This window comes from Mesoflavibacter sp. SCSIO 43206 (assembly GCF_019904215.1).
In the GTDB taxonomy this organism is placed as follows: Bacteria; Bacteroidota; Bacteroidia; order Flavobacteriales; family Flavobacteriaceae; genus Mesoflavibacter; species Mesoflavibacter zeaxanthinifaciens.
Genome location: NZ_CP063201.1, coordinates 344,319 through 401,989, shown reverse-complemented (window position 1 = coordinate 401,989; position 57,671 = coordinate 344,319). Strand labels below are relative to the sequence as shown.

At 33.7% G+C, this 57,671-nt stretch carries 45 protein-coding genes and 6 tRNA genes (2 of these 51 cut by a window edge); 30 read left to right on the top strand and 21 right to left on the bottom strand.

Translation table 11 applies throughout. The features are described 5' to 3' along the window. The 19 genes from INR78_RS02055 to INR78_RS01965 form a co-directional block, all read left to right on the top strand. Positions 1 to 1,322 carry the 3' portion of a carboxypeptidase-like regulatory domain-containing protein gene (locus INR78_RS02055; protein WP_223077265.1) on the top strand. 109 nt of this gene lie to the left of the window's left edge, so the window shows 1,322 of its 1,431 coding nt (coding positions 110–1,431); the start codon falls outside the window, past its left edge; the stop codon is at positions 1,320 to 1,322. A gap of 108 nt (positions 1,323 to 1,430) precedes the next feature. Next, positions 1,431 to 1,625, top strand: coding sequence for a 30S ribosomal protein S21 (gene rpsU, locus INR78_RS02050; RefSeq protein ID WP_027880448.1), 195 nt, complete (start codon positions 1,431 to 1,433; stop codon positions 1,623 to 1,625). A gap of 98 nt (positions 1,626 to 1,723) precedes the next feature. Continuing rightward, entirely contained in the window at positions 1,724 to 2,617 is an 894-nt protein-coding gene (locus INR78_RS02045; RefSeq protein ID WP_223077264.1) for a tyrosine-type recombinase/integrase, read from the top strand. 24 nt (positions 2,618 to 2,641) lie between these two features. Then, positions 2,642 to 2,944: a ribosome hibernation-promoting factor, HPF/YfiA family gene (gene hpf, locus INR78_RS02040; protein ID WP_223077263.1), complete on the top strand. Its 303-nt coding sequence runs from the start codon at positions 2,642 to 2,644 to the stop codon at positions 2,942 to 2,944. Between the two features lie 100 nt (positions 2,945 to 3,044). Beyond that, positions 3,045 to 3,118, top strand: a tRNA-Thr gene (locus INR78_RS02035). Positions 3,119 to 3,180: 62 nt separating this feature from the next. Continuing rightward, a tRNA-Tyr gene (locus tag INR78_RS02030) sits at positions 3,181 to 3,262 on the top strand. A 34-nt stretch (positions 3,263 to 3,296) separates the two neighbouring features. After that, positions 3,297 to 3,369: transfer RNA gene (locus tag INR78_RS02025), tRNA-Gly, on the top strand. An 11-nt stretch (positions 3,370 to 3,380) separates the two neighbouring features. After that, positions 3,381 to 3,452 (top strand) — tRNA-Thr (locus INR78_RS02020). Positions 3,453 to 3,518: 66 nt separating this feature from the next. Next, on the top strand, positions 3,519 to 4,706 hold the full coding sequence (gene tuf, locus INR78_RS02015) for an elongation factor Tu (RefSeq protein ID WP_223077262.1): 1,188 nt from the start codon (positions 3,519 to 3,521) through the stop codon (positions 4,704 to 4,706). A 62-nt stretch (positions 4,707 to 4,768) separates the two neighbouring features. Continuing rightward, positions 4,769 to 4,841, top strand: a tRNA-Trp gene (locus INR78_RS02010). Positions 4,842 to 4,929: 88 nt separating this feature from the next. Then, positions 4,930 to 5,127, top strand: a complete 198-nt coding sequence (gene secE / locus INR78_RS02005; RefSeq protein WP_027880452.1) for a preprotein translocase subunit SecE — start codon at positions 4,930 to 4,932, stop codon at positions 5,125 to 5,127. A gap of 6 nt (positions 5,128 to 5,133) precedes the next feature. Next, positions 5,134 to 5,688: a transcription termination/antitermination protein NusG gene (nusG, locus tag INR78_RS02000; RefSeq protein ID WP_223077261.1), complete on the top strand. Its 555-nt coding sequence runs from the start codon at positions 5,134 to 5,136 to the stop codon at positions 5,686 to 5,688. Positions 5,689 to 5,754: 66 nt separating this feature from the next. Beyond that, positions 5,755 to 6,195, top strand: a complete 441-nt coding sequence (rplK, locus tag INR78_RS01995) for a 50S ribosomal protein L11 (RefSeq protein WP_027880454.1) — start codon at positions 5,755 to 5,757, stop codon at positions 6,193 to 6,195. Positions 6,196 to 6,215: 20 nt separating this feature from the next. Further along, positions 6,216 to 6,905: a 50S ribosomal protein L1 gene (gene rplA / locus INR78_RS01990; protein WP_027880455.1), complete on the top strand. Its 690-nt coding sequence runs from the start codon at positions 6,216 to 6,218 to the stop codon at positions 6,903 to 6,905. 19 nt (positions 6,906 to 6,924) lie between these two features. Next, positions 6,925 to 7,446 (top strand): 50S ribosomal protein L10, encoded by a 522-nt coding sequence (gene rplJ / locus INR78_RS01985; RefSeq protein ID WP_027880456.1) that lies wholly within the window; start codon positions 6,925 to 6,927, stop codon positions 7,444 to 7,446. A gap of 59 nt (positions 7,447 to 7,505) precedes the next feature. Beyond that, positions 7,506 to 7,883, top strand: coding sequence for a 50S ribosomal protein L7/L12 (gene rplL / locus INR78_RS01980; RefSeq protein WP_027880457.1), 378 nt, complete (start codon positions 7,506 to 7,508; stop codon positions 7,881 to 7,883). A gap of 124 nt (positions 7,884 to 8,007) precedes the next feature. Continuing rightward, entirely contained in the window at positions 8,008 to 11,820 is a 3,813-nt protein-coding gene (rpoB, locus tag INR78_RS01975) for a DNA-directed RNA polymerase subunit beta (protein ID WP_223077260.1), read from the top strand. A gap of 74 nt (positions 11,821 to 11,894) precedes the next feature. Then, complete coding sequence (rpoC, locus tag INR78_RS01970; RefSeq protein ID WP_223077259.1) at positions 11,895 to 16,196, top strand: DNA-directed RNA polymerase subunit beta'; 4,302 nt, start codon at positions 11,895 to 11,897, stop codon at positions 16,194 to 16,196. 89 nt (positions 16,197 to 16,285) lie between these two features. Then, positions 16,286 to 16,606 carry a DUF3467 domain-containing protein gene (locus tag INR78_RS01965; protein WP_027880460.1) on the top strand — a complete coding sequence of 107 codons (321 nt, stop codon included), beginning with the start codon at positions 16,286 to 16,288 and terminating at the stop codon, positions 16,604 to 16,606. A 200-nt stretch (positions 16,607 to 16,806) separates the two neighbouring features. Here INR78_RS01965 and INR78_RS01960 read toward each other — a convergent pair whose 3' ends face one another. Next, the gene (locus tag INR78_RS01960) at positions 16,807 to 18,396 is read right to left on the bottom strand and encodes a peptide chain release factor 3 (RefSeq protein ID WP_223077258.1); all 1,590 of its coding nucleotides are present in this window, start codon (positions 18,394 to 18,396) and stop codon (positions 16,807 to 16,809) included. 385 nt (positions 18,397 to 18,781) lie between these two features. Here INR78_RS01960 and INR78_RS01955 point away from each other — a divergent pair, with 385 nt between their 5' ends. From INR78_RS01955 to INR78_RS01925, 7 genes are all read left to right on the top strand, one after another. Continuing rightward, positions 18,782 to 29,683 carry an SdrD B-like domain-containing protein gene (locus INR78_RS01955; protein ID WP_223077257.1) on the top strand — a complete coding sequence of 3,634 codons (10,902 nt, stop codon included), beginning with the start codon at positions 18,782 to 18,784 and terminating at the stop codon, positions 29,681 to 29,683. Positions 29,684 to 29,744: 61 nt separating this feature from the next. Then, positions 29,745 to 30,677: a type IX secretion system membrane protein PorP/SprF gene (locus tag INR78_RS01950; protein WP_027880702.1), complete on the top strand. Its 933-nt coding sequence runs from the start codon at positions 29,745 to 29,747 to the stop codon at positions 30,675 to 30,677. A 15-nt stretch (positions 30,678 to 30,692) separates the two neighbouring features. Beyond that, positions 30,693 to 32,609, top strand: coding sequence for an OmpA family protein (locus INR78_RS01945; protein WP_223077256.1), 1,917 nt, complete (start codon positions 30,693 to 30,695; stop codon positions 32,607 to 32,609). Positions 32,610 to 32,748: 139 nt separating this feature from the next. Beyond that, complete coding sequence (gene idi / locus INR78_RS01940; protein ID WP_027880700.1) at positions 32,749 to 33,267, top strand: isopentenyl-diphosphate Delta-isomerase; 519 nt, start codon at positions 32,749 to 32,751, stop codon at positions 33,265 to 33,267. A gap of 3 nt (positions 33,268 to 33,270) precedes the next feature. Continuing rightward, positions 33,271 to 33,681, top strand: a complete 411-nt coding sequence (locus tag INR78_RS01935; protein ID WP_223077255.1) for a 6-carboxytetrahydropterin synthase — start codon at positions 33,271 to 33,273, stop codon at positions 33,679 to 33,681. 86 nt (positions 33,682 to 33,767) lie between these two features. Further along, positions 33,768 to 34,037 carry a hypothetical protein gene (locus INR78_RS01930; RefSeq protein WP_027880698.1) on the top strand — a complete coding sequence of 90 codons (270 nt, stop codon included), beginning with the start codon at positions 33,768 to 33,770 and terminating at the stop codon, positions 34,035 to 34,037. A 56-nt stretch (positions 34,038 to 34,093) separates the two neighbouring features. After that, positions 34,094 to 34,167 (top strand) — tRNA-Thr (locus tag INR78_RS01925). Positions 34,168 to 34,277: 110 nt separating this feature from the next. On the opposite strand, the gene INR78_RS01920 is transcribed toward INR78_RS01925, so the two are convergent. The 6 genes from INR78_RS01920 to INR78_RS01895 all read right to left on the bottom strand — a co-directional run bounded on the left by INR78_RS01920 (position 34,278) and on the right by INR78_RS01895 (position 39,990). Beyond that, positions 34,278 to 34,979 carry a DUF4369 domain-containing protein gene (locus INR78_RS01920; RefSeq protein ID WP_223077254.1) on the bottom strand — a complete coding sequence of 234 codons (702 nt, stop codon included), beginning with the start codon at positions 34,977 to 34,979 and terminating at the stop codon, positions 34,278 to 34,280. A 49-nt stretch (positions 34,980 to 35,028) separates the two neighbouring features. Beyond that, complete coding sequence (locus INR78_RS01915; protein WP_223077253.1) at positions 35,029 to 36,339, bottom strand: DUF819 domain-containing protein; 1,311 nt, start codon at positions 36,337 to 36,339, stop codon at positions 35,029 to 35,031. A 696-nt stretch (positions 36,340 to 37,035) separates the two neighbouring features. Further along, positions 37,036 to 37,716, bottom strand: a complete 681-nt coding sequence (locus INR78_RS01910) for a hypothetical protein (RefSeq protein WP_223077252.1) — start codon at positions 37,714 to 37,716, stop codon at positions 37,036 to 37,038. A 12-nt stretch (positions 37,717 to 37,728) separates the two neighbouring features. Next, the gene (locus INR78_RS01905; protein WP_223077251.1) at positions 37,729 to 38,652 is read right to left on the bottom strand and encodes an alpha/beta hydrolase; all 924 of its coding nucleotides are present in this window, start codon (positions 38,650 to 38,652) and stop codon (positions 37,729 to 37,731) included. Between the two features lie 383 nt (positions 38,653 to 39,035). Further along, positions 39,036 to 39,629, bottom strand: a complete 594-nt coding sequence (locus tag INR78_RS01900) for an alpha-ketoglutarate-dependent dioxygenase AlkB (protein WP_223077250.1) — start codon at positions 39,627 to 39,629, stop codon at positions 39,036 to 39,038. A gap of 1 nt (position 39,630) precedes the next feature. Further along, positions 39,631 to 39,990, bottom strand: a complete 360-nt coding sequence (locus INR78_RS01895; protein ID WP_223077249.1) for a MauE/DoxX family redox-associated membrane protein — start codon at positions 39,988 to 39,990, stop codon at positions 39,631 to 39,633. 43 nt (positions 39,991 to 40,033) lie between these two features. On the opposite strand from INR78_RS01895, the gene INR78_RS01890 reads away from it, so the two are divergent. Further along, positions 40,034 to 40,699: a M15 family metallopeptidase gene (locus INR78_RS01890; RefSeq protein ID WP_223077248.1), complete on the top strand. Its 666-nt coding sequence runs from the start codon at positions 40,034 to 40,036 to the stop codon at positions 40,697 to 40,699. A 2-nt stretch (positions 40,700 to 40,701) separates the two neighbouring features. Here INR78_RS01890 and INR78_RS01885 read toward each other — a convergent pair whose 3' ends face one another. From INR78_RS01885 to INR78_RS01875, 3 genes are read right to left on the bottom strand one after another with little or no spacing between them, the layout of a single operon-like run. Further along, the gene (locus tag INR78_RS01885; protein WP_106676021.1) at positions 40,702 to 41,073 is read right to left on the bottom strand and encodes a VOC family protein; all 372 of its coding nucleotides are present in this window, start codon (positions 41,071 to 41,073) and stop codon (positions 40,702 to 40,704) included. A gap of 55 nt (positions 41,074 to 41,128) precedes the next feature. After that, positions 41,129 to 42,361, bottom strand: coding sequence for a M48 family metallopeptidase (locus tag INR78_RS01880; protein WP_223077247.1), 1,233 nt, complete (start codon positions 42,359 to 42,361; stop codon positions 41,129 to 41,131). A 9-nt stretch (positions 42,362 to 42,370) separates the two neighbouring features. Continuing rightward, positions 42,371 to 43,168 carry an RNA methyltransferase gene (locus INR78_RS01875; RefSeq protein ID WP_223077246.1) on the bottom strand — a complete coding sequence of 266 codons (798 nt, stop codon included), beginning with the start codon at positions 43,166 to 43,168 and terminating at the stop codon, positions 42,371 to 42,373. Positions 43,169 to 43,247: 79 nt separating this feature from the next. Here INR78_RS01875 and INR78_RS01870 point away from each other — a divergent pair, with 79 nt between their 5' ends. After that, positions 43,248 to 44,054, top strand: a complete 807-nt coding sequence (locus tag INR78_RS01870) for a DUF6503 family protein (RefSeq protein ID WP_223077245.1) — start codon at positions 43,248 to 43,250, stop codon at positions 44,052 to 44,054. Between the two features lie 31 nt (positions 44,055 to 44,085). Here INR78_RS01870 and INR78_RS01865 read toward each other — a convergent pair whose 3' ends face one another. The 3 genes from INR78_RS01865 to INR78_RS01855 form a co-directional block, all read right to left on the bottom strand. After that, positions 44,086 to 45,381, bottom strand: a complete 1,296-nt coding sequence (locus INR78_RS01865) for an amidohydrolase family protein (RefSeq protein ID WP_223077244.1) — start codon at positions 45,379 to 45,381, stop codon at positions 44,086 to 44,088. 35 nt (positions 45,382 to 45,416) lie between these two features. After that, positions 45,417 to 48,401 carry an amidohydrolase family protein gene (locus INR78_RS01860; protein WP_223077243.1) on the bottom strand — a complete coding sequence of 995 codons (2,985 nt, stop codon included), beginning with the start codon at positions 48,399 to 48,401 and terminating at the stop codon, positions 45,417 to 45,419. Positions 48,402 to 48,487: 86 nt separating this feature from the next. Beyond that, on the bottom strand, positions 48,488 to 49,555 hold the full coding sequence (locus INR78_RS01855) for a DUF3810 domain-containing protein (protein ID WP_223077242.1): 1,068 nt from the start codon (positions 49,553 to 49,555) through the stop codon (positions 48,488 to 48,490). Between the two features lie 282 nt (positions 49,556 to 49,837). Here INR78_RS01855 and INR78_RS01850 point away from each other — a divergent pair, with 282 nt between their 5' ends. After that, a complete protein-coding gene (locus INR78_RS01850; protein WP_223077241.1) occupies positions 49,838 to 51,298 on the top strand; it encodes an aminoacyl-histidine dipeptidase in 1,461 nt (486 codons plus the stop codon). Between the two features lie 130 nt (positions 51,299 to 51,428). On the opposite strand, the gene INR78_RS01845 is transcribed toward INR78_RS01850, so the two are convergent. The 4 genes from INR78_RS01845 to INR78_RS01830 form a co-directional block, all read right to left on the bottom strand. Further along, on the bottom strand, positions 51,429 to 52,595 hold the full coding sequence (locus INR78_RS01845) for a WG repeat-containing protein (protein ID WP_223077240.1): 1,167 nt from the start codon (positions 52,593 to 52,595) through the stop codon (positions 51,429 to 51,431). A 200-nt stretch (positions 52,596 to 52,795) separates the two neighbouring features. Then, entirely contained in the window at positions 52,796 to 53,980 is a 1,185-nt protein-coding gene (locus INR78_RS01840; protein ID WP_223077239.1) for a peptidylprolyl isomerase, read from the bottom strand. 32 nt (positions 53,981 to 54,012) lie between these two features. Continuing rightward, on the bottom strand, positions 54,013 to 54,561 hold the full coding sequence (gldI, locus tag INR78_RS01835; protein WP_223077238.1) for a gliding motility-associated peptidyl-prolyl isomerase GldI: 549 nt from the start codon (positions 54,559 to 54,561) through the stop codon (positions 54,013 to 54,015). Then, positions 54,551 to 55,570, bottom strand: a complete 1,020-nt coding sequence (locus INR78_RS01830) for a bifunctional oligoribonuclease/PAP phosphatase NrnA (RefSeq protein WP_223077237.1) — start codon at positions 55,568 to 55,570, stop codon at positions 54,551 to 54,553. Before INR78_RS01830 ends, gldI begins: the two co-directional genes overlap by 11 nt. Positions 55,571 to 55,701: 131 nt before the next feature. On the opposite strand from INR78_RS01830, the gene INR78_RS01825 reads away from it, so the two are divergent. Beyond that, the gene (locus INR78_RS01825) at positions 55,702 to 56,121 is read left to right on the top strand and encodes a nucleoside-diphosphate kinase (protein WP_027880679.1); all 420 of its coding nucleotides are present in this window, start codon (positions 55,702 to 55,704) and stop codon (positions 56,119 to 56,121) included. An 80-nt stretch (positions 56,122 to 56,201) separates the two neighbouring features. Here INR78_RS01825 and INR78_RS01820 read toward each other — a convergent pair whose 3' ends face one another. The 4 genes from INR78_RS01820 to INR78_RS01805 all read right to left on the bottom strand — a co-directional run. Further along, entirely contained in the window at positions 56,202 to 56,393 is a 192-nt protein-coding gene (locus INR78_RS01820) for a cold-shock protein (protein WP_027880678.1), read from the bottom strand. A gap of 112 nt (positions 56,394 to 56,505) precedes the next feature. Continuing rightward, positions 56,506 to 56,802 (bottom strand): DUF721 domain-containing protein, encoded by a 297-nt coding sequence (locus INR78_RS01815; RefSeq protein WP_027880677.1) that lies wholly within the window; start codon positions 56,800 to 56,802, stop codon positions 56,506 to 56,508. Then, positions 56,802 to 57,215: a lipocalin family protein gene (locus INR78_RS01810; protein ID WP_223077236.1), complete on the bottom strand. Its 414-nt coding sequence runs from the start codon at positions 57,213 to 57,215 to the stop codon at positions 56,802 to 56,804. Before INR78_RS01810 ends, INR78_RS01815 begins: the two co-directional genes overlap by 1 nt. A gap of 9 nt (positions 57,216 to 57,224) precedes the next feature. Next, positions 57,225 to 57,671: the 3' portion of a DNA replication/repair protein RecF gene (locus INR78_RS01805; protein WP_223077235.1), read on the bottom strand. It continues 633 nt past the right edge of the window; 447 of the gene's 1,080 nt are visible here — the last part of the coding sequence; its start codon lies beyond the right edge, outside the window — the gene reads right to left on this strand; its stop codon occupies positions 57,225 to 57,227.

Below are 57,671 nucleotides of genomic sequence, written 5' to 3'. Positions count from 1 at the left end.
TGTTACCTATAGAAAATGCAAGTGTTTATGTTCAAAATACAACTATTGGTACAGTAACTAATGCAGATGGTAAATTTGTGCTTTTAGTACCAGAAGAAATGGCTAAAGATACTTTAGTAATTTCTTCAATAGGTTTTAAAAGTTATAAAGTTCCGGTTGATGAGTTTGATAATTCATTTGAAGTTTTTCTTGAAGAAGATGTCGCTACTTTGGAAGAAGTGGTGTTAAACGCAACACCAAGACCAAAAACGGGTGATAGTATTGTGCTTCGTGCTTTAGAGCGTTTGGATAGAAATTTTCCATCACAAGCTTATCTTCAAAAAGGATTTTTAAGACATAAAGAGCGAAATAAAAAACAATTTAAGTGGCTAATAGAAAGTGCGATTACTGTTTATGACGATACAACGTACGTTAATGGTGAAACGGATAATCTTAAAATAAACGTAGACGAAGTAAGAAAAAGTTACGATTTAAGAGATGTAGATAGTTTATTTGCTTACTCAACATATCTAAAGTATAATGCAAACGTTAATTTAAAACCTAAAAACTTAAGAAGAGACACTATAAAAACATCGTCTCTTGTTAAAGCAATTAAATGGAATGATACCAGAGTAAATGGATTAGAAGGTCTATTTAAAGGTAAATTGAATTTAGTAAGAAATTCAAAAAGTCCAGACGCCTTATTTGGAGAAGATGTTCTTGCTACTCACAAATTTAGATTAGATACCATATTAGTAGATAACGAACGTAAGATTTATAAAATCCAAATAGATAAATCAAGAGAGTATGTTGGTTTAGATACCGAAGGTATTTTTAATGAAGGGTATAATGCCAAAGGATGGATATATATCTACTGGGATAATTTTGCAATAAAAAAGATAGAATACGATTTAGTAGCCGCATCTCCAGCTCAAAAAACACGAAGTAAAAGATTGTTTGATACGCAGACCAACCATAAACTAGTGATTAGTTATATGGAATATCAAGACAAGATGTATCCAAACTATATTTATTACGAAACACCAAAACTGGTTAACGTAGGTTTAAAGAATGATCAAAATTTAACTGAAGAAGAGCAAGAACGCTACAATAAAGAAGAACGTTTTTATTACACAGTACAAGAAATATTATTTACCGAAATAATTTTAGACGAAGAAAAGCTATCGCAAGTAAATACATCAAATTGGGATCCAGATATTTTTGCAAAAAAACCTTACCATAAATCATTCTGGGATAGCTACAATACCTTATTAGAAAGTGAAGAAGATGAGCAGCTTATCAAGGATCTAACTAAAAGGTCTTCACTTTATAATAAAAATTAAAAGGCAAAAAATAAGGAGGTTAAAATATTTTTTAATTAAAGTTGAAATATTTAAAATACTTTCTATATTTGCACACCAAAATTTTAAAAGAGAGGAGGTTAAGACACTATGTTAATAATTCCATTAAAAGACGGAGAGAATATAGAAAGAGCGTTAAAACGTTACAAGCGTAAGTTTGACAGAACAGGAGCGCGTAAAGCTTTATACGAGCGTAAACAATTCGAAAAGCCTTCAGTTGTTAAAAGAGCACAAGTTCAAAAAGCACAATATATTCAAAGACTAAGAGATCAAGAGTCAATCTAAGTTTCTAAGTTAAAACAAATTAAATCCCACTTAAATAAAGTGGGATTTTTTTATGTTCAAAAATTAAAAGTGTATATTTATCTTTCATCTCAAAGCGTATGTTATTACAGTCATTTCTAGATTATTTACTACTCGAAAAAAACTACTCTGAGCTTACCATAAAAGCTTATGGTAAAGACATACAATCGTTTCTAGATTTTTTAAAAGAAGAATATAAAAATGAAAACCTAAAAGAAGTTAACTACGCTCAAATAAGAACATGGATTATAAAAATGGTAAATCAAAATATTTCTAACAGAAGTATTAATCGTAAAATTTCATCATTAAATAGCTTTTTCAAGTTTTTAATTAAAACAGAATACATTAAAATAAATCCATTAGCAAAGCACAAAGCATTAAAAACAAGTAAAAAAGTGCAAGTGCCTTTTTCTGAAGAAGAAATAAATTCTGTATTAAATAAAATAAGTCACGCAGATAGTTTTGAAGGTGTAAGAAATAAGCTTATTATCGAACTTTTTTACGCAACAGGAATAAGAAGGATAGAACTTATTAATATCAAGGTAAAAAACATAGACTTAGAGAGTAAAACTGTTAAAATACTTGGTAAAAGAAATAAGGAACGTGTCATTCCGTTATTAAATATGCTTGTAGATAGTATAAAAACGTATTTAGAAAAACGAAAGTCTTTAGAGAAGATAGAAGATGAAGATTACTTACTATTAACAGTTAAAGGTGTTAAATTATACGAAACACTTGTTTATAGAATAATCAATGAGTATTTTAGTCTAGCTTCAAGCAAAGTAAAAAAAAGTCCACATATACTCAGGCATTCATTTGCAACGCACCTTTTAAATCAAGGAGCAGAGCTTAATGCGGTAAAAGAACTTTTAGGGCATTCGTCATTAGCAGCAACACAGGTATATACACATAATAGTATTGCAGAGCTAAAAAAAGTTTACGCAAAAGCACATCCAAGAAGTAAAAAGGACTAATTGTTTAACCAAAAATTAATTCTCATGGAGGTAAACACACAAGCAGTTAACTTTAACGCAAAACCACAATTATTAGAATTTATTCAAAGAAGAATGAATAAGCTAGAGCAATTTTATGACAAAGTCATACAGACAGATGTCTATTTAAAAGTTGAAAACACAAATAATAAATCAAATAAAATATTTGAAGCCAAAATAAATATACCAGGAGATAGTTTAGTGGTAAAAAAACAATGTAAAACATTTGAAGAAGGAGTAGATACAGCAATTTCTTCTTTAAAAAGACAACTTCAAAAGCGAAAAGAAAAATTAAGAGCACAATTTTAAAATATTTCTCAAAAAATGTTTTGAATAAAAAAATAAATATATACATTTGCAGTCCGTTAGAAATAGCGGGCTTTTTTTGTAGTGCAATAAAAAGCAAAAAGCCGATGTAGCTCAGCTGGCTAGAGCAGCTGATTTGTAATCAGCAGGTCGTGGGTTCGAGTCCCTCCATCGGCTCGTTTAGATAGAAAACTTAATAAAAGTTTTTACGTTCATATAAAGAGTGAAAAGTTTAAATTGGGGAGATACTCAAGCGGCCAACGAGGGCAGACTGTAAATCTGCTGACTATGTCTTCGCAGGTTCGAATCCTGCTCTCCCCACTTTTTTAAACTTGATTAAGGATTTTAAATAATTGCGGGAGTAGCTCAGTTGGTAGAGCGTCAGCCTTCCAAGCTGAATGTCGCCGGTTCGAACCCGGTCTCCCGCTCTAATATTTAAGCCGGTGTAGCTCAGGGGTAGAGCGTTTCCTTGGTAAGGAAGAGGTCACGGGTTCAAATCCCGTCATTGGCTCTATATTTAAACAGAAAATTAGAATACACTAATATTATTATATAACTAAGATTAAATTATTAAAACATGGCAAAGGCAACTTTTGATCGTTCAAAACCACACTTAAATATTGGTACTATTGGACACGTAGATCACGGTAAAACAACTTTAACTGCTGCTATTACTAAAGTATTAGCTGATGCAGGTTTATCAGAATCAAGAGATTTCGATACTATCGATAACGCTCCAGAAGAAAAAGAAAGAGGTATTACAATTAATACATCACACGTAGAATATCAAACAGAAAAGCGTCACTACGCGCACGTTGACTGTCCAGGTCACGCCGATTACGTAAAAAACATGGTAACTGGTGCTGCGCAAATGGATGGTGCTATCTTAGTGGTTGCTGCAACAGATGGTCCTATGCCACAAACTCGTGAGCATATCTTATTAGGTCGTCAGGTTGGTATTCCTCGTATCGTTGTTTTCTTAAACAAAGTAGATATGGTGGATGATGCTGAGCTTTTAGAGTTAGTTGATATGGAGGTTAGAGAGTTGTTATCTTTCTATGAGTATGATGGAGATAATGGACCTGTAATTTCTGGTTCTGCTTTAGGTGCACTTAATGGTGAGCAAAAGTGGGTTGATACTGTAATGGAGTTAATGAATGCAGTGGATGAGTGGATTGAAGAGCCTGTTCGTGATATGGATAAGCCTTTCTTAATGCCAATCGAAGATGTATTCTCTATTACAGGTCGTGGTACTGTAGCAACTGGTCGTATCGAGACTGGTGTAGCTCAAACAGGTGATCCAGTTGAGATTATTGGTATGGGTGCTGAAAAATTAACTTCTACTATTACAGGTATTGAAATGTTCCGTCAAATATTAGATAGAGGTGAAGCTGGTGATAATGCAGGTATCTTATTAAGAGGTATTGAGAAAACTCAAATTTCTAGAGGTATGGTAATCACTAAACCAGGATCTGTAACACCACACTCTAAATTTAAAGCTGAGGTTTATATCCTTAAGAAAGAAGAAGGTGGACGTCACACTCCATTCCACAACAATTACCGTCCTCAATTCTACGTTCGTACAACTGACGTAACAGGAACAATTTCTCTTCCTGATGGAGTAGAGATGGTAATGCCAGGAGATAACTTAACTATCACTGTTGAGTTAATACAACCAATTGCAATGAACGTAGGTTTACGTTTCGCTATCCGTGAAGGAGGTAGAACAGTTGGAGCTGGTCAGGTAACTGAAATTTTAGACTAAGTTTTAGTCTACTAAAATAAAATTAAGGTGCTTCGTTCTTCGAAGCGCCTTGATTTATATTAACGGGTTTAGCTCAGTTGGTAGAGCACTGGTCTCCAAAACCAGGTGTCGGGAGTTCGAGTCTCTCAACCCGTGCAAAATAAATAGAATCTTTTAAGGTTTTATTTGAGCTTAAAAATTAAAATGTCTACTCTTTTAAGAAGAGACATAAATAAATAAAATTATGGCTGGAGTGGTAAATTACATAAAAGAATCATTTACAGAACTAAAGAATAATGTAAGTTGGACGCCTTGGGCAGAAGCTCAGAGTTTAACTATTCTAGTGGCTGTTTTTTCAATCATCTTTTCACTAGCTATTTGGGGAGTAGATACGGTTTTTAGTAAAGTAATAAGTTTATACTTTAATCTAATAAACGGATAAGATATAATGGCTGAAGTTGGAGAAAAAAAATGGTATGTTGTAAGAGCAGTTAGTGGACAAGAAAATAAGGTTAAAACTTATATTGAAAACGAAATTGCAAGACTTGGATTACAAGATTATGTAGAACAAGTATTAGTGCCTACAGAAAAGGTAGTTCAGATACGTAACGGAAAGAAAATAAACAAAGAAAAAGTTTATTTCAGTGGTTACATTATGATTAAAGCTAATCTTTCTGGAGAAGTTCCTCACATTATTAAATCTGTTACAAATGTAATTGGATTTTTAGGAGCTACAAAAGGTGGTGATCCATTACCATTAAGACAATCTGAAGTAAACAGAATGTTAGGTAAGGTAGATGAATTAGCTGTAGATACAGATGTTAACGTAGCTATTCCTTACACAGTTGGAGAAACAGTAAAAGTTATTGATGGACCATTTAATGGTTTTGATGGTACTATAGAAAAAATTAACGAAGAAAAGCGTAAGCTTGAAGTAATGGTAAAAATATTTGGAAGAAAAACACCATTAGAGTTAAGCTATATGCAAGTTGAAAAAATATAATAATTGTTACACTAAGGAAAGTACTCATAGCTTCCAAAAATTGAGTATGAAACTAAATTATTCAAAATGGCAAAAGAATTAGGAAAAGTAGTTAAACTACAAGTAAGGGGAGGCGCAGCGAACCCATCGCCGCCGGTTGGACCCGCTTTAGGTGCTGCTGGAGTTAATATCATGGAGTTCTGTAAGCAGTTCAATGCAAGAACCCAAGATAAAGCTGGTAAAGTATTACCAGTGGTGATTTCCGTATACAAAGACAAGTCATTTGACTTTGTAATCAAAACACCACCTGCAGCAGTTCAATTATTAGAAGCGGCCAAAGTAAAAAAAGGTTCAGGAGAACCTCATGTAAGAAAAGTAGCAAAAGTTTCTTGGGATCAAATCAGAACTATTGCAGAAGATAAAATGCAAGATTTAAATGCGTTTACATTAGATTCTGCAATGAAAATGATTGCTGGTACTGCAAGATCTATGGGTATAACTGTTAAAGGTGGAGATGCACCAAATTAACCTAAAAAGATTTTAAGAAAATGGCAAGATTAACAAGAAAACAAAAAGAAGCTCAAGCAAAAATAGAAAAGGATAGATTATATTCTTTAGAAGAAGCTTCTGCTTTAGTAAAAGAAATAACAAACACTAAGTTTGATGCTTCTGTAGATTTAGCAGTAAGATTAGGAGTAGATCCTAGAAAAGCTAATCAAATGGTTAGAGGTGTTGTATCTCTTCCTCACGGAACAGGTAAAGATGTTAAAGTATTAGCATTAGTTACACCAGACAAAGAAGAAGAAGCTAAAGAAGCAGGTGCAGATTACGTTGGTTTAGATGAATACCTTGATAAAATCAAAAGTGGTTGGACAGACGTAGACGTAATCATTACAATGCCTAGCGTTATGGGTAAATTAGGACCTTTAGGTCGTGTGTTAGGACCAAGAGGGTTAATGCCTAACCCAAAAACAGGAACTGTTACTATGGATATAGCAAAAGCTGTAACAGAAGTAAAGGCTGGTAAGATAGACTTTAGAGTTGATAAAACTGGTATCGTTCATGCATCAATAGGTAAAGCATCATTTAGTGCAGATAAAATTGCAGGTAACGCAAACGAATTATTAACAACATTAATTAAACTTAAGCCAACTGCAGCTAAAGGTACTTATGTAAAAAGCATTTACATGTCAAGTACTATGAGCCCAAGTATTGCAATAGATACTAAAATAGGTTAAGTAGTTAAAAACTTTTATTATGACAAGAGAAGAAAAATCACAAGTAATTCAAGACTTAACTGCACAATTAGCCGATAACGCTAATATCTATATTGCAGATATTTCTGGATTAAATGCAGGTGCTACTTCAGACTTACGTCGTGCTTGTTTTAAAGCAAACGTAAAGTTAGCAGTAGTAAAAAATACATTACTTGAAAAAGCAATGGAAGCTTCAGATAAAGATTTTGGAGACTTACCAACAACTTTAAAGGGAAATACTTCAGTAATGTATTCTGAAACAGGAAATGCTCCAGCTAAGGTAATAAAAGCCTTCAGAAAGAAGTCTGAAAAGCCTTTATTAAAAGGTGCTTTTATTGAAGAAGCTATCTATGTAGGAGATGACCAATTAGATACTTTAGTAGACATCAAGTCAAGAGAAGAATTAATAGGAGATATCGTAGGATTATTACAGTCTCCAGCTAAAAATGTTATTTCAGCTCTTAAATCTGGTGGAAACACATTATCTGGTTTAGTTAAGACCTTATCAGAAAGAGAAGGTTAAAAGAGTACGCACTTTTACAATTATATATTAAATTAAAAAATTATTAAAACGATAGAAAAATGGCAGATTTAAAAGATTTCGCAGAACAATTAGTTAACTTAACAGTTAAAGAAGTAAACGAGTTAGCTACTATTTTAAAAGATGAATACGGTATAGAGCCTGCTGCTGCTGCAGTAGCTGTTGCTGGTGGTGCTGCTGCTGGTGGAGCAGAAGCTGCTGAAGAAAAAACAGAATTCGACGTAGTTCTTAAAGCAGCTGGAGCATCTAAGCTTGCAGTTGTTAAATTAGTTAAAGAATTAACTGGTTTAGGATTAAAAGAAGCTAAAGAATTAGTTGATGGTGCACCAAGTAACATCAAAGAAGGAGTTTCTAAAGACGAAGCTGAAGGCTTAAAATCTTCATTAGAAGAAGCAGGAGCAGAGGTTGAGCTTAAGTAAGCTTAGCACTTAAATTTTACAAAGGTTTAGGTCTGGAGAGTTGTCTCTTAGACCTAAACCATTTGTCGTATATAGTGATTAACTATATACAAACATTTTTTTTTAATCAAAATTTCGTCCATTGATGTTAGTAACACAAGCTGAAAGATTAAATTTCTCTTCTATTATAAATAGAACTGAATACCCAGACTTTATGGATATTCAGATTAAATCCTTTCAGGATTTTTTCCAGTTAGAAACTAAATCTGAAGAAAGAGGTGATGAAGGTTTATATAACACCTTCCTAGAAAACTTTCCAATTACAGACACACGTAATCAATTTGTTTTAGAATTTTTAGATTACTTTATAGATCCACCAAGATACACTATTGAAGAGTGTATAGAAAGAGGATTAACTTATAGCGTTCCTTTAAAAGCAAGGTTAAAGTTATATTGTACAGATCCTGAACATGAAGATTTTGAAACCATAGTTCAAGATGTGTATTTAGGAACAATACCTTACATGACTCCTAGTGGTACATTTGTTATCAACGGAGCAGAACGTGTAGTAGTATCTCAATTACACAGATCGCCAGGTGTGTTCTTTGGTCAATCTTTCCATGCCAATGGAACAAAATTATATTCAGCAAGAGTTATACCTTTTAAAGGTTCTTGGATTGAATTTGCAACAGATATTAACCAAGTAATGTATGCGTACATCGATAGAAAGAAAAAGTTACCTGTAACTACTCTTTTTAGAGCTATCGGTTTTGAGCGTGATAAAGATATATTAGAAATTTTTGATCTTGCAGAAGAAGTTAAAGTTTCTAAATCTGGACTTAAAAAAGTTTTAGGACGTAAGTTAGCAGCACGTGTACTTAATACATGGCATGAAGATTTCGTTGATGAAGATACAGGAGAAGTTGTTTCTATTGAGCGTAACGAAATTGTTTTAGATCGTGATACAGAATTAGATAAAGATAATATAGAAGAAATCCTTGAAGTTGGAGTAAAAACTATTCTTTTACATAAAGAAACATCCCAACAAGGAGATTACGCTATTATTCATAATACACTTCAAAAAGATCCAACAAATTCTGAAAAAGAAGCTGTTGAACATATTTACCGTCAATTACGTAATGCAGAACCGCCAGATGAGGAAACTGCACGTGGTATTATTGACAAATTATTCTTCTCTGACCAACGTTACTCTTTAGGTGAAGTAGGTCGTTATAGAATGAACAAAAAATTAGGTCTTGATATTGGTATGGACAAACAAGTTCTTACTAAAGAAGATATCATTACCATTATTAAATATTTAATCGAGTTAATCAACTCTAAAGCAGAGATTGATGATATTGATCACTTATCAAATCGTCGTGTACGTACAGTAGGAGAGCAATTATCATCTCAGTTTGGTGTTGGTTTAGCACGTATGGCTCGTACCATTCGTGAGCGTATGAATGTACGTGATAACGAAGTGTTTACACCAATAGACTTAATTAATGCTAAGACGTTATCTTCAGTAATTAATTCATTCTTTGGTACAAACCAGTTATCTCAGTTTATGGATCAAACAAACCCATTAGCAGAGATTACTCACAAACGTCGTTTATCTGCATTAGGACCAGGTGGTTTATCTCGAGAGAGAGCAGGTTTCGAGGTACGTGACGTTCACTACACACATTACGGAAGACTTTGTCCTATTGAAACTCCTGAAGGTCCAAACATTGGATTAATTTCATCACTTTCTGTATATGCAAAGGTGAATTCTATGGGATTCATTGAAACGCCTTACAGAAAAGTTGAAGACGGAGTAGTAGATATTAAAGGAGATCCAATATATTTAAGTGCAGAAGAAGAAGAAGAAAAATTAATCGCTCAAGCAACTGTAAAAGTTGATGACAATGGTAAGATCCTTCACGACAAAGTAATTGCTCGTATGGAAGGAGATTTCCCAGTAATGGATCCAAAAGAAATCCATTATACAGATGTCGCGCCTAACCAGATTTCTTCAATTTCAGCATCTTTAATTCCATTTTTAGAGCACGATGATGCCAACCGTGCATTAATGGGATCAAACATGATGCGTCAAGCAGTACCATTATTAAGACCTCAATCTCCTATCGTAGGTACAGGTCTTGAAAAGCAAGTAGCATCAGACTCTCGTGTATTAATTAATGCAGAAGGAAATGGTATTGTAGAATATGTAGACGCTAACGAAATTGTAATTAAATACGAACGTACAGAAGACGAAGCAAAAGTAAGTTTTGATAGTGATGTTAAGTCTTATCCTTTAATCAAGTTTAGAAAAACTAACCAAGGTACTTCAATTAACTTAAAACCAATCGTAAGAAAGGGAGATAAAGTTGTTAAAGGTCAAGTACTAAGTGAAGGTTATGCAACTGAAAAAGGAGAATTAGCTTTAGGTAGAAACATGAAAGTTGCCTTTATGCCTTGGAAAGGGTATAACTTTGAGGATGCGATTGTGATTTCTGAAAAGGTAGTTCGTGAAGATATATTTACATCTATACATATTGATGAATATTCTTTAGAAGTAAGAGATACAAAACTAGGTAATGAAGAGTTAACTAATGACATACCAAATGTTTCAGAAGAGGCTACTAAAGACTTAGATGAAAACGGTATGATTCGTGTTGGAGCAGAAGTTAAACCTGGAGATATATTAATAGGTAAAATTACTCCTAAAGGTGAATCTGATCCAACTCCAGAAGAAAAACTTTTACGTGCTATTTTTGGTGATAAAGCTGGAGATGTAAAAGATGCTTCTCTAAAAGCATCACCTTCATTACACGGTGTTGTAATTAATAAGAAGTTGTTCTCTAGAGCAATTAAAGACAAGCGTAAAAGAGCTCAAGACAAAGAGGATATAGCAAAATTAGAAACGTTATATGCTACTAAATTTGATGAGTTACAATCTGTTCTAGTTGATAAACTTTTTACAATTGTTGGAGGAAAAACATCTCAAGGTATATACAATGATTTAGGAGAAGAAGTTTTACCTAAAGGTAAAAAGTTTACTCTTAAAATGTTAAACGCTGTTGATGACTATACTCACTTAACAAGTGGTACATGGACAACAGATGAGCATACTAATAAATTAGTTGCAGACTTAATCCATAACTACAAGATTAAGGAGAATGATTTACAAGGTGCGTTAAGAAGAGAGAAGTTTACTATTTCTGTTGGAGATGAACTTCCATCAGGAATTATCAAGCTTGCTAAAGTTTACATCGCCAAAAAGCGTAAACTTAAAGTAGGAGATAAGATGGCAGGACGACATGGTAACAAAGGTATTGTTGCACGTATTGTACGTCAAGAAGATATGCCTTTCTTAGAAGATGGAACACCTGTTGATATCGTTCTTAACCCATTAGGTGTACCTTCTCGTATGAACATTGGTCAGATTTATGAAACAGTACTTGGTTGGGCTGGGCAAGATTTAGGTAAAAAGTTTGCTACACCAATCTTTGATGGTGCTACATTAGATCAAATTAATGAGCTTACAGACGAAGCAGGTATCCCAAGATTTGGACATACATATTTATATGATGGAGGAACTGGAGACCGTTTTGACCAACCAGCAACAGTTGGTGTAATCTATATGCTTAAGTTAGGTCACATGGTTGATGATAAGATGCATGCACGTTCTATCGGACCTTACTCTTTAATTACACAACAACCATTAGGTGGTAAAGCACAATTTGGAGGTCAGCGTTTTGGAGAGATGGAAGTTTGGGCACTAGAGGCATATGGTGCATCTAGTACACTAAGAGAAATCTTGACAGTAAAATCTGATGACGTGGTCGGAAGAGCTAAAACTTACGAGGCAATCGTAAAAGGAGAAGCTATGCCAGAACCAGGATTACCAGAATCTTTTAACGTATTAATGCACGAATTAAAAGGTTTAGGGTTAGACATTAGATTAGAAGAATAAAAAAATAGTAGTCAGTAATCAGTATGTAGTTTATCTACATACTGAAAGCTGGAGACTGAATACTATAAGAAATTATGGCTAGAAAACAAGATAAGAATACAGTAAAGAGATTTAATAAAATCTCAATTGGTTTAGCATCACCAGAGTCTATTTTAGCAGAATCTAGAGGTGAAGTTTTAAAACCAGAAACTATCAATTATCGTACTCATAAACCAGAAAGAGATGGTTTATTTTGCGAGCGTATTTTTGGTCCTGTAAAGGATTACGAGTGTGCTTGTGGTAAATATAAACGTATTCGTTACAAAGGTATTGTATGTGACCGATGTGGTGTAGAAGTAACAGAAAAGAAAGTACGTCGTGACCGTGTAGGGCACATTAATTTAGTAGTACCAGTAGCTCACATTTGGTACTTCCGTTCTTTACCTAATAAAATAGGATATTTATTAGGATTACCATCTAAAAAATTAGACATGATTATTTACTACGAACGTTACGTAGTAATTCAACCAGGTAATGCTAAAAATGAAGAAGGAGAACCATTACAAAAAATGGACTTCTTAACAGAAGAAGAGTATTTAAATATTTTAGAAACACTTCCTCAAGATAATAACTATTTAGAAGACACAGACCCTAATAAGTTTATAGCTAAAATGGGAGCAGAGTGTTTAATAGAATTATTATCAAGAATAGACTTAGATGCTTTATCTTATGAGTTAAGACATAAAGCAAATAATGAAACTTCTAAACAACGTAAGACAGAAGCTTTAAAACGTTTACAAGTTGTTGAAGCTTTACGTGAATCTAATGAAAATAGAGAAAATCGTCCAGAATGGATGATAATGAAGGTGGTACCAGTAATTCCACCAGAATTAAGACCATTAGTACCATTAGATGGAGGACGTTTTGCAACTTCAGATTTAAATGATTTATACCGTCGTGTAATTATACGTAACAACCGTTTAAAGCGATTAGTAGAAATTAAAGCTCCTGAAGTAATTTTACGTAATGAGAAACGTATGTTACAAGAATCTGTAGATTCATTATTTGATAACACACGTAAATCTTCTGCTGTAAAAACAGACTCTAACAGACCATTAAAATCTTTATCAGATTCTTTAAAAGGTAAGCAAGGACGTTTCCGTCAAAACTTACTTGGTAAACGTGTAGATTATTCAGCACGTTCTGTAATTGTTGTAGGACCAGAATTAAAATTATTTGAATGTGGTCTTCCTAAAAATATGGCAGCAGAGTTATACAAGCCTTTCGTAATTAGAAAATTAATTGAGAGAGGAATTGTAAAAACTGTAAAGTCTGCAAAGAAAATTATAGATAAAAAAGAGCCAGTAGTATGGGATATTTTAGAAAATGTTTTAAAAGGACATCCAGTACTTTTAAACCGTGCTCCTACGCTTCACAGACTTGGTATTCAAGCTTTCCAACCTAAATTAATAGAAGGTAAAGCTATACAGTTACACCCATTAGTGTGTACTGCATTTAATGCCGATTTTGATGGTGATCAAATGGCGGTTCACTTACCATTAGGTCCAGAAGCTATTCTTGAAGCGCAATTACTTATGTTAGCGTCTCATAATATCTTAAACCCTGCAAACGGTTCGCCAGTTACTGTACCATCTCAGGATATGGTTCTTGGTTTATATTATATGACTAAAGAGCGTAAATCTACTCCAGAAGTTCAAATAAAAGGAGAAGGTTTAACTTTTTATTCAGCAGAAGAAGTGACTATTGCTTACAATGAAAAGCGTGTTGACTTAAACGCAGGAATTAAAGTTAGAGCAATCGATTTTAATGAAAACGGAGAGTTAGTACCACAAATTATTGAAACTACAGTTGGTCGTGTACTTTTTAATGAAAAAGTACCAGCTGCTGCAGGTTATATAAATACGGTATTAACAAAGAAAGCTTTAAGAGATATTATTGGTAATATCCTAAAAGTTACTAGTGTACCAGAAACAGCTCAGTTCTTAGATGAAATTAAAACTTTAGGATACAACTTTGCCTTTAGAGGTGGTTTATCTTTCAGTTTAGGAGATATCATTATTCCTGCAGAAAAGCAATCAATGATTGATGCTGCTAACAAAAAAGTAGATGTTATTACTGGTAACTATAACATGGGATTAATTACTAATAACGAACGTTATAATCAAGTAATTGATGAGTGGACATCTACCAATGCCGAGTTAACAGAATTATCTATGAAACGTATTAGAGAAGACCAACAAGGGTTTAACTCTGTATACATGATGCTTGATTCTGGAGCTCGTGGATCTAAAGAGCAAATTCGTCAGTTAACCGGTATGCGTGGATTAATGGCTAAGCCTAAAAAATCTAACGCTGGTGGTGGAGAGATTATTGAAAACCCAATTCTTTCTAACTTTAAAGAAGGACTTTCAATTTTAGAATACTTTATCTCTACTCACGGTGCTCGTAAAGGTCTTGCCGATACCGCACTTAAAACAGCCGATGCAGGTTACTTAACTCGTCGTTTAGTGGATGTATCTCAAGACGTTATTGTAAATAGTGAAGATTGTGGTACTTTAAGAGGTGTAGAAGTTGCACCACTTAAAAAGAATGACGAAGTTGTAGAAAGTTTAGGTGAAAGAATTGTTGGACGTGTATCATTAAATGATGTTTATGATCCATTAACAGAAGAAGTATTAGTAGAAGCTGGTCAATTAATTGACGAAACAATTGCTGATAAAATAGAAAAATCACCTATAGAGTCTATAGAAGTACGTTCACCATTAACATGTGAGGCTAAGAAAGGTATTTGTGCACAATGTTACGGTCGTAACCTAGCAACCAACAAAATGGTTCAACGTGGTGAAGCTGTAGGTGTTGTAGCAGCTCAGTCTATTGGAGAGCCAGGAACACAGTTAACACTTCGTACTTTCCACGTAGGAGGTATTGCAGGAAACATTTCAGAAGAAAATAAATTAATAGTTAAGTTCGATGGTGTTGCCGAAATTGATGACCTTAAAACAGTAAAAGGTACTGATAATGAAGGTAACGAAGTAGATGTTGTAATCTCTCGTACATCAGAACTTAAATTAGTAGATAAAAAGACAGGTATTGTTTTAAGTACTAACAATATCCCTTATGGGTCACATATCTTTGTTAAGAGTGGAGATAAGTTAAGTAAAGGAGATGTTGTTTGTTCTTGGGATCCATATAACGGAGTAATTATCTCAGAATTTGCTGGAAAAGTAAGATATGAAAATATCGAGCAAGGTGTTACTTATCAAGTAGAAATTGATGAGCAAACAGGTTTCCAAGAAAAAGTAATTTCTGAATCAAGAAACAAAAAATTAATACCTACTCTTATTATAGAAGATAGTAAGGGAGAAGCAATCCGTTCTTACAACTTACCAGTAGGAGCACACATTATGATTGACGATGGAGATAAGATTAAGGTTGGGAAAATCTTAGTTAAGATACCACGTAAATCTGCTAAAGCAGGTGATATTACAGGAGGTTTACCACGTGTAACAGAATTATTCGAAGCTCGTAACCCTTCTAACCCAGCTGTTGTTAGTGAAATTGATGGAGTTGTATCTTTTGGTAAAATTAAAAGAGGTAACCGCGAGATTATTGTAGAGTCTAAATTAGGAGATATTAAGAAGTACTTGGTTAAATTATCTAACCAAATCTTAGTACAAGAAAATGACTTTGTAAAAGCAGGTATGCCTTTATCTGATGGTTCTGTAACACCTAACGATATATTAAATATTAAAGGTCCTTCTGCAGTACAACAATACTTAGTTAATGAAGTACAAGAAGTTTACCGTTTACAAGGAGTAAAAATTAATGATAAGCATTTTGAGGTTGTTGTAAGACAAATGATGCGTAAAGTTAGAATTATTGACTCTGGAGATACTGTATTCTTAGAAAACCAACTAATTCATAAATCAGATTTCATAGAAGAAAATGATGAAATCTTTGGAATGAAAGTAGTTGAAGATGCAGGAGATTCTTCAAACTTAAAAGAAGGTCAGATAGTTTCTGCTTTCCAATTAAGAGACGAAAATTCTATACTTAAACGTGAAGATAAAAAGTTAGTTGTAGCTAGAGACGCTAGACCTGCTACAGCAACACCTATCTTACAAGGTATTACAAGAGCATCTCTTCAAACTAAGTCGTTTATTTCAGCAGCATCGTTCCAAGAAACAACAAAAGTTCTTAATGAAGCAGCAGTAAGCGGAAAAGTTGATACTTTAGAAGGTCTTAAAGAAAATGTAATTGTAGGTCATCGTATACCAGCAGGAACAGGTATGAGATCTTATGATAACATTATAGTTGGATCTAAAGAAGAATTTGATCAAATGATGAAAGCTAAACAAGAGGTTAACTTTAACTAATTGCTTAAAATAAAACATCATTTAAAATAAATTATAATAATTATAAGAATCCTGCCTTGTGCAGGATTCTTTATTTAAAAGAAAATAACATGTCAGACAATAAAGACAATAAGCAAAAACAAGGACAAATTAATATTGAGTTAGATGAAAAAGTTGCAGAAGGAACCTATTCTAATCTTGCAATAATAAATCATTCAGTATCAGAATTTGTAATTGATTTTGTAAGCATTATGCCAGGTACGCCAAAAAGTAAAGTAAAATCTAGAATTATATTAACACCACAACATGCTAAACGATTATTAAAAGCTTTAGGTGATAATGTAAATAGATTTGAAAAAGCTCATGGAGAAATTAAAGATTATGAGCAACCACCAATTCCATTAAATTTTGGTCCAACAGGTCAAGCATAAAAAAATCCCATCTTTTAGATGGGATTTATTATTTATAGATTTTTGTTATTTTTCATCGAATTTTTAATAAATTTAGATTATCTATTTGAAAATTTCAAGTTTTTTTAATGAGGTTTTTATGTTGAAATTAAAAATCAGAGTGTATTTATATGTATTTTTAATTAAAAGCTGTTTAAAATGGCTTAAAATTGATTTTTTAGTTATTTAAATTCTGAGACATAATGAAATTTAATACTTGGGTATTTTTGTTCTGTCATTTGAAGAGAAAAAGCAGAGTCTGCTAAAAACACTAGTTGCCCATGCTTATCTTTTGCAAGAAAACGTTGCTTAACTCTTAAGAAATCTTTGTATTCATCATTTTTAGGATCTTCAGGATCTACCCAACAAGCTTTGTACACATTTAAATTTTCATAGGTACATTTTGCCCCATATTCGTGCTCTAATCTGTATTGAATAACCTCATATTGAAGTGCTCCAACGGTACCGATTACTTTTCTTCCGTTTAATTCTAATGTAAATAATTGAGCAACACCTTCATCCATTAATTGATCTATACCCTTATACAATTGTTTGGATTTTAATGGGTCTGCGTTATTGATATATCTAAAATGTTCTGGAGAAAAGCTTGGTATTCCTTTATAGTTTATAATTTCTCCTTCTGTTAGTGTATCGCCAATTTTAAAGTTTCCTGTATCGTGTAATCCTACAATATCACCAGGATAAGAAACATCTACAATTTCTTTTTTTTCAGCAAAAAAGGCATTAGGGCTAGAAAATTTCATTTTCTTATTATTTCTAACGTGTAGGTATGGAGTATTTCTCTTAAACTCACCCGAAACAATTTTTATAAATGCAAGTCGGTCTCTATGCTTAGGGTCCATATTAGCATGAATTTTAAAGACAAAACCGGTAAATTGCTTCTCATCTGGTTTAACTAAGCGTTCTTCACTGTTTTTTGCTCTAGGTTTTGGCGCTATATCTACAAAACAATCTAGTAATTCTCTAACACCAAAGTTATTTAAAGCAGATCCAAAAAATACAGGTTGAAGTTGTCCGTTAAGATATTCATCTCTATCAAAATCAGGATAAATCCCTTCTACAAGCTCTAATTCTTCTCTTAATGTTTCGGCAGAATTATCTCCAATCAACTTATTGATTTCAGTAGAATTTATATCTGAAATTTCTATAGTTTCTTCAATGTTTTTACGGTTATCACCACTAAAAAGATTGATATTCTGTTCCCAAATATTGTAGATGCCTTTAAACTCATAACCCATACCAATTGGGAAGCTTAACGGAGTGACTTTTAATTTAAGTTTTTGTTCTATTTCATCTAATAATTCAAACGCATCTTTACCTTCTCGATCTAATTTATTGATAAAAACAATCATTGGTATATTACGCATTCTACATACTTCAACTAATTTTTCTGTTTGTTCCTCAACACCTTTAGCGACATCAATTACAACAATAACGCTATCTACAGCAGTTAATGTACGGTAAGTATCTTCTGCAAAGTCTTTGTGACCTGGTGTATCTAAAATATTAATTTTGATACCATTGTACTCAAAAGCTAATACAGAAGTTGCTACAGATATACCTCTTTGGCGTTCAATTTCCATAAAATCACTTGTAGCTCCTTTTTTAATTTTATTGCTTTTTACAGCTCCTGCTTCTTGAATAGCACCACCAAAAAGTAATAGTTTTTCTGTAAGTGTAGTTTTACCTGCATCAGGATGAGAGATAATACCAAAGGTCCTTCTTCTGTTGATTTCTTCTGTAAACTTCATTGAAAATTTAATTTTCGCAAATATATAGTTATTATTTGCATTTTAATATGTCAATCTTTGTTAATAGTAAAGGATGTTTGAGTAAAGTAGAACTAAAACTTCTTGACTAATCATTCATATTTTGGGAAATTTCTTTTGGTAGACAGAAAATTGCATTTCGTCGAAAAATGATATTTGTTTAGAACATTTTAAGGTTTATTTAACAAAAACAACATAATTTAGCATTGTGCAATTACCTTCCCTTAGGGTAATTTAATATGTGTAAATGACTGATTGTTATTTTTTTAGAGTAACAGAGCGCCTGTAACTAAAGTTTAGTTTAATTAAATTTAGTTTATGGGTTTTATATAGTATTATAATATTCTTAACATTATTCATATAAATTATGAACATTTTTACTTTCTCCAAAAGAATTAAGTTAATAGCCCTTTTTTGTGCTTTTTCTTTAATGTTTGTGTCATCTGTTTTAGCAGACGGAACTAAACAAGTAATGCCAAATTCAACAAATGGTACAGCAATTTATATAAGAACAGATGCTGGTAGTGTTGGTCCATACTTAGGAGCTCCTGAAACAGAAAGACTTTATTTTACTATAGCTGATGCATCGGTAGAGAATCTTTATTTTGGAGTTCAGGCAAGAATAAGAAATTCGTATGCAGGAGGAAATAATCCTTTGTTAACCAACTTTTATTATAGAATATTTAACGCAGCAGGTGTCCCGCAAACACCTGCTACTTTGTTTACAAACAATGGTACGGCTGCAGGTTATATACCAAATTATGCTTCTGCTGTTGCAGGACCAAATATCGGAGGTGCAACACCTGCAGGTTATAATCCTATAACATTTAATCCATCAGCAAATGGTGATTATTACATTGAACTTTATTCTAGTAATGATGGAGGAGCAACTGCTGTTAATACTGCTCCTGGAGGAATTAATTTTTTACCGTATTTTGATTTTACTATTTCTGATGCTTCAAATAACCAAGTAGAGGGAAGAATATGGTCAAGAAAATGGAGTTTTATTACATATAGAGTTGAAGATGCTGACAATAATGGGACTACACCAAATGTTCCTAACCCTTCAGACGCGGCTTCTTTTGAAGGAGATTTTTATGCGTATACAGATGATCAAGTAATAGTACAAGTTCAGTTTGAACCAGGATTCAGACCATTTGGTTACCAATTAGCAATGAATAGATTTGGAGTAGTCAATGATGATGACGATATGTCGAATGACTTCTTAACAACAAGAAGATCGCAAACATATGGTTTAGGAACTCCAGTAAATCTTGATAATGGTTATCAAGTCTTTATTACAGAACCAGATCAAAATGTGTTTATACCTAGTATTGAGCCAAACCCTGTAGTTGCAGACAAAATTTTAGGTTGTCCTGGTAATTACTTTATACCAATAACATTAATATTACCTCAAGATACAGCTATAATTTTAGACTTTAATGGTGTGGCTGGTTATCAATCAGGGACAGAAGATGTTTTAATTGAAGTTTATGAAAATACACCAGGTCAAAAATTAATTCCATGGGATGGTAATGATGGTTTAGGTAACCCAGTAACAACAAATGCAACAACTATAACGGTTGTATCATATATAGGACGTACTAATGTCCCTATGATTGATGCCGAATTAAATATTAATGGTTTAAGTATTAATGGGATTGCTCCAACAGCAGGAAGTAAACAAATATTTTGGGATGATAGAGCTGTTACGGTTACTAACGACGGAACTGGATGTAATGTAGCAGGAGGTAGTAATGCTTTAAATAATATAACAACAGTAAATCCTGCATTTAGCAGAGAAGGTCTATTAGATGGTACTTTTGGACCTGCTCACGCATGGAGTTCAAGTAATCCAGACGATTCTGTACCTGCTATTAGCCAAGGCGGTAATAATACTAATGCCGTTTTATGTGATGACTTTGGAAACACTCGTGTGATTAATACTTGGTTTTATGGATCAACAAGATCTACAACTCCATCGTCAATTGAAATTCCTTTATGTGATAATGATAATGACGGAATTTTAGATAATGCTGACATTGATGATGATAATGATGGAGTTTTAGATGTTACAGAGAATAATAATGAAGATCCATTAGCAGATGAAGATGGAGATGGTGCTGCTAATTACTTCGATCCTGATTTTTCAGGTTTTATAGATGCCAATGGAGATGGTATAAGTGATCAGTATGATTTAGATGGAGACGGAATAATTAATCAGTTTGATTTAGATACTGATGGAGATGGATGCTCTGATGCATACGAATCTAATGCAACAACAGATACAAGCCCAAATTTTCAATTTACAGACTTAAGTGGCGATGCAGATGGATTGTCTCCAACTGTTGATCCAGGAAATGATGGTACTCCAGATTATCTAGTAACTTATATTCAAGCCACAGATGGAGTTAGTTTATGTGTAGATCAATGTAATGCTTCAGCTTCAGGAAATACAAATTCAGACAATGATAATATATCAGACTTTTGTGATAATGATGATGATAATGATGGTATAATTGATACTTTAGAGCTTAATTGCTCTCCAACGTTTGTACCATTGGGGCAAACGTTCTCAGATAATACTTCAAATCCAGGAGTTGTAAATAATATTTATAATTATGGTACAGCTAGTGCAACATTCACATATCAAATAGAAGGTAACACAACATGGGCATCTGGTGTTTCTAGTCAAACAGTTGCAGGTGTAGATGGAGCATATATAAATACACAAGTAAGCAATACTGATTTTTCTGTTGGAGATAAAGGTGTTTACACTTTAACTTTTTCAGAGCCTATTTACAATCTTAATTTTAAATATGGAGGTCTTGATAATGCAGATAGAGTAGATTTTCAAGCTACTAATGCCGGTTCAAATGTACCCGTAACTCTTACGGATATAAATCTTGGTGCAAACGGACAAATTGTAAATCAAACAATATTTAGTACAGCAGGTGGCAATAATGCTCCTAATAATAGCATACAAGTTTCAGTACAAGGTCCTTTAGATGAAATTAAAATTTATGTTGGTAAAAATAATGGAAATGCAGGAAATGTAACGCTACAAATTTATGAGTTAATTTATTGTCTACCATTAGACACAGATTCAGATACAATACCAAATAATTTAGATAATGATTCAGATGCAGATGGATGTTTTGATGCTATTGAAGGTGACGCTTCTATTACATCTTCAAGCGTTAATACTCAAGGTGAAATATTAGGAAGTGTTGATTCAAATGGAGTTCCTGATTCAGTTTCAGGAGGACAGAATATAGGTAGTTCTTTAGATGATAATATAAACTCTTGTTTAGGCGACTTAAGCGGAACGGTATTTGAAGATACTAACGGCAACGGCGTACAAGATGCAGGAGAAGATGGAATAGCAGGCGTAGATGTAGTAGTAACAGATGTTGATGGTAACCCAACAACAGTAACGACCGATGCCAATGGAGATTGGACGGCAACCGACATTCCAGTAGGCGATGCTACAGTAGATGTAGATGAAACTAGCTTACCAGCAGACATTACAGATACCTTAACCACAACAGGCTCAGATCCAGAGACGGTAACCGTAGTTGAAGGCACAAACACAACTACCGATGATGGCTATGCACCAGCAGTAGGCGACTTAAGCGGAACGGTATTCGAAGACACTAATGGCAACGGCGTACAAGATGCAGGCGAAGCAGGCATCGCAGGCGTAGATGTTGTAGTAACCGATGTTGATGGTAACCCAACAACAGTAACGACCGATGCCAATGGAGATTGGACCGCAACCGACATACCAGTAGGCGATGCAACGGTAGATGTAGATGAAACTAGCTTACCAGCAGACATTACAGATACCTTAACCACAACAGGCTCAGATCCAGAGACGGTAACCGTAGTTGAAGGCACAAACACAACTACCGATGATGGCTATGCACCAGCAGTAGGCGACTTAAGCGGAACGGTATTCGAAGACACTAATGGCAACGGCGTACAAGATGCAGGCGAAGCAGGCATCGCAGGTGTAGATGTTGTCGTAACCGATGTTGATGGTAACCCAACAACAGTAACGACCGATGCCAATGGAGATTGGACGGCAACCGACATTCCAGTAGGCGATGCTACAGTAGATGTAGATGAAACTAGCTTACCAGCAGACATTACGGATACCTTAACCACAACAGGCTCAGATCCAGAAACAGTAACCGTAGCAGAAGGTACAAATACAACCACAGATGATGGGTATGCACCAGCAGTAGGTGATGTATCAGGAACGGTATTCGAAGATACTAATGGCAACGGCGTACAAGATGCAGGCGAAGCAGGTATCGCAGGCGTAGATGTTGTAGTAACCGATGTTGATGGTAACCCAACGACAGTAATCACAGATGCCAATGGAGATTGGACGGCAACCGACATTCCAGTAGGCGATGCGACAGTAGATGTAGATGAGACTAGCTTACCAGCAGACATTACAGATACATTAACCACAACAGGCTCAGATCCAGAAACAGTAACCGTAGTAGAAGGCACAAACACAACTACCGATGATGGCTATGCACCAGCAGTAGGCGATGTATCAGGAACAGTATTTGAAGATACCAACGGAAATGGCGTACAAGATGCAGGCGAAGCAGGCATCGCAGGCGTAGATGTTGTAGTAACCGATGTTGATGGTAACCCAACAACAGTAACGACCGATGCCAATGGAGATTGGACCGCAACCGACATACCAGTAGGCGATGCAACGGTAGATGTAGATGAAACAACCTTACCAGCAGACATTACGGATACGTTAACCACGACAGGCTCAGATCCAGAGACGGTAACCGTAGTTGAAGGCACAAACACAACTACCGATGATGGCTATGCACCAGCAGTAGGCGATGTATCAGGAACGGTATTCGAAGATACCAACGGCAGCGGTGTACAAGATGCAGGCGAAGCAGGTATCGCAGGAGTTACTGTAACTGTAACCGATGTTGATGGTAACCCAACGACAGTAACGACCGATGCCAATGGAGATTGGACCGCAACCGACATTCCAGTAGGTGATGCGACAGTAGATGTAGATGAAACAACATTACCAGCAGACATTACAGATACGTTAACCACAACAGGCTCAGATCCAGAGACAGTAACCGTAGCAGAAGGCACAAACACAACTACCGATGATGGGTATGCACCAGCAGTAGGCGATGTATCAGGAACGGTATTCGAAGACACTAACGGAAACGGTGTACAAGATGCAGGCGAAGCAGGTATCGCAGGTGTAGAAGTAATCATCACCGATGTTGATGGTAACCCAACAACAGTAACCACCGATGCCAATGGAGATTGGACGGCAACCGACATTCCAGTAGGCGATGCGACAGTAGATGTAGATGAGACTAGCTTACCAGCAGACATCACGGATACCTTAACCACAACAGGCTCAGATCCAGAGACAGTAACCGTAGCAGAAGGCACAAACACAACTACCGATGATGGCTATGCACCAGCAGTAGGCGACTTAAGCGGAACGGTTTTCGAAGACACTAACGGAAACGGTGTACAAGATGCAGGCGAAGCAGGTATCGCAGGTGTAGAAGTAATCATCACCGATGTTGATGGTAACCCAACAACAGTAACCACCGATGCCAATGGAGATTGGACGGCAACCGACATTCCAGTAGGCGATGCGACAGTAGATGTAGATGAGACTAGCTTACCAGCAGACATCACGGATACCTTAACCACAACAGGCTCAGATCCAGAGACAGTAACCGTAGCAGAAGGCACAAACACAACTACCGATGATGGGTATGCACCAGCATTAGGCGACTTAAGCGGAACGGTATTCGAAGATACCAACGGCAACGGTGTACAAGATGCAGGCGAAGCAGGAATCGCAGGTGTAGAAGTAATCATCACCGATGTTGATGGTAACCCAACGACAGTAACGACCGATGCCAATGGAGATTGGACGGCAACCGACATTCCAGTAGGCGATGCTACAGTAGATGTAGATGAAACGACCTTACCAGCAGACATTACAGATACCTTAACCACAACAGGCTCAGATCCAGAGACAGTAACCGTAGTAGAAGGTACAAACACAACCACCGATGATGGGTATGCACCAGCATTAGGCGACTTAAGCGGAACGGTATTCGAAGATACTAACGGCAACGGTGTACAAGATGCAGGCGAAGCAGGAATCGCAGGTGTAGAAGTAATCATCACCGATGTTGATGGTAACCCAACGACAGTAACCACCGATGCCAATGGAGATTGGACCGCAACCGACATTCCAGTAGGAGATGCTACAGTAGATGTAGATGAAACTAGCTTACCAGCAGACATTACAGATACATTAACCACAACAGGCTCAGATCCAGAGACGGTAACCGTAGCAGAAGGAGCAAATACAACCACTGATGATGGATATGCGCCAGCAGTAGGCGACTTAAGCGGAACGGTATTTGAAGATACTAACGGCAACGGCGTACAAGATGCAGGCGAAGCAGGTATCTCAGGAGTTACAGTAACTATAACCGATGTAGATAATAATCCAACGACAGTAACGACCGATGCCAATGGAGACTGGACCGCAACCGACATTCCAGTAGGCGATGCAACGGTAGATGTAGATGAAACGACCTTACCAGCAGATATTACAGATACCTTAACCACAACAGGCTCAGATCCAGAGACAGTAACCGTAGTAGAAGGCACAAACACAACTACCGATGATGGCTATGCACCAGCAGTAGGCGATGTATCAGGAACAGTATTTGAAGATACCAACGGAAATGGCGTACAAGATGCAGGCGAAGCAGGCATCGCAGGCGTAGATGTTGTAGTAACCGATGTTGATGGTAACCCAACAACAGTAACGACCGATGCCAATGGAGATTGGACCGCAACCGACATACCAGTAGGCGATGCAACGGTAGATGTAGATGAAACAACCTTACCAGCAGACATTACGGATACGTTAACCACGACAGGCTCAGATCCAGAGACGGTAACCGTAGTTGAAGGCACAAACACAACTACCGATGATGGCTATGCACCAGCAGTAGGCGATGTATCAGGAACGGTATTCGAAGATACCAACGGAAATGGCGTACAAGATGCAGGCGAAGCAGGTATCGCAGGCGTAGATGTTGTAGTAACCGATGTTGATGGTAACCCAACGACAGTAATCACAGATGCCAATGGAGATTGGACGGCAACCGACATTCCAGTAGGCGATGCGACAGTAGATGTAGATGAGACTAGCTTACCAGCAGACATTACAGATACATTAACCACAACAGGCTCAGATCCAGAGACAGTAACCGTAGCAGAAGGTACAAATACAACCACAGATGATGGGTATGCACCAGCAGTAGGTGATGTATCAGGAACGGTATTCGAAGATACTAATGGCAACGGCGTACAAGATGCAGGCGAAGCAGGTATCGCAGGCGTAGATGTTGTAGTAACCGATGTTGATGGTAACCCAACGACAGTAATCACAGATGCCAATGGAGATTGGACGGCAACCGACATTCCAGTAGGCGATGCGACAGTAGATGTAGATGAGACTAGCTTACCAGCAGACATTACAGATACATTAACCACAACAGGCTCAGATCCAGAGACAGTAACCGTAGTAGAAGGCACAAACACAACTACCGATGATGGCTATGCACCAGCAGTAGGCGATGTATCAGGAACAGTATTTGAAGATACCAACGGAAATGGCGTACAAGATGCAGGCGAAGCAGGCATCGCAGGCGTAGATGTTGTAGTAACCGATGTTGATGGTAACCCAACAACAGTAACGACCGATGCCAATGGAGATTGGACCGCAACCGACATACCAGTAGGCGATGCAACGGTAGATGTAGATGAAACAACCTTACCAGCAGACATTACGGATACGTTAACCACGACAGGCTCAGATCCAGAGACGGTAACCGTAGTTGAAGGCACAAACACAACTACCGATGATGGCTATGCACCAGCAGTAGGCGATGTATCAGGAACGGTATTCGAAGATACCAACGGAAATGGCGTACAAGATGCAGGCGAAGCAGGCATCGCAGGCGTAGATGTTGTAGTAACCGATGTTGATGGTAACCCAACAACAGTAACGACCGATGCCAATGGAGATTGGACCGCAACCGACATACCAGTAGGCGATGCAACGGTAGATGTAGATGAAACTAGCTTACCAGCAGACATTACAGATACCTTAACCACAACAGGTTCAGATCCAGAGACGGTAACCGTAGTAGAAGGCACAAACACAACTACCGATGATGGGTATGCACCAGCAGTAGGCGATGTATCAGGAACGGTATTCGAAGATACCAACGGAAATGGCGTACAAGATGCAGGCGAAGCAGGCATCGCAGGCGTAGATGTTGTAGTAACCGATGTTGATGGTAACCCAACAACAGTAACGACCGATGCCAATGGAGATTGGACGGCAACAGATATTCCAGTAGGCGATGCGACAGTAGATGTAGATGAGACTAGCTTACCAGCAGACATCACGGATACCTTAACCACAACAGGCTCAGACCCAGAAACAGTAACCGTAGTTGAAGGCACAAACACAACAACAGATGATGGATATGCACCAGAACCTTGTCCAGATACAACAGATACAGATGGCGATGGACTAACAGACTGTGAGGAGACAACAGGAATCGATGATCCATCGACACCATTAGATCCAGGAACATTTGGAGTAGATCCGATGAACCCATCAGATCCAACAGATCCATGTGATCCAATCGGAATCGATACAACAGATACAGATGGAGATGGTCTTACAGACTGTGAAGAGACAACAGGAATTGATGATCCATCGACACCATTAGATCCAGGAACATTTGGAGTAGATCCAATGAACCCATCAGATCCAACAAATCCATGTGATCCAATCGGAATAGATACAACAGATACAGATGGAGATGGTCTTACAGACTGTGAAGAGACAACAGGAATTGATGATCCATCGACACCATTAGATCCAGGAACATTTGGAGTAGATCCAATGAACCCATCAGATCCAACAAATCCATGTGATCCAATCGGAATAGATACAACAGATACAGATGGTGATGGACTAACAGACTGTGAGGAGACAACAGGAATCGATGATCCATCGACACCATTGGATCCAGGAACATTTGGAGTAGATCCGATGAACCCATCAGATCCAACAGATCCATGCGATCCAATCGGAATCAATAGTACAGATACTGACGGTGATGGTTTAACAGATTGTGAGGAAACAACAGGAATCGATGATCCAAACACACCAGAAGATCCAAACACATATGGACCAGGACCATTCGATCCAAACAATCCATGTGATCCAATCGGAATCAATAGTACAGATACTGATGGAGATGGCTTAACAGACTGTGAGGAAACAACAGGAATTGATGATCCAAACACACCAGAAGATCCAAACACATATGGATCAGGACCATTCGATCCAAACAATCCATGCGATCCAATCGGAATCAATAGTACAGATACTGATGGAGATGGCTTAACAGATTGTGAAGAGACAACAGGAATTGATGATCCAAACACATTATTAATTCCAATAGGAACTAGTAATCCAAATGATGCTTGTGATCCATTTGTAGATGCGGGAGGATGTACTCCGATAGCTATAGATGATACAGTAACAGGAGTAGCAAGTAATACAAATGTATCTGTAGATGTTGTAGATAATGATTCTGATCCAAACGGGACAATAGATCCAACTACTGTTAATTTAACAGATCCTTCAGCTATAGATGCAGATGGAGACGGTTATAATGACACTTTAGTTGTTCCTGGCGAAGGAACTTGGATAGTAGATCCAACTACAGGAGTGATAACATTTATCCCTGAATCTGAATTTACAGATGACCCAACACCAATTAGTTACACTGTAGAAGATAATGATGGAAATGTATCTAACGAAGCTATTGTAACTATTGATTACGAAACTCAAAATCCAATAGCAGAAGATGACGACAGTTTACTAAATCCTTTTGGCTCTACAGTAGTTATAGATATAATAGCCGATAACGGTAATGGTCAAGATGTTGATCCAGATGGAACTTTAGATTTAGGTTCTGTAAGCATAACAACACCAGGAGCAACTGATACAGATGGAGATGGAGATAATGATACGTTAGTAGTACCAGGAGAAGGAACTTGGGTAATAGATGAATTAGGTATACTTACATTTACACCAGAATCAGGTTTTAACGGAGATCCAACACCGATAACGTACACTATTCAAGATAATGATGGTAATATATCTAATGAAGCGATAGTAACAATTACTTATGAACCAGATGGAGATTCAGATGGAGATGGTGTTTTAAGTTCAGTTGAAGTTTTAGAAGGAACAGATCCAACAGATCCTTGTGATTACAATCCAGAAAGTGTAACAGAAACTCAAGCAGAACCTTGGATTTCTTCAGATTGTGATGGTGACGGGTATTTCAACGGAACAGAGCTAGAAGATGGTACTAATCCATTAGATCCTTGTGATTTTGATTATTTAAGTAGTTCTGATGTACCTCAGTCTCAAGCATGGTTAGACGCAGATTGTGATAATGATAATGTACCTAACGGAACAGAATTACCTTACGGTGATACTGACGGAGACGGAATACCAAACTGGTTAGACCCTGATGATGACGGAGATGGTGTTGATACTATAAATGAAGATTATGGAGATGTAGATGACTCAGATGGAGAAGTTGATTCAGAAGGAGATGGAGACCCAACTAACGACGATTCTGATGAAGATGGAACACCAGATTATTTAGATACTGATGATGATGGAGATGGTATATTAACAGAAGATGAATATCCTGATCCTAATAATGACGGAGTTGGTTTTGGTGATGATGCAGTAGATAGTGATGGCGATCAGTTACTACCAGATTACTTAGGGTTTAATAATGCTTCACCTTCAGAAGACGATTTAGAAGTATTTAATGCAGTAACACCAAACGGGGATGGAGATAATGATGTTTTCATTATTAGAAATATAGAATTATATCCAGAAAACACTGTTAGGATTTATAACAGATGGGGAGTAATTGTTTATGAAGTTTCAGGATATGGTCAAAACGGACAATTCTTCAAAGGAGAATCTAATGGACGTGCAACTATTAAAACAGAAAAACAATTGCCAGTAGGTACTTATTACTATGTTATTGAATATAACAACGGAACCGAAACTAAATCTAAAGCAGGATATCTATATATTCAACGTTAAATTATAAGTAATAGAGGCTATTTATAAATAGCCTCTTATCTAAAAATATATCTTTTTTATAATGAAAAATAGAATTTTAATTTTAGCACTTCTCTTAAGTTCTTTGTTTGTAAGTAATGTTACAGCTCAACAAGATGCTCAGTATACTCAGTATATGTATAATACAATGAGTATAAATCCTGCATACGCTGGATCTAGAGATGGTATTAGCGCCTTACTACTTTACCGTACACAATGGGTAGGGTTAGATGGAGCTCCAGATACAGGAACTTTTAATATCCACTCCCCAATTGCAGAAGATAGTAAAATAGGGTTAGGGTTATCTGTAATAAATGATAGAATAGGTCCAACACAAGAAACTTATGTCGATGCAGATTTCTCTTACACAATAAATCTATCAGAAGAAAGTAAATTGGCATTCGGGCTAAAAGTAGGAGGACATCTTTTAGATGTAAACTATTCAGAGCTTAGTCAGTATAACGGAGGAGATGTTTTATTACAGTCAGATATAGAAAATAAATTTTCTCCAAATTTTGGAGCAGGTATCTATTACCGTAAAGCAGATCGTTGGTACGTAGGACTTTCTGTTCCAAATATTTTAGAGACTAAGCACTTTGATGAAGCTTCTTTATCTCAAGCAAAAGAAAGAATAAATGCTTACTTGATAGCAGGATACGTTTTTGATATAAATGCTGATTTAAAATTAAAACCAGCCTTTTTACTAAAAGGTGTTCAAGGTGCACCATTAGCAGCAGATTTGTCTATAAATGCACTTCTAAAAGAAAAATTTACATTTGGATTAGCATATAGATGGGATGCAGCAGTTAGTGGTATGTTAGGCTACCAGCTTACAGATAGCTTTATGTTAGGCTTTGGTTATGATAGAGAAACGACCGAGTTAGGACAAACACAATTTCAGCAAGGTTCATTTGAAGTTTTTCTTAGATTCGAACCAAGAGATGTAACAAAGATTTTATCACCAAGATTCTTCTAAAAGAACACAATACTTATGAAAAATAAAATTATCATACTTACAGTTTTTTCGATATTATCGTTCTCAACTTTTAAGGCTCAAGATAACGGTATATCTGCAAAAGTTGAAAAAAAATACGACAAGTTATCATATATAGAAACAACTAAAGCATTATTAAAATTAGTAGAAGACGGTAATCGTACACCAGAAGTTTTAAAAAAACTTGCCAATGCTTACTATTTTAATGTGAAAATGGAAGATGCTTCAAAATGGTACGGAGAACTTTTTGCAATTAAAGACATTGTTGTAGAATACGAATATTATTATCGTTATGCTATGGCTTTAAAAGCTATTGGCGATTATGATAAAGCTAACGAGTATATGCAAAAATTTGCAGTACTTAAACCAAATGACTCTAGAGCAATCCTATTTAAAAAATCTCCAAATTATTTAGAGACAATAGAAGAGCTATCAGGAGATTTTGAATTAGAAAATCTAGATTTTAATTCTCGTTTTTCAGATTTTGGAACATCCTTTTATAAAGAAGGAATTGTATTTGCATCATCAAGAGGAGATGGAAAACTTTATAAATGGAACGAGCAACCATTTTTAGACCTTTATTATATAAATGAAAGTGAAGGTAAGCCAGAAAAACTTTCAGAAAATATAAATACAAAATATCATGAGTCTTCAACCTCTTTCACAAAAGATGGTAATACAATGTACTTTACCAGAAACAATTATTTTAGAGGTAAAGCAAGAAAAAGCAACGAAAAAGTTAACGGATTAAAAATTTATAAAGCACAATTAATAGATGGTAATTGGACAAATATAGAAAGTATGCCATTTAATAATGACGATTATAATGTAGCACATCCAGCATTAAGTATGGACGAAAAACGTTTATACTTTGCTAGTGATATGCCAGGTACTTATGGTAAATCAGACCTATTTTATGTTGATATAAACGAAGACGGTACATATGGTGATCCTGTTAATTTAGGTGAAACAATTAACACAGAAGGAAGAGAGAATTTTCCGTTTATTAGTAATAATGGTACACTTTATTTCTCATCAGACGGACACCAAGGTCTAGGAGGTTTAGATGTATTTACGAGTAATCTAGAAGCGACTAAAGTAGCAGTTACAAATCTAGGTAAACCAATAAACAGCTCAAGAGATGATTTTGAATTTATAATAGATGAAAATACTAACGAAGGTTATTTAACATCAAACCGTTATAACGGAAAAGGAGATGACGATATCTATAAATTTACAAGAGAATATTGTACACGTTTTATTTCTGGTACAACAGTAGATAAAAGAACAAACGCAATTATACCTTACGCTAGCGTTGTTGTTTTAAACGAAAAAGGTGTTGAAGTACAAAACCTAACCTCAGACCAAAACGGAGCATTCAGCTATGAAGGAAGTTGTAAAAAACAAACGTATAAGGTCATAGCTTCTAAAGATGAATTTATTCAATCTGAAGAAACCTTTAAAATAAACCCATCTAAAGAAGAAGATGTAGTTTTAAAACTAAACCTTAAACAAACTGAAAATGAACCTTTACCAGTAGGTAAAGATCTATTTACAGAACTAGACTTAAACCCAATTTATTTTGATTTTGATAAATCTAATATACGTCCAGACGCACAAGTAGAATTACAAAAAGTAATAGATTACTTGAAGAAGTATCCAACAGTAAATATAGACGTGCAATCTCACACAGACTCTAGAGCAACCGACCAATATAATATTGCGTTATCACAAAGACGTAACGAGTCTACAAAAAATTGGATAATCCAAAAAGGTAATATTGACCCGAGTAGAATATCAGGTAGAGGATACGGAGAAACACAATTAGTAAACCGTTGTTCTAATGGTGTAAAATGTTCAGAAGAAGAACATCAACAAAACAGAAGAAGTATGTTTATTATTACTAGCAATTAAAAAATAAAATAAAATAAGAAAAAAGTGCTTCTCTAAAGAAGCACTTTTTTTATGCTCTAAAATTATATTACTAAATATTGCCTAAAAGGACTCAGAACAAATTTCGTATTTTGTAAATTTGTTAGACTTAAAAAATAAGATGGCAGAAGAAAAAGTAATTTTAGTAAACGAAAAAGACGAGCAAATAGGATTAATGCCTAAAATGGAAGCACATGAAAAAGCATTGCTACATAGAGCATTTTCAGTATTTGTATTTAATGATAAAAACCAGTTAATGTTGCAACAACGTGCATTAACCAAGTATCATACGCCAGGTTTATGGACAAACACATGTTGTAGTCATCAACGTGAAGGAGAAAGTAACATAGCAGCAGGAAAAAGGCGGTTAATGGAAGAAATGGGATTTGTAACAGAACTAGAAGAAAAAACTTCTTTTATATACAAAGCACCTTTTGAAAACGGTCTTACAGAGCACGAATTTGACCACATTATGGTTGGTTATTATAATGATGAGCCAAACATTAATAAAGACGAAGTAGAAGCTTGGAAATGGATGTCTTTAGACGAAGTAAAGCTAGATATAGAACAGCATCCAGAACTATATACCGCATGGTTTAAGATTATTTTTGAAAAGTTTTACGAATTTATAAAGCATTAATCAATGAAAGTAACCGTTAGCAGAAAAGCACATTTTAATGCCGCACATAGGCTGTATAGAAAAGACTGGACAGAAGACAAAAATAATGACGTATTTGGTAAATGTAATAACCCAAGCTTTCATGGTCATAATTACGAGCTAATTGCACATGTAACAGGAGATATTGATCCCGAAACAGGTTACGTAATTGATATGAAAATCTTAAAAGATATCATTAAAGAAGAAGTAGAAGATGCTTTTGATCATAAAAATCTAAATGTAGACGTACCAGAATTTAAAAACCTTAACCCAACAGCAGAAAATATAGCTGTTGTAGTTTATAATAAAATTAAAGCCAAATTAGATCCAAAATTTAAACTACAAGTTACTTTGTACGAAACGCCACGCAATTATGTAACTTATCCTTCAAAATAATTAGAATAAAACTATCAAAAACTAAGTTATATAGTGAAGATAATAAACTTTATATGTAGCTTTGCGCAAATTAAATTTTAATTATCATGGCAAATAAAAGAGACCTAAAAAAAGACATTAATTATGTTTTAGGAGATATTATTGAAGCTGTTTATATCTGGGAATATGCAAATACAGATAAAGACACAAAAGAAAGTGAAAAAATTATTGATGATGCAATAACAACTTTTGACGAGTTAATAGCAAAAGTAAACGCTAAAGATGTTGAAAATAAGAAAGTTCACTTTAAAGGTATTCAACAAGAACTAGAAGACAAAGGTAGAGCGTTAATAGAAAGAATTAACAAATTAGGATAATTTTTTAAAAAAAAGTTTGCAAATATCATTTCTCAAATTATATTTGCACTCGCTTTGCCGATGTAGCTCAGCTGGCTAGAGCAGCTGATTTGTAATCAGCAGGTCGTGGGTTCGAGTCCCTCCATCGGCTCTTAAAGCTTCTCAATAAAATGAGAAGCTTTTTTTATTAATAAAAGTTGATATTTAATCATAAAAAAAGCCATTCAAAATTGAATGGCTTTTTTATTTATTTCTGTTATTTTATTTAGTTTCTTCAGCTTTTCGTTTACTTATATAGTCTTCTAACTGCTTACCATATTTAGAGTTTTTAATCTCTGGAGTTAGTACTTTATTAATCGTATCTAGTAAGTTTAATCTAGCATCATAAATTTCAGATAAAGCTATGTAAGGAGCAACTTCACTATCTTTATTATTAATAGCAAAATTAACAGCATATAAATATTTTCTTTTTGTAAAGCCTTCTAAAGCCTTTTCTGTTTTCTTTATAGCAGCAGAATCTTTATTTTTTAAAGCATCTAGATTTTCTTTAAAAACATCTAAGTTTTTGTTGTTTATTTTATTCATCATTTCTAGATACTCTTGATAAAGTTCTTGTTGTTTTGAACCTTCAATTTTAGCGTAAAAATTAAAGTTTTCTAATTTGGTGTAAATTTTGGTTACACCTTTATCACCAAAGAAAGATATACGATCATTTTCTTTAGAGTTTTTATCTAAATACAAATGAAATACTTCTGGCTCATCAATCTCCGTTTGTAATGTAAAGTTAGAATCGCCATTTACGGTTACAGAATCTACAGTAACTAAAGTTGTATCAATTACTTTTTTTAGGTAAACAGTACCTTTTTTTAAACCTTTAACGGTAGCTTCAACAGTAAGTTTTTTTCCGCTTTCACCGCAAGAAAAAATAATTGTTACAAGAAGTAGTACTAAGATTTTTTTCATTTTTATTTAATTTTTAGTGGGCAAATATCTTATAAAAATCACAAAAATACTAACCAGCAGAAGCTAATTGCATTAAAATTGTACAGCCAATTGCAGCTATAGTACCAACTGCATAACCAAAAACAGCTAATAGTACACCAACTGTAGCTAATGATGGATGAAAAGCAGAAGCAACAATAGGTGCCGATGCAGCACCACCAACATTTGCTTGACTACCTACAGCTAGGAAAAAGTAAGGTGCTTTAATAATTTTTGCTACAAAAATTAAAAGTAGCGCATGAATAGACATCCAAACTAATCCAATTGCAATTAAACCAACATTGTCAAATATTAAGGTTAAATCCATCTTCATACCAATGCTTGCTACTAAAATATAGATAAATACACTACCAAATTTACTAGCGCCAGCACCTTCATAATTTCTAGCTTTTGTGAAAGAAAGTAAAATAGCAATTATAGTTGAAATACTTATCATCCAGAAAAAAGAACTATCTAAAAAGGTAAATACATTTTTTAAAGTTTGGTTTTCTATACCATCAACAATGTTTTTGAAAAAAGGAGCTAAAATACCAGCAAATAGATGGGCAACACTAACAGTACCAAAAGCGATTGCTGCCATTAGCATTAAATCTGTTAGAGTAGGATTACGTTTTACACTTTCAGTAAAATTCGACATTTTATCTTTTAAGGATTCAATAGAAGATGTATCTGCTTTTAACCATTTATTTATAGCATTTCTTTTACCTATTCCTATTAAAAGAAGCGCCATCCATAAATTAGCAACAACAATATCTACAAAGACCATTCCGCCATAAAGTTTTTGATTATATCCATAAATTTCTAGCATAGCAGTTTGGTTAGCTCCGCCACCAATCCAACTTCCTGCAAGGGTTGATAATCCTCTCCAAACAGCATCTGGACCTACACCGCCAACAGTTTCTGGAGAAAAAGTAGAAATTATTAAAATAGCTATAGGACCTCCAATTACAATACCTATTGTACCTGTAAAAAACATGATTAGCGCTTTCCAACCTAAATTAAAGACTCCTTTTAAATCAATACTTAAAGTCATTAAAACCAAAGCAGCAGGTAAAAGATATCTACTAGCAACATAATATAGATTTGTGCTATGTTTTGTTATTTCGCCTGTGTCTGTATTAGTGGTTTCCCATTCTGGAGCAATTAAACCTACAGTAGTTAATACTGCAGGAAGCATATAAGCCATAAATAATCCAGGAACTATTTTATAAAATTTCTCCCAAAAGCCACCTTTTAAAGACTCTGTGTAAAAAATAGCACCAAGTGCTAACATTAATATTCCAAAAACGATAGTATCGTTTGTAAATAATGGTTCGTTCATAGTTTAGTTTTATAGTTACCGCAAAATAATCAAATAAAACTGTAATAAAAAGGACTTAAAATAAAGTTTGGCACAGCATTTGTTTTATTTAAAGTGTAATTAATTATGATGACTTGGTAAAGGTGTGGTTACCTGATCTAACGAGTAATGATTACTCATATTTTTGGTTGGTTAGTATGAAAAAGCATCTCTTTTTGAGGTGCTTTTTCTATGTAATAAACTTTAACAAAACTTTTGAATTCTAATTGTAAGGAAATCAGTATTATATAGACTAAATATATGTAATATTTGTGAAGACGTAATTATGGTGTGGTTACCATAATTAAATAGCAAAGATTATTCATATTTTTGGTTGGTTAGTACGAAAAAGCATCTCATTTTGAGGTGCTTTTTCTATTTTATCTTAAAATAAAGTTTGGCACAGCATTTGATTTATATAATATGTAATTATTTATGAAGACTTAGTAAAAGGTGTGGTTACCTTAATTAACGAGTAAAGATTACTTATATTTTTGGTTGGTTAGTATGAAAAAGCATCCTTTTTAGGATGCTTTTTCTATTTAGGTATGAAGTGTATTTATCGTTGGTGTATGGTTAGTTGCGGAAATGGACGCAGTCATTTTTCGTAGTAAACCAAAAAATTAATAAAATTTAAATTCCGATAGGAAATTCAGCCGCTATTAATTATACACGTTGTTATAAACAGTTTTTTAATTCAGTTAATTCGTAATAATTTTCTTTTATAGGTTTTAGTTTTATTGTATTTGCGCTTATTGAGGTTATTTGATAAATGTTTTCCTCTGTTGTGTCTTCGATACTTATGAATATAAAGAAGTTTTTATTAATTTCTCCAATACTCCAGTTTCCTACTAATGGTCGGCTATTATTCCAGATAGTTTCTGTCATTCGGAGTTCTTTGTTCTTGTCTAAAGGATGATAGTTTTTTGAAAATTTAATTTTAATCGAATCGCCGAATTTCCTAACACAATTATCAGTCAAAAAATTAACGATTTCTGATTTGCTTGATTCAAGAGGATAATCGAAGTTTAATCGTTTAAAGACCGTTATTGTGTTTTTTACAATTTCAATTTCTATAGAATCTTTTTTTAAAACTTTATAAGGATACACAATGGAATCAATATTGTGTACGATTTTTATTTCTTTATGCCTTTTTTCGAATTTATATGTAGAATCGGAAAGAACAGCTTTAATTTCAGATTTATCAAAATTGATAATCATTCCCCACATTCCTGAAGAAAAAGAATAATGTTCATCAATGACTCTATCGTCAATTGACATCCATATTCCGTCAATCTCTTGAGCTTTGCAAGATACTAATCCAATGACTAAAAATATTAATTGTAGTACTTTTTTCAACTTGTTTATATACTATTTAATAAAATTTGTAATAGTATCAATTAATCCTTCTGCAATAGGTCTTTGGGTTTCCGCATATGATTTTGAATTTTCTAAATCATCACCTTCTATAGTAACAAGTACGTGATTCATATTTTCTATTATTTTTAAAGTAGCATCTTTATTAGCTTCTTTTAAAAGTTTAGCTTCAGTTTCACTTACCTGTAAATCTTTAGTTCCGTTTATAACTAAAATAGGTATGTTTAAAGTACTTAAGACTTCTGTTGGATTATATTTCATCCAATTTATCATAAACTTTTGGATTTCAATATTAAATATAGAAGATAATGCCATAGGATAATCTGTAGTTGTTTTATCTTCTTTTAAAGTTTTAAATATACGTTTAGTATCTTCTGTAAAATTAGGTGCTGTTTTATTGACTTGTTCTATAATAACTTGATCAATACTTTGTCCTGCGCCTGCTAAAGATATAAAACCATCTGCACGGTCCTTAGCAGCTAGCATACCAACTAAGCTACCTTGACTGTGCCCAATAACATAAATTTTATTAAAGTTTTTAGTGTTTTTAAAATAGTCTATTACAGATTTTGCGTCTGTAACAAAATGATCAAAAATTATATTTTTATCTAAATTGTTAGATTTTAATTGCTTAACAATACGTTTATCATATCTGTATGTAGCTATATTGTTATTGGTTAGGTTTACAGCTAATTTTTTTAAGCTATTATTTTTTAAAAAATTTTGATTACCATCTCTGTCGGTAGGTCCTGATCCTGCAATTATAATAGCTAAATTAGGCTTTTTGACATTGTTTGGTGTTAATAATGTACCATCTATATGTTTATTTACAGAAATGTCTTGTTTTGTAAAATTAGATTCTTGCGCAAAAAGAGAAGAGCTAAAACAAAGCGAAATAAAAAGAACTAAGAACTTCATATTATTTTTTAATTTAAAATTGTCAAAAAAGATGCCAATTTATAGTGTTAACATGTACAAAAATAACTGAATTTATTTTATCGATAGTTATCGAATTAATAATTTTAAATAGTGTTTTTAATCCTTTGTTTTGTGTTTTTAATCGATAAATGTTAAAATTAAGTGCATTTCATCGAATATTTGTGTTTTTAAACTATTTGAAAACGAAATAATATTATGTTTGACACGTACTAAGAATTACATACTTTTTAGTTCAATGGATTAATTAATTAATATTTGCATCTTGATTAGATATAGAGACCCTAAATCTGACCAATATATAAGATGCCAAATAGCATAGAGTCAAGGTTGAGGGACCTTGACTCTTTTGTTTTTAATAATTTCTATTTAATAATTCTAAAGGTTAGATTTATTCTCAGACCAATATCTTTTTTAGTTTTTGCAATTTGATGTAACCAATGGTGTTGGGTTTTGCCTTGCATTAAAAGTAAACTACCATGCTGAAGTAATAGTTTTTGTTTTAAAGATTTATCATGTCTATGTTTTAAATGAAAGTATCGTTCTGCTCCAAAACTAACAGAAGCAATTATTGGGTTTTTTCCTAATTCTATTTCATTATCTGCATGCCAGCCATTACTGTCGTTTCCGTTTCGGTATAAATTAGCAAGACACGTGGTAAATTTTGTGTTAACTTTAGTTTCGACTTTATCTTTTATTTGCTGTAGTTCTTCTGTAAAAACATGCGGATGCATTGTAATATTTGAATAGCTGTAAGGCTTACCATTGTTGCCAAAAAGCGCAGTTAGTCTAGGTTGTTTGTAGGTTTTTCCAAAAACAGTTATATCATCTTGTTGCCAATTTATGTGTTTTAAAAGCGAATTAAAATAGGCGTCAGCTTCTTTTTTATTAAAAAAGTCTGGATAGTATTTAATGTCAGAATCTGGTAAATCTAATGATATGTCTTCAGGAAAAAGCATTTTAAAATTGTAAATAAAAATATGCCCAATACATTAAAAAGAATTGTAACGGAATACGTAAAATTAAAACCCATTTAGGTAAACCTGCACTAGCCTTTTCATTAGAAAGCATATAAAAATGAACAGTAAAAAAAACAGCTAGCATTAAAATAATACCATAAATAGCTGTGTTTTTTGTTGAGGGAAAGCATAGTGTTGCACCAAGAATAATTTCGGCAACACCACTAAGTAACACCATTAATTTGTGGTTAGGAATATAATTAGGCATAATGCGCATATACATTTTGGGTTTTACAAAATGCATTATTCCAGCCAAAATATACATACACGCCATAGCGTAAAGATGCCAAGGATAAATCATAGTAACTTTTTATTTTATAAATTTAACCTATAATTTATTTATCATGAAATTTAGCCTAACTCTTTTATTACTTTTTATAACTCAACTCACTTTTGCACAACTACCTAAAGGCTTTGTATATGCGCAAGATAGTTTGCCTAATTTAAAAGTTGAATTACGTTATTGCTATGATAATAATTTTGTTGGAGAACAAATAGATGGTTATGTAAACGAAGTTGTGATTACAACAGTACAAACAGTAGAAGCCTTAAAAAAGGTACAAGCCGATTTAAAAACAGAAGGTTTAACTCTAAAAGTTTTTGATGCATACAGACCACAACGTGCAGTTAACCATTTTGTTCGTTGGGCAAAACAAGTTAATGATACAATGATGAAAATGTATTACTACCCAAAAGTAAATAAGCGTAACTTGTTTAAAGAAGGTTACATTGCATCAAAATCTAGGCACAGTAGTGGTAGCACTTTAGATGTAACTATCGTGAATTTAGAAACAGGTGAAGAACTAGATATGGGATCTCCTTTTGATTTTTTTGGACCAGAATCTTGGGTAAGCAATACTAATCTAACCGAAAAACAAATCGCTAACAGACAACGTTTACAAAATGTCATGCTTAAAAACGGTTTTAGAAATTACCCGAAAGAATGGTGGCATTTTACATTAAGAAATGAGCCGTTTAAAAATCAATATTTTGATTTTTTAGTAGAATAGTTTTAAACGTGCTGATCAATCAAAACAGGATTACCATCAGGATCTAAGATCACAAAACTTGCTGGACCAGAACTGCTTTCATCAGCTTCTGTAATTAAAGGTATTTGATAAGACTTGATGTGTTTCTGGATATCTCTTACATCTGTAAAATCTTCTAATTTATTAGCACTTTCGTCCCAACCAGGATTAAAAGTTAGTATGTTTTTATCAAACATATCTTGAAACAATCCTACAAGCGCGTTACCATTTTTCATGATTAAATAATTTTTTTCTATCTCTCCAGCAAAAGGTGTAAAGCCTAATTTTTCGTAAAATGCTTTTGATTTATGTATGTCTTTTACAGTAAGACTAACTGAAAATGCGCCAAGTTTCATTATTTAATTTTTTAAAATGAAGTTTTGAAGATAGGTAATTTTTATCAAAATTGGGTTACTGTTTTAAATTCTTAATTCTTTCTAACAATGTTGGATGCGAATAATGCATAAACACGTACGCAGGATGAGGTGTTAAATTACTAAGACTATTTTTAGATAATTTTTTAAGTGAAGTTATTAAAGGCTCTGCTTTGTAGGTGTTTTTTGCGTAGTCATCTGCTTGGTATTCAAACTTTCTAGAAAACCAATTCATGATTAATCCTGTGATTTCAGAAAGCGGACTGTATAAAATACCAAATGCAATTAACCCGATATGAAAGCTTGTTTCTTTTACACCTAAAGCTTCAGATAATAACGGATTATCTATTAATAGCGACAATATAAAAAGGGTGAAACCAGTTAATAAAATAGAAGAAATTAAATTGAAAATAATGTGCTTTTTCTTGTAATGACCAACTTCGTGTGCTAATACTGCAACGATTTCATCTTCGTCTAAATCATTAACTAAAGTATCGTAAAGTGTCACACGTTTTTCATTTCCAAAACCAGAAAAATAGGCATTGGCTTTTGTGCTTCGTTTTGAACCATCAATGATAAAAATCTTATCTAGGTTAAAGCCAACACTTTCAGCATATTTGGAAATTGAATTACGCAAACTTCCGTCTTCTAAAGGTGTTTGTTTGTTAAAAATAGGAACAATTAATCGCGAATAAAATAGGTTGATAAAAATGGTAAAAACTGATACTAAAATCCAAGCATAAATCCAGAACAGATCTTTAGTCGTGTGATAAAACCATGTGATGATGCCTAGTATGATTCCGCCAACAATTATAGTCATTAACCAACCTTTAATTTTGTCTAAAATAAAGGTGGTTTTTGTGGTTTTATTAAACCCAAATTGTTCTTCTATCACAAAGGTTTTGTAATAAGAAAATGGCGTGGTCAAAATATCACTACCTATCATTATGATTCCAAAAAAGATAAGCGTTACCAAAATATTATGGTCTGTAATTTGTCTAGCTAATTGGTCAACAAAAGCAAAACCGTCTAAAAAGAAAAATGCTAACGTTAGCACAAAAGAAAATGTAGACGTTAATATCCCAAAACGATAGTTAGTAGCTTTGTAGCGTTGTGATTTTTTATACTCGTCTTCATCATAAACATCTTGTAACTCTTCAGGTAATTGGTCTTTATAATGTTTCGCGTTAAGCGCATCTAAAATTTTATCAATAATAAAATTAATGCTTATAATGGCGATGATGATATAGAATAGGGTAGTGTGATTCATGATAATATTTTAAATAAAATCTCTTTGTCTTTTAGCCTCAAAAACTAAAATCCCAGCAGCAACAGAAACATTCATAGAGTCAATTTTTCCACTCATTGGGATAATGATGTTTTGTGTTGAAGCATCGCGCCAAGCCTGACTTAATCCATCTGCTTCTGTTCCAACAACAATAGCACTGGCTTTAGTGAAATCTTGTTGATGGTAATATGCTGCATCTTGCAAAATGGCACTATAAATATTAATGTTATTCGACTTTAAAAATGCGATAATATCTTCTGTATTACCAGTCGCAATGGTATTAGTAAACAAGCAACCAACACTAGATCTAATAATGTTTGGATTGTACAAATCGGTTTTAGGATTTGCTAAAATAAAAGCATCTACGTTTGCAGCATCTGCAGTACGTAATAGCGCACCAATGTTTCCAGGTTTTTCTGGCGCTTCTGCAATTAAAATTAATGGATTTTTATTGTTTAGTTTCAAGTTGTCTAATTGATGCGATTTACTTTTAGCAATCGCTACAATACCTTCAGTGGTATCTCTATGCGCTATTTTTTGATAAACGTCTTTAGAGATTTCAATGACTTGAGTAGAACTATTTAGTTTAGGTAAACTGTCTTGTGGGCAAATTTCAGGATAAAACAAAAGGGTTTCTATATCGTAATGTCCTTGTAAAGCCAAATGTATTTCGCGTAAACCTTCAACAATAAACAGGTTTGTTTTACGACGTTCTCTAGATTTTTCTTTTAATAAAACGATCTGTTTTATTAGTTGGTTTTGTGTGCTAGAAATTTGTTTATAACTCATAACACAAAAGTAATTTAAAAAATGTAAGTATTGTAACAATATAACGACCTAGTACTAATTATAACGATAAACCTTAAACATGAAAAATTTTTTATTACTAATCACTTTAGCTGTTTTTCTTTTTAACTGTAAAGAACAAACAAAAAAAGAAACTGAGATTACTACTGATTACAAAAAAGAAGAATTAGATGTTACAACTTCAATTTATTCAGAAACATTAACTAAAATTTTTGATGCGCATGGAGGAATTGACCTTTGGAACCAAATGAAATCCTTAGAATTTACAATGCCAAAACCTAACGGAAATGAAGTAACCTTAACTAACTTAAAAACTAGAGAAGCTTTAATAACACATCCTGATTTTGTGATTGGACATGATGGTGCAAAAACTTGGTATGTAAATAATAAAGAAGGCGAGTACAAAGGTTACGACCCAAAATATTATTATAATTTGATGTTTTACTTTTATGCAATGCCTTTTGTATTTGGAGATGATGGTATTAATATTAGCTATGCAGAACCATTAACCTTTGAAGGAAAAACATATCCTGGTATTAAATTTACTTATGAAAATGGAGTAGGAGAAACACCAGAAGACCAATATATTGTGTATTATAATCCAGAAACTTACGTAATGGAATGGTTAGGATATACCGTAAACTTCATTCCTAATATAGATACTAAAGAATTACATTTTAGAAAATATAGCAATTGGCAAGATGTAAATGGTATCTTATTACCTGCAGAAATGGTGCGTTACAAATACAAAAATAATTTGCCAACAGAACCAATGGGAACAACAGAATTTATAGACGTTAAATTAACAAAACAAGCGGTTCCTAAAACAACTTTTAAAGCACCAGAAAATGCTACAATTGTAGAATAAAAAAAAGCGAGCTAAATGCTCGCTTTTTTTGTTATTGGTTTTTATATTTTTCTGAATAGCGTTTGGCTAATTTTGTTTGATGTGTTTCAAGACTTATGTCTCTACCTTGTATAAAAGCTTTTGTAAGTTTGTTGGTGCGCATATCTAAAGCATCACCTTCACTAATAAATAAGGTTGCGTCTTTACCAACTTCTAAAGATCCAACAGTATCATCAACTCCTAAAATCTTTGCTGTATTGTAAGTGATTAAACTTAAAGCTTGTTCTTTAGTTAATCCGTAAGCAACTGTTGTACCTGCTAAAAATGGTAAATTTCTGGTGTTCATACGTTCCATATCACCAGCATTTTCTAAACCAACTAAAACGCCAGCATTAACTAATTCTGTAGCTAATTTAAATGGTAAATCGTAATCATCATCTGTGTTGTTTGGTAACGAATGTACGCGTTGTAATAATACAGGAATATTATTTTCTTTTAATAATTCGGTTACTTTATTAGCTTCGTATCCACCAACAATTACCATGTTTTTTATGTTTTGCGCTTTCGCGAAATTGATGGCGTCTGTAATTCCTTTTTCGTTATCTACATGTACAAAAAGCGTTTTATTACCATTTATTAATCCTTGTAAAGCATCAAAAGGAATATTTTTGGGAGATGTATTACCCGCTTGATATGCTTTGTTTTCTGCAAAATAGTTTTTTAATTCGTCTACTTCTTTACTGTAATTTTTGTTTTCGGTTAAAACCATTGGTTCTCCTAACCACCAACGACCGCGCGAATATGCTCTTGGCCAATTTAAATGAATACCATCATCTTCTTTTATTATCGCATCTTCCCAATTCCAAGCATCTAATTGTACAATGCTTGACGTTCCAGAAATACGTCCACCACGTGGTGTAATTTGTGCCATTAAAACGCCGTTTGGACGCATAGACTCTACAACTTTAGATTCGGTATTATATGCAATAATACTTCTTACATGCGGATTCATAGCTCCGATTTCATCTTCATCATCACTAGCTCTTACAGCATCTACTTCTACTAAACCTAAAGTAGAATTAGGAGCAATAAAACCAGGATATACATGTTTGCCTTTTGCGTCTATTATTTCGCCTTGTCTAGCTATTTTCATCATAGCACTACCAACAAAAGTAATTTTTCCGTTGTCAAACATGATTAAAGAATTTTTAATCACATTACCGTTACCCATATGCAAGGTAGCACCTTCTATAGAGTAAGCATTTGTTTGTTTTGGTGCTGGTGTTTGCTGTGCTAAACCATAAAGACTCACCAAAAGTGTTAGGATTAATATATTTAGTTTTTTCATTTTTTATACGTTTTGATTATACACGTTGTCCTTTTTTAAAACTGATGTTCTACAGAGTCACAGTGTAATAATTCTTTTTCTTTTTTCTCTATTGGTTTTGTCTTTAACCCTTTGTGTTTTGCTTGAAGCATCATAGTGGTTAATTCATTTTTTTCTTTCTCCATTGCTTCACGAAGTTGTGCATCACGTTCTATATCAAAATAAACTGTACCGTCAATAATTGTTTTTTCTGCTTTAGCATAAATAGATAATGGATGATCTGACCATAAAACCACATCTGCATCCTTTCCTACTTTTATACTTCCTACACGATCATCAATATGTAATAATTTTGCTGGGTTTAAAGTCACGAACTTCCAAGCGTCTTCTTCGCTAATATCTCCGTATTTTACACTTTTTGCAGCTTCTTGGTTTAAGCGTCTAGACATTTCCGCATCATCACTATTAATAGCAACCGTTACACCTGCATTGTGCATGATTGGTGCGTTAAAAGGAATAGCATCGTTAACCTCATATTTATATGCCCACCAATCACTAAACGTAGATCCGCCAACACCGTGTTCTACCATTTTATCTGCTACTTTGTAACCTTCTAAAATATGTGTAAAAGTATTAATGTTGAAGTTGAATTGTTCTGCAACTTTCATTAGCATATTAATTTCACTTTGTACGTAAGAGTGACAAGAAATGAAACGTTCTTTATTTAAAATCTCGGCAATAGTTTCTAACTCAATATCTTTTCTATATGGTTTACCGCTTTTCTTTAATGCATCATATTCTTTTGCTCTTTGGAAATAATCCATGTAAACTTGTTCTACACCCATTCTGGTTTGTGGAAAACGGTTTTTAGAATAATCGCCCCAATTACTTTGCTTTACGTTTTCACCTAAAGCAAACTTGATAAATTTTGGAGTATTTGTGTAAATTAAGTTTTCAGGAGTTTCTCCCCATTTTAATTTAATAATTGCCGAACGACCGCCAATTGGATTTGCAGATCCGTGAAGTACTTGGATTGAAGTAACTCCACCAGAAAGGTTGCGGTAAATGTTAATGTCTTCTGCATCTAAAACGTCTTCTATGCTTACTTCTGCTGTGCTATTATGGCCAGCTTCATTGACGCTTGCAGTTGCAATATGCGAATGTTCGTCAATAATTCCAGACGTTAAATGTTTACCAGTTGCATCTACAATTGTAGCATTACCAGCACTAAGATTTTTACCAATTTTAGAAATTTTTCCGCTTTTAATTAAAACGTCTGTTTGTTCTAAAATACCTTCGGCTTCATTAGTCCAAACCGTTGCGTTTTTAAATAAAATAGTTTCTTGTTGAGGTAGGCTAGTAAAACCGTAAGCCATGTTAGGATAAGTAACAGGGAATAGTTTTGGAGTTTCACTCTCTTTATCTTCGTCTTTATCGCTTTTTTTCTCTTCAGTTTTTTCTGAAGCTTTTTTAGTAGCGTTGAAAGCAAATTCTTTTCCGTTAGGGAAAATTGCTTTTCCTTTTATGTTTTCTGAATCTGAAATTTTTGAAACAACTCTTACAAACTCTTGTTTTGTAGTGTCAATTGTAGAAAAAGTTAGCGTTAACCATTCGTCAGAAAAGTTAATTTTAGAACCTAACTCTTTATTTTCAGTTTTTACTTTAGACTTCAGTTTTTCTATATCTCCAGAGATTGATAACTCGTAATCGGTATTGTTTAATTTAAAGGTGTAATCTCCACGCAAGTCTTTGATGTCCATTGGTGTTATTTCATCTTTAACACCAGTTACCCAGTTTTGATAAATGGTTGTTTCTTTATCAAAAATATCTCCGGAAGTGATTAAAAAGTTAGCATAAGCACCAGTTTTTAAATGACCTAATTGAGTAGATTTGCCTATGATTTGAGCAGGAATAGTTGTTAAAGCTTCTAATGCTTTAGTTTTATCTAAACCATATTCTATAGCTTTTTGAAGATTAGTTAATAAGTCTTTTTCATCTTTTAAATCGTGAGTTGTAAAAGCAAAAGTAATATTGTTATCTGCTAATATTTTAGGGTTTGAAGGTGCTTGATTCCATGCTTTTAAATCTGCTAAACTAACAGAACTAGCCATTAATGGATCTTCCATGTCATATGCATCTGGAAAATTTACAGGTACGATAAACTGTGCGTTTGTCGCTTTGATGTCTTTAATCCATTCGTATTCATCACCGCCAGCAACAAAAACATATTGAGTATTAAATTGATCGCCGATTTTATCAAAACGAAGTACATTTTCTTTGCTAGAAGCATTTAGAATTTGAATTTCATTTCTATTAGCATTAAAGGCTTCTAAAGCGCGATCTTTCTCATTTATATTTCCTTTTGCGTACCAATCTGCGTCAAGATTTACTTGTCTTAATAATGCCATAGTACCCATTAAAGATGTTGGGTACATTTGACGTGAGGTTTTACTTTTTGAAGTACCGTAAAACTGACCTAGTTTTTCGTCTAATAATCTTGTAGCATCACTACCTTCTGGCGCTAATGTAACCAATACGCCAGTACCTTGGATAATTCCGTCATCAATGTGAGAATTAACAACACCAAAACCAGCTTTTCTAAGCTTTTCTGCTTTTTTACTATCAAAGTCAAAAAAGTCTAATGCGTTTTGGTCTGGTCTTATATGGTCGTTCCAATAAAAACCATCGCGACTTGCATCGTATTGAGGTGATCGTCTATTGCTTGAAGCGTTTTCAACAGGTTTCATTCCAAAATCGCTGTAAGTTTCTATAAATGAAGGATAAATAGTTTTACCACTTAAATCTACTGTTACTGCATTTTTTGGGACAGATACATTATTACCACTAGCAACTACTTTTCCATCTTTTATTAAAAGTGTGGCATTATTAACAACTTGCGTTGGAGTAATGTAAATTTTAGCATTTGTAAATGCTGTGTAATTAGAGGTGTTAGTTTTTACACCGTCATTTTTAGGAATATACTCTTGTGCAAAAGAATAACTACACAACAATAGTCCTAAAAAGCTTAGGATTTTTCTCATAAGATTAGTTAGTTTAAAGTCTTAAAGAGACTAAAGATAAGTCTTAAAGCAACCCATTCAAAATCAAGGGTAAAATTTTAACTTTTTTAAAGTGTTTTATTTTGTAGGTAATTTACTAGTAATGCCACTACATAGCTGTAGCTTTCCATACCTTTTGCTTGGTTATTGGCTTTTAGGTAAGTAGTGTACGTACTTTTAAAGAAAATTTCTGATGGGTTTTTATAGTCATTCCAAAAGTCTTGAACTTCTTGATAGTTTTTGATAATACCTGGGTTTATAGTATCAACCAATTCAAAATAAGTATCAGGATTACGTTTATAGACTTCTCTTAAGCAGTGTCTTAATCCAAAGGTGTAACCGCAATATTTAAAATAAATATCTGGATTGTTTACAGATGCTAAAAAGCCCATAAAATTAGCTTCGTTTTCTAAAGCATAACCTAATTGGTGTGCAATTTCGTGTGCAGAAGTAGTTGGGAATTTATACTCCGGAATTAAATAATCTACTTGCGCTTCGTTAGTTAGTGGATTCAAATATCCGCTAAAACCCATATAAGTTAGTGGTAAACTAAATATCGATGTTTTTAAACTTTTTGGATGGTATTCTAAATGCGGAAATTCTTTCTCCAACACTTTATAACCATTTGGAGTTTGTTTTAAAATTTCTGTTTTAGTGTAAGGTAAAATAACTTTTACAGTGTCGTTTTTAGCAAGTTGCAACTGTAAACTGTTGGATTTTTCAATAAGTTTTTTGGTGACCGAAAGTAGTTGTTTTGAACTGTAGTCGTCCTCCAAACCTAAGTTTTTGTGTAAAGGATTACGATAATAATTAAATCCCCAAAGTAAATGAAACGCAAAATACACAACACCCAAAACAGCGCCGACATCTAACAACCATTTTACGGTGTCTTTATAAATGCGTTTTCTATTTAAAACTAACCATCTAAGTATTAAGATTAAGCCAACGCCATAAACAAAATCTCCAAAACTAAACGGTAGCCAACCCAAAACATATCTAAAGAATTTAGATAAAAACGGATATAAACCATCGCTGTAATAACGGTCTATAAATTCAGGAAAACGTTTGGCTAGTTGCACCAAAATGTAAGTAGGTACAATTAATCCCGTTAAAATTAATTTGGTGTGTTTTCGCATAGACTTCAAAAATAATTAAAATTAGGACCAATCGTTCAGGTTTTTTTAAAAGGTTGGTTCCTGCTGTCCGTTATATCTTTTTTATTTGATCACTTCGACTACGCTCAGTGACCAATTAAAAAAGGATGCCACTTCCATCAGGAGTAGCGACTAAGGTTAGTGATTATTTAAAAGGTTTCTCTTGTCATTTAGATCGTAGCGAAGAATCTCATAATTTCAACTTAAAAAAGTAATTAATCCATAGTGCATTTTGTACTTTTGTGTTTCAATAAAAATAAAAATATGAGTCAAGACGTAAGAGCCTTAGAGCCTAAAGCATTATGGAATAAATTTGCCGATTTAAACGCTGTACCAAGACCTTCTAAAAAAGAAGAGCGCGTTATAAAATTTATGAAAGATTTTGGAGCTAAGCTAGGTTTAGAAACTATAGAAGACGAAGTAGGAAACGTAATCATCAAAAAGCCAGCAACAGCAGGAATGGAAGATCGTGTAACCATTGTAATGCAATCGCATTTAGATATGGTACATCAAAAAAATAACGATACCGTTTTTGATTTTGATACACAAGGAATAGACATGTATGTAGATGGTGATTGGGTAAAAGCAAAAGGAACAACACTTGGTGCAGATAACGGTTTAGGTGTTGCCACCATTATGGCTATTTTAGAAAGTACAGATATACCACATCCAGCAATAGAAGCTTTATTTACCATTGATGAAGAAACCGGTATGACTGGTGCAATGGGATTAAAAGGCGGATTATTAACTGGTGATATTTTATTGAATTTAGACACCGAAGAAGATGACGAAATTGGTGTTGGTTGTGCTGGTGGCGTAGATGTTACTGCAAGACGTACTTATGATGAAGAAGAAACACCAGAATTTAAAACCGGTTATCAAGTTGAGGTAAAAGGATTACAAGGAGGACATTCAGGAATGCAAATACACGAAGGTTTAGGTAACGCCAATAAAATTATGAACCGTGTGTTATTTGACGGTTTTGAAAACTTTGGTTTACGTATATCTCAAATAGAAGGCGGAAGTTTACGTAACGCTATACCACGCGAGAGCAAAGCTATTATTGCAATAGATGCTATACATGAAGACGCTTTTTTAGCAGAAATGAAAGAGCAAGCCAATACCATAAAGAAGGAACTTAAAACCATGGAGCCAGATTTAGAGATTTTGGTCACTAAAACTGAGACGCCAGAAAAAATTATGGATTTAGGTGTGCAAGAAGGTGTAACAAGAGCAATTTATGCGGCTTTAAATGGCGTATATCGTATGAGTGCAGATATACCAGAATTAGTAGAAACCTCTAACAATATAGCGCGAGTAACTATAAAAGATGGCGAAATAGAAATTGCGTGTTTAACACGAAGCTCTGTAGAGAGTTCTAAGTTAGATTTAGCCAATACTTTACGCGCAACGTTTGAATTAACAGGTTGCGAAGTAGAGTTTTCTGGAGATTATCCAGGTTGGACACCAAATATGGATGCATCTATCTTAAAAGTGGTCACCAATGTTTACGAGCGTTTAAATAACGAAAAGCCACACGTTGCTGCTTGCCACGCAGGTTTAGAATGTGGTATTTTAGGACAAAATTATCCAGATATGGAAATGATTAGTTTTGGACCAAATATTAAAGGTGCGCATAGCCCAGATGAGCGTGCACAAATTAGCTCTGCACAAAAATATTGGAAATTTGTGTTAGAAATTTTAAAAGACATCCCAAAGAAATAGGGAAGTAGATAATAATAAAAAAAGCCCAGTTTTGCTGGGCTTTTTTATGTTTTTTATAAATAATACTAAATTAAAAATCTGTGAAGATTTTCAGAAGTTGGCGAGAACTAGCAATTATTTATAGCTATTGTTAGCCACTGTTTTTTAATTTTTTTAATAAGAGTTCTTTATTTTGAGCCCAAATAATTTTTTTTCTACTATTAATATATCCGAAATATTCATTTCCTACATCATCACTATAGAAAACAATAGAAAGTCCGAACTCATAAAAATTTACTGAGTCAAATACCATAGGTATAATTATCTTATTTTTTTTTATATCAATAATACCAACGCCAGATTCGCTGCTTACTTGAGCTATATCTTCTAAATAGAAAATATCAGAATATTTAGGTTCTAGTATAGTGTCTCTTTTAATGTTTATCAAACCATTTTTTGAGTCATAAGAAAAGTAATTTTCTTTATTACTAAATTGAAAAACTGGTATTCCTTTAGGATCATTGCCTTCATAACTTAAATATTCATATTTAAAAGGAATTAAAATATTTCCTAATGAATCTATAGCTCCATATTTATTTTTTTTTACTGTTGCTATTCCATTCTGAAAACTTGATGCGAATTCAAAATTGTCATCAATAACAACTTTATTTTCCTTATTTATAAAAACCCACTTATTTCCAATTTTTGCATTAATCAATCCATTCCTGTAATTGCCTAATTTGTCATATTTTGGTTTAATTACCGTTTCTAATTTTTTGTTGATTAGTCCATACTTTCCGTTTTTTTGAACAACAGAATACTTAAAAGTGAATGGTGTACTATAATCATATTCTGATTTTGTTTTTTTACCAGTTTTAGGATTATAATAATAGTTTTGACCGTCTATTGAATTATGGAATATCTCATTTTGAATTAAAAAGTATCTCGAATCGAAAATGAAAGGAAGTATAGTTTCACCTTTGCTATTTATAACCCCATATTTATTGCCTTTTTTTGCTATAAAATTATGAGGTTCAACTGTCCATTCTAATACGTCGAAAGTTGGTTCAAGAACAATTTCTCCTTTTTGGTTTATTAGACCAAATTTTGAATTTAATTTAATTATCGCTAATTCACCTGCATAAAAATCTTCAGTGCAAAAGTTATAATCGAAATTACTACTGCATCTTTCAAATTCAGCTTTTATTCTTAATTTACCTTTTTGGTCAATATAACCGATTTTGTCATCTTCAATTATTTTATATAGCTCTATATTATTATTTGTAATAAATAAAGGCGAACTACAAGAATAAATCATGAAAGTTAATAGAATGAATATGTATTTTAATCGTTGTATCAAATTGTGGCTAATGTAAAGATAAAGCGAGTTTCCAATTCGCGTTATCGATTGTTAAACGAAGTTAGTGTTTTAATGTAAGAAAATCTATACGTAGCTACGTATATTTATAAAAAAACTACCTGAAAAGGTGGTTTTCTATTTTATGTTTTTTTGTGATGTTATTTAATACCAACAATTTCTAAATCAAAAACTAAATTAGCATTTGGTGGTATACGTGGTGCGCGTCCGTTTGGTCCGTACCCTAAATAACTTGGTACAAAAATACGGGCTTTATCGCCAATGTTCATTTTTAGCATAGCTTCTCTAAAACCTGGTACAAGCGTAGCAGACTCGTTATAAATCATAGGGAAAGGCTCATATGCACCAGCTTTATCTGCTTGTTCGTTATAGGTGTTTGTTGCTTTTGCTACTTCTGCATCTGTGGTATAAAATAAGTTTCCGTTTTCAAAGTAACCTGTACTTTGTATTAAGACATTATCGGTGCTTTTTGGTGTTACGCCATCTTTGGCTTTGTTTAAAATCATCACTAATCCAGTAGGCGACTCTATAACTTCACCTTCCATATCTTTATTTTTCTCGATAAAGGCTTTACCAGCTATTTTTGCTTGCTCTTTAATTTTTTCTTGCATAGCAGCCTGTTGTTCTTCTAAGCGTTGAGGTAATAAAGGTTCTTTTTCTGTAAATACTTTTGCTGCGTCAAATGCTTTTGCGTCGGCACCTTTTCTTACAATATTTAATTCTTCAATAATAACAGGATCTACAGGTTTTGTTTGTACTGTTTTTACATTAGATATGGTGTCTTGTACTTCTATTCCTTTTACTAATTCTCCAAACACTGCATGACAGCTTGTTCCTGGCATGTTACAGTTTTTAAAACTTCCATCTGCATAAAAAGCATCTAGATTAGTTTTTGGTACTTCGGTAATAAAAAATTGGCTACCATTTGTGTTTAATCCACCAGAGTTAGCCATAGATAAAATACCTGCTTTATCGTGACTTAGGCTTGTATCAAATTCGCTATAAAATTTAAAACCTGCGCTTCCCATACCAGTTCCTGTTGGGTCGCCACCTTGTATCATAAATTTGTCCATAACTCTATGAAAAGTAATACCATTATAAAATGGTTTTCCTTTTAAAGAATCTGCTAATTTTGGATGAGTTCCTTCAGCAAGACCTACAAAGTTAGCAACTGTAACAGGTACTTTGTCATAAAATAATTTTGCAACCATAGTACCTTTGTTGGTCTTAAACTCGGCGTAAAGTCCGTCTGGTAAATCAGGATATTTGTCTTGACACGACATTGCCGAAAAGCTGGCAATAAAAGCGATAAGTAAAAATTTCATTTGTTTTTTTATTAGGTTCATTGTTATTTGGTTTAGTCTTGATTTTTAGTGATTTTATTTACGGTTACTTGACACATAATTGGTGTGTTAATACCTATTTTGCGTTCGTCTCCATAATAACCATATGCTTTTTGCGAAGGGAATAAAAATGTAGCAGTTTCTCCTTCTTTTAAAAGTTTTAAACCTTCGCGAAGACCAGTAAAAAGTTCTTCTTGGTCCATAGCATAGTTTTGTGTTTTTATTTCTTCTTTAGTGTAAATTACATCGCTATCTAAGGTTTTTACATTGTAATTGAAGTTAATTATATCGCCAAAACCAGGTGTTTGTAAACTGTCATTTTCAACTTTTGTATTGTAATAGTACCAAAAACCGTTTCCTGAATTTTTAAATTCTTTATCAGGTTGATTGGCTATTATGGTTTCTATTTTTTTAATTTCTTTTTGGTTTAAAGCTTTATTACGTGCAACAGATTGGTCTATAAAACTTCCAGAAGACACAGTAATTGGTTTGCGCGCTTCAGGACTTTTGCAAGCTGTAATAAGCAGTCCAAAAAAGATAAATATATAAAGATTAAGCTTCATTTAATGCCGATTTGTATTGTGGTAATATACTAATAAATTTTTCAACAGTTTCTTTAATTGGTAAATCACTTTTTCCGCCTGCAGCATTAGTATGTCCGCCACCTTCAAAATGAGATCTAGACAATAAATTTACAGAGAAATCTCCTTTAGAGCGTAAAGAAATCTTTACGATATTTTGTTGTGCGTCTTCTATAAAAATAGCAGCTAAAACAATATTATTTAATGATAAAGCGTAATTTACAAAACCTTCTGTATCGCCTTTTTTGTAATCAAATTTTTGAAGCTCTTTAAGAGTTAAAGTGATGTATGCAGCTCTATACTCTGGCAATACCTTTAGGTTACTTAAAGCACAGCCTAAAAGTTGCAAACGGTTGTAACTATTAGTATCGTATACTTGATTATGAATAAAAGTATTTTGAGCACCTTTATCAATCAAATCTGCTATAACGCGATGTGTTCTACTAGTTGTTGAGTTAAACCTAAAAGAACCAGTATCTGTCATTATACCTAAATAAATAGCGGTTGCCATATTGCTATCTAAATGGTCTAAGTCGCCTAACATTTCAATAAAATTATAAATCATCTCGCAGGTAGAACTCATACTTACATCACTATATGTATATTTTGCGTACGGATCTGGTTGTTGATGATGATCTATCATAATTTTTAATGACTCATTTTCTGCAAGCGTATTTTCCATATCTCCAGCTCTATGAAAGGCATTAAAATCTAAAGTAAAAACAATATCTGCATTGCTTAACGCTTCTAAAGATTGACTGTTTTGTGAGTCAAACTTTAAAATTAAATCCTGACCAGGAACCCATTTTAAAAAATCAGGATAATCATTAGGTGTAATAACTGTTACAGAATGATTGATTTTTGTTAAATAATGAAATAAGGCTAAGCTAGATCCAATAGCGTCTCCGTCCGGGTTTTTATGAGTAACAATTACTATTTTTTTAGGTGAAGCTAATAGCGATTTAATATCTGAAATTTCATGTTTTGTCATAGCGCACGAATATACAATTTTTTAATAATTGAATTTATTGTTTTTCTTAATAAATGCCTTACTTTTGCACAAAATTAACAAGCTAAATATAGCTGTGTTATAATAAGTTGAAATTAAACTAAAACAATAAAATGGCAACTAATAGAACATTTACAATGCTTAAGCCAGATGCTGTAGAAAAAGGACACATTGGCGCAATTTTAGAAAAAATTAATGCTTCAGGATTTAGAATCGTAGCAATGAAATTAACACACATGACTAAGCAAGATGCAGAAGCATTTTATGCTATACACAAAGAAAGACCTTTCTTTGGTGAGTTAGTAGAGTATATGACACGTGGTCCTATTGTAGCTGCTATTTTAGAAAAAGATAACGCAGTAGAAGACTTTAGAACTTTAATAGGTGCTACTAATCCAGCAGAAGCTGCAGAAGGAACTATTAGAAAAATGTACGCAGAGTCTATAGGAGAAAATGCAGTACATGGTAGTGATAGTGATGAGAACGCAGCTATTGAAGGTGCTTTTCATTTTTCTGGAAGAGAAATGTTTTAAATAATAAAACATATATAACTAAAAAAGCCTTTCTAAATTAGAAAGGCTTTTTTTGTAATCGTTTAAATAGAAAATATATATTATACTACTTTTACATTTACTGCGTTCATACCTTTACGTCCTTCTTGTAGATCAAATTCTACTTCATCTCCTTCTCTAACTTCGTCAATTAGACCTGAGATGTGAACGAAATGGTCTTTGTTAGATCCTTCTTCAGTTATAAAACCATAACCTTTAGAATCATTGAAAAATTTTACTGTGCCTTGAGCCATTGTAATAAAAAAAATTTGTTAATAATGTGTCAAAGATAGAGTTTATAATATTAACTCAACGTTATTTTTCAAATTTTTCAAAAAAATAAAAAAAACGATAAAAATTTTTCAATTATCTGAGTACTATTTTGTTAACTATATTTTTACCTAGCTCTTCATTAATTAGGTTTATGATTTTTTCTTTTCCGTAGCTTAGTTCTTCTCTTAAGGCACTAGAGCTTAATTGTATATATAGTGTGTCTCTTTTTAATTGAATATTTGTAGTGTAGTTGTTAATACCATTACCCATAAGTTTTATCCAGGCTTCTCTAACTTGTACTTTGTCTAAACCAGTTTCTAGCTTATTTTCTGTAACAAATTCTTTTAGGACATCTTGTAGGTTTAATATATCGTTATTTCGTTTGGCCATTATTGAATGTTTATTGGTGTGTAACGTTTATATAAATATACGTCTTTGCTTTGGTTTATTACTTTCATTTCATCTTTAGAAATATCTAAAATAGTTTCTTTCCAGTTATGGTATGGTGTTTTGTAATGTAAGTTAAAACTGTCGTTTTCTATTTTGAAAGTGAAAGTTTCTGAGTTTTTTGAAGTTTTAAAAGTACCATCAAACTCAGGTTTCATTTTTTTTCTAAATCCAGAAGAGTCTGATGTGATTTCTATATAATCAATAGTTTTGTTAACAGTATATTGTTTTTCTACTCCATTATTTAGTTTTACTTCTTTTATTTCCCAATAACCTTCTAAATTATTGGTGAATTCTGTTTTGTCTTTAGAGCAACTAAAGATTGCTAAAATGAATATAAAGATTAATTTTTTCATTATTAAAAATTATAGTTTAAATATTTTATAGCTTTGATGTACTTGTTTTACTACATTTTCTGTACGATCTGCATGTGTATCACTTATAAAAATCTGACCAAAATTTTCGTCATCAACTAGCTTAATAATTTGAGCAACTCTAGTTTCGTCTAATTTATCAAAAATATCATCTAAAAGTAATATTGGATTACTACCACTTTCGGCTTTTATACTATCAAATTGGGCAAGTTTTAATGCAATTAAAAAAGATTTTTGCTGTCCTTGACTTCCGAATTTTTTTATAGGATGATCATCAATATTAAATATTAAATCGTCTTTGTGTACACCAACACTTGTATATTGTAAGGCTTTATCTTTATTTATGTTTTGGCGTAAAAGTGTATTTAAATCATCATCAAAAAGATGGCTTTTGTAATCTAAATCTATAGCTTCGTTATTATCGCTAATGGCTTTATA

What these genes read in the sequence shown, in the direction of transcription:
- INR78_RS01845 (WP_223077240.1), bottom strand. Translation starts at nt 52,595, where the DNA reads ATGATTTATTCTTGTAGTTCGCCTTTATTTATTACAAATAATAATATA.
- INR78_RS01820 (WP_027880678.1), bottom strand. Translation starts at nt 56,393, where the DNA reads ATGGCTCAAGGCACAGTAAAATTTTTCAATGATTCTAAAGGTTATGGT.
- INR78_RS01810 (WP_223077236.1), bottom strand. Translation starts at nt 57,215, where the DNA reads ATGAAAAAATTAATCTTTATATTCATTTTAGCAATCTTTAGTTGCTCT.
- INR78_RS01890 (WP_223077248.1), top strand. Translation starts at nt 40,034, where the DNA reads ATGAAATTTAGCCTAACTCTTTTATTACTTTTTATAACTCAACTCACT.
- rplJ (WP_027880456.1), top strand. Translation starts at nt 6,925, where the DNA reads ATGACAAGAGAAGAAAAATCACAAGTAATTCAAGACTTAACTGCACAA.
- rplL (WP_027880457.1), top strand. Translation starts at nt 7,506, where the DNA reads ATGGCAGATTTAAAAGATTTCGCAGAACAATTAGTTAACTTAACAGTT.
- INR78_RS01930 (WP_027880698.1), top strand. Translation starts at nt 33,768, where the DNA reads ATGGCAAATAAAAGAGACCTAAAAAAAGACATTAATTATGTTTTAGGA.
- INR78_RS01850 (WP_223077241.1), top strand. Translation starts at nt 49,838, where the DNA reads ATGAGTCAAGACGTAAGAGCCTTAGAGCCTAAAGCATTATGGAATAAA.
- hpf (WP_223077263.1), top strand. Translation starts at nt 2,642, where the DNA reads ATGGAGGTAAACACACAAGCAGTTAACTTTAACGCAAAACCACAATTA.
- INR78_RS01955 (WP_223077257.1), top strand. Translation starts at nt 18,782, where the DNA reads ATGAACATTTTTACTTTCTCCAAAAGAATTAAGTTAATAGCCCTTTTT.
- INR78_RS01905 (WP_223077251.1), bottom strand. Translation starts at nt 38,652, where the DNA reads ATGAAGTTCTTAGTTCTTTTTATTTCGCTTTGTTTTAGCTCTTCTCTT.
- rplA (WP_027880455.1), top strand. Translation starts at nt 6,216, where the DNA reads ATGGCAAGATTAACAAGAAAACAAAAAGAAGCTCAAGCAAAAATAGAA.
- INR78_RS01880 (WP_223077247.1), bottom strand. Translation starts at nt 42,361, where the DNA reads ATGAATCACACTACCCTATTCTATATCATCATCGCCATTATAAGCATT.
- secE (WP_027880452.1), top strand. Translation starts at nt 4,930, where the DNA reads ATGGCTGGAGTGGTAAATTACATAAAAGAATCATTTACAGAACTAAAG.
- INR78_RS01840 (WP_223077239.1), bottom strand. Translation starts at nt 53,980, where the DNA reads ATGAAATTTTTACTTATCGCTTTTATTGCCAGCTTTTCGGCAATGTCG.
- rpoC (WP_223077259.1), top strand. Translation starts at nt 11,895, where the DNA reads ATGGCTAGAAAACAAGATAAGAATACAGTAAAGAGATTTAATAAAATC.
- INR78_RS01860 (WP_223077243.1), bottom strand. Translation starts at nt 48,401, where the DNA reads ATGAGAAAAATCCTAAGCTTTTTAGGACTATTGTTGTGTAGTTATTCT.
- rpoB (WP_223077260.1), top strand. Translation starts at nt 8,008, where the DNA reads ATGTTAGTAACACAAGCTGAAAGATTAAATTTCTCTTCTATTATAAAT.
- nusG (WP_223077261.1), top strand. Translation starts at nt 5,134, where the DNA reads ATGGCTGAAGTTGGAGAAAAAAAATGGTATGTTGTAAGAGCAGTTAGT.
- INR78_RS01965 (WP_027880460.1), top strand. Translation starts at nt 16,286, where the DNA reads ATGTCAGACAATAAAGACAATAAGCAAAAACAAGGACAAATTAATATT.
- INR78_RS01960 (WP_223077258.1), bottom strand. Translation starts at nt 18,396, where the DNA reads ATGAAGTTTACAGAAGAAATCAACAGAAGAAGGACCTTTGGTATTATC.
- INR78_RS01895 (WP_223077249.1), bottom strand. Translation starts at nt 39,990, where the DNA reads ATGATTTATCCTTGGCATCTTTACGCTATGGCGTGTATGTATATTTTG.
- idi (WP_027880700.1), top strand. Translation starts at nt 32,749, where the DNA reads ATGGCAGAAGAAAAAGTAATTTTAGTAAACGAAAAAGACGAGCAAATA.
- INR78_RS01945 (WP_223077256.1), top strand. Translation starts at nt 30,693, where the DNA reads ATGAAAAATAAAATTATCATACTTACAGTTTTTTCGATATTATCGTTC.
- INR78_RS01920 (WP_223077254.1), bottom strand. Translation starts at nt 34,979, where the DNA reads ATGAAAAAAATCTTAGTACTACTTCTTGTAACAATTATTTTTTCTTGC.
- INR78_RS01815 (WP_027880677.1), bottom strand. Translation starts at nt 56,802, where the DNA reads ATGGCCAAACGAAATAACGATATATTAAACCTACAAGATGTCCTAAAA.
- tuf (WP_223077262.1), top strand. Translation starts at nt 3,519, where the DNA reads ATGGCAAAGGCAACTTTTGATCGTTCAAAACCACACTTAAATATTGGT.
- INR78_RS01830 (WP_223077237.1), bottom strand. Translation starts at nt 55,570, where the DNA reads ATGACAAAACATGAAATTTCAGATATTAAATCGCTATTAGCTTCACCT.
- rpsU (WP_027880448.1), top strand. Translation starts at nt 1,431, where the DNA reads ATGTTAATAATTCCATTAAAAGACGGAGAGAATATAGAAAGAGCGTTA.
- INR78_RS01875 (WP_223077246.1), bottom strand. Translation starts at nt 43,168, where the DNA reads ATGAGTTATAAACAAATTTCTAGCACACAAAACCAACTAATAAAACAG.
- INR78_RS01825 (WP_027880679.1), top strand. Translation starts at nt 55,702, where the DNA reads ATGGCAACTAATAGAACATTTACAATGCTTAAGCCAGATGCTGTAGAA.
- INR78_RS01915 (WP_223077253.1), bottom strand. Translation starts at nt 36,339, where the DNA reads ATGAACGAACCATTATTTACAAACGATACTATCGTTTTTGGAATATTA.
- INR78_RS01935 (WP_223077255.1), top strand. Translation starts at nt 33,271, where the DNA reads ATGAAAGTAACCGTTAGCAGAAAAGCACATTTTAATGCCGCACATAGG.
- rplK (WP_027880454.1), top strand. Translation starts at nt 5,755, where the DNA reads ATGGCAAAAGAATTAGGAAAAGTAGTTAAACTACAAGTAAGGGGAGGC.
- INR78_RS01865 (WP_223077244.1), bottom strand. Translation starts at nt 45,381, where the DNA reads ATGAAAAAACTAAATATATTAATCCTAACACTTTTGGTGAGTCTTTAT.
- INR78_RS01870 (WP_223077245.1), top strand. Translation starts at nt 43,248, where the DNA reads ATGAAAAATTTTTTATTACTAATCACTTTAGCTGTTTTTCTTTTTAAC.
- INR78_RS01950 (WP_027880702.1), top strand. Translation starts at nt 29,745, where the DNA reads ATGAAAAATAGAATTTTAATTTTAGCACTTCTCTTAAGTTCTTTGTTT.
- INR78_RS02045 (WP_223077264.1), top strand. Translation starts at nt 1,724, where the DNA reads ATGTTATTACAGTCATTTCTAGATTATTTACTACTCGAAAAAAACTAC.
- INR78_RS01900 (WP_223077250.1), bottom strand. Translation starts at nt 39,629, where the DNA reads ATGCTTTTTCCTGAAGACATATCATTAGATTTACCAGATTCTGACATT.
- INR78_RS01855 (WP_223077242.1), bottom strand. Translation starts at nt 49,555, where the DNA reads ATGCGAAAACACACCAAATTAATTTTAACGGGATTAATTGTACCTACT.
- gldI (WP_223077238.1), bottom strand. Translation starts at nt 54,561, where the DNA reads ATGAAGCTTAATCTTTATATATTTATCTTTTTTGGACTGCTTATTACA.
- INR78_RS01885 (WP_106676021.1), bottom strand. Translation starts at nt 41,073, where the DNA reads ATGAAACTTGGCGCATTTTCAGTTAGTCTTACTGTAAAAGACATACAT.